This is a genomic window from Terriglobales bacterium (assembly GCA_035561515.1).
In the GTDB taxonomy this organism is placed as follows: Bacteria; Acidobacteriota; Terriglobia; order Terriglobales; family Acidobacteriaceae; genus DATMXP01.
On the sequence record DATMXP010000018.1, the window covers coordinates 115,343 to 173,013 of the forward strand.

Annotated in this window: 48 protein-coding genes (2 of these 48 running past the window's edge); 22 read left to right on the top strand and 26 right to left on the bottom strand. The window is 56.5% G+C overall.

Translation table 11 applies throughout. The features are described from left to right. Together VN577_07250 and VN577_07255 are read left to right on the top strand one after the other, a co-directional pair. Nucleotides 1-1,354 carry the 3' portion of a winged helix-turn-helix domain-containing protein gene (locus VN577_07250; GenBank protein HWR14608.1) on the top strand. The gene continues 410 nt to the left of window position 1, outside the view, so the window shows 1,354 of its 1,764 coding nt (coding positions 411-1,764); the start codon falls outside the window, past its left edge; it ends in the stop codon at nucleotides 1,352-1,354. Nucleotides 1,355-1,453: 99 nt separating this feature from the next. Further along, complete coding sequence (locus VN577_07255) at nucleotides 1,454-2,161, top strand: GNAT family protein (protein ID HWR14609.1); 708 nt, start codon at nucleotides 1,454-1,456, stop codon at nucleotides 2,159-2,161. 62 nt (nucleotides 2,162-2,223) lie between these two features. On the opposite strand, the gene VN577_07260 is transcribed toward VN577_07255, so the two are convergent. Beyond that, on the bottom strand, nucleotides 2,224-3,588 hold the full coding sequence (locus tag VN577_07260) for a hypothetical protein (protein HWR14610.1): 1,365 nt from the start codon (nucleotides 3,586-3,588) through the stop codon (nucleotides 2,224-2,226). 231 nt (nucleotides 3,589-3,819) lie between these two features. Between VN577_07260 and VN577_07265 the strand changes: the two genes are divergently transcribed. Both VN577_07265 and VN577_07270 read left to right on the top strand, forming a co-directional pair. Beyond that, the gene (locus VN577_07265) at nucleotides 3,820-4,167 is read left to right on the top strand and encodes a helix-turn-helix transcriptional regulator (protein ID HWR14611.1); all 348 of its coding nucleotides are present in this window, start codon (nucleotides 3,820-3,822) and stop codon (nucleotides 4,165-4,167) included. A gap of 36 nt (nucleotides 4,168-4,203) precedes the next feature. Further along, nucleotides 4,204-5,178 carry a hypothetical protein gene (locus VN577_07270; protein ID HWR14612.1) on the top strand — a complete coding sequence of 325 codons (975 nt, stop codon included), beginning with the start codon at nucleotides 4,204-4,206 and terminating at the stop codon, nucleotides 5,176-5,178. A gap of 204 nt (nucleotides 5,179-5,382) precedes the next feature. Here the strand turns inward: VN577_07270 and VN577_07275 are convergent, their stop codons facing one another. Beyond that, complete coding sequence (locus VN577_07275; GenBank protein ID HWR14613.1) at nucleotides 5,383-6,036, bottom strand: TIGR02453 family protein; 654 nt, start codon at nucleotides 6,034-6,036, stop codon at nucleotides 5,383-5,385. 118 nt (nucleotides 6,037-6,154) lie between these two features. Between VN577_07275 and VN577_07280 the strand changes: the two genes are divergently transcribed. The 4 genes from VN577_07280 to VN577_07295 all read left to right on the top strand — a co-directional run bounded on the left by VN577_07280 (nucleotide 6,155) and on the right by VN577_07295 (nucleotide 8,634). Beyond that, on the top strand, nucleotides 6,155-6,550 hold the full coding sequence (locus VN577_07280; GenBank protein HWR14614.1) for a hypothetical protein: 396 nt from the start codon (nucleotides 6,155-6,157) through the stop codon (nucleotides 6,548-6,550). A gap of 457 nt (nucleotides 6,551-7,007) precedes the next feature. Continuing rightward, nucleotides 7,008-7,604, top strand: coding sequence for a hypothetical protein (locus VN577_07285; GenBank protein ID HWR14615.1), 597 nt, complete (start codon nucleotides 7,008-7,010; stop codon nucleotides 7,602-7,604). Nucleotides 7,605-7,687: 83 nt separating this feature from the next. Further along, a complete protein-coding gene (locus tag VN577_07290) occupies nucleotides 7,688-8,281 on the top strand; it encodes a YceI family protein (GenBank protein ID HWR14616.1) in 594 nt (197 codons plus the stop codon). A 74-nt stretch (nucleotides 8,282-8,355) separates the two neighbouring features. Next, a complete protein-coding gene (locus tag VN577_07295) occupies nucleotides 8,356-8,634 on the top strand; it encodes a hypothetical protein (protein ID HWR14617.1) in 279 nt (92 codons plus the stop codon). A 95-nt stretch (nucleotides 8,635-8,729) separates the two neighbouring features. Here VN577_07295 and VN577_07300 read toward each other — a convergent pair whose 3' ends face one another. Next, nucleotides 8,730-9,407, bottom strand: a complete 678-nt coding sequence (locus VN577_07300) for a TonB family protein (GenBank protein ID HWR14618.1) — start codon at nucleotides 9,405-9,407, stop codon at nucleotides 8,730-8,732. A 94-nt stretch (nucleotides 9,408-9,501) separates the two neighbouring features. Then, the gene (locus VN577_07305) at nucleotides 9,502-11,034 is read right to left on the bottom strand and encodes a beta-galactosidase (protein HWR14619.1); all 1,533 of its coding nucleotides are present in this window, start codon (nucleotides 11,032-11,034) and stop codon (nucleotides 9,502-9,504) included. A gap of 216 nt (nucleotides 11,035-11,250) precedes the next feature. Between VN577_07305 and VN577_07310 the strand changes: the two genes are divergently transcribed. Further along, nucleotides 11,251-11,496, top strand: a complete 246-nt coding sequence (locus VN577_07310) for a DUF378 domain-containing protein (protein HWR14620.1) — start codon at nucleotides 11,251-11,253, stop codon at nucleotides 11,494-11,496. A 48-nt stretch (nucleotides 11,497-11,544) separates the two neighbouring features. On the opposite strand, the gene VN577_07315 is transcribed toward VN577_07310, so the two are convergent. The 8 genes from VN577_07315 to rsmA all read right to left on the bottom strand — a co-directional run bounded on the left by VN577_07315 (nucleotide 11,545) and on the right by rsmA (nucleotide 18,396). Beyond that, nucleotides 11,545-11,967 (bottom strand): DUF420 domain-containing protein, encoded by a 423-nt coding sequence (locus tag VN577_07315; GenBank protein ID HWR14621.1) that lies wholly within the window; start codon nucleotides 11,965-11,967, stop codon nucleotides 11,545-11,547. 1 nt (nucleotide 11,968) lies between these two features. Then, nucleotides 11,969-12,802, bottom strand: a complete 834-nt coding sequence (locus VN577_07320) for an ABC transporter permease (GenBank protein HWR14622.1) — start codon at nucleotides 12,800-12,802, stop codon at nucleotides 11,969-11,971. Then, complete coding sequence (locus tag VN577_07325) at nucleotides 12,803-13,789, bottom strand: ATP-binding cassette domain-containing protein (protein ID HWR14623.1); 987 nt, start codon at nucleotides 13,787-13,789, stop codon at nucleotides 12,803-12,805. A gap of 107 nt (nucleotides 13,790-13,896) precedes the next feature. Then, nucleotides 13,897-14,805, bottom strand: a complete 909-nt coding sequence (gene cyoE / locus VN577_07330) for a heme o synthase (GenBank protein HWR14624.1) — start codon at nucleotides 14,803-14,805, stop codon at nucleotides 13,897-13,899. 11 nt (nucleotides 14,806-14,816) lie between these two features. Then, nucleotides 14,817-15,653: a COX15/CtaA family protein gene (locus VN577_07335; GenBank protein ID HWR14625.1), complete on the bottom strand. Its 837-nt coding sequence runs from the start codon at nucleotides 15,651-15,653 to the stop codon at nucleotides 14,817-14,819. Between the two features lie 229 nt (nucleotides 15,654-15,882). After that, the gene (locus tag VN577_07340; protein ID HWR14626.1) at nucleotides 15,883-16,662 is read right to left on the bottom strand and encodes a carboxypeptidase regulatory-like domain-containing protein; all 780 of its coding nucleotides are present in this window, start codon (nucleotides 16,660-16,662) and stop codon (nucleotides 15,883-15,885) included. 21 nt (nucleotides 16,663-16,683) lie between these two features. Next, nucleotides 16,684-17,499 (bottom strand): AmmeMemoRadiSam system protein B, encoded by an 816-nt coding sequence (amrB, locus tag VN577_07345; GenBank protein HWR14627.1) that lies wholly within the window; start codon nucleotides 17,497-17,499, stop codon nucleotides 16,684-16,686. Nucleotides 17,500-17,559: 60 nt separating this feature from the next. Beyond that, the gene (gene rsmA, locus VN577_07350) at nucleotides 17,560-18,396 is read right to left on the bottom strand and encodes a 16S rRNA (adenine(1518)-N(6)/adenine(1519)-N(6))-dimethyltransferase RsmA (protein HWR14628.1); all 837 of its coding nucleotides are present in this window, start codon (nucleotides 18,394-18,396) and stop codon (nucleotides 17,560-17,562) included. Nucleotides 18,397-18,558: 162 nt separating this feature from the next. Between rsmA and glgA the strand changes: the two genes are divergently transcribed. Further along, nucleotides 18,559-20,022, top strand: a complete 1,464-nt coding sequence (glgA, locus tag VN577_07355) for a glycogen synthase GlgA (GenBank protein ID HWR14629.1) — start codon at nucleotides 18,559-18,561, stop codon at nucleotides 20,020-20,022. A gap of 54 nt (nucleotides 20,023-20,076) precedes the next feature. On the opposite strand, the gene VN577_07360 is transcribed toward glgA, so the two are convergent. From VN577_07360 to VN577_07370, 3 genes are all read right to left on the bottom strand, one after another. Then, complete coding sequence (locus VN577_07360; protein HWR14630.1) at nucleotides 20,077-20,421, bottom strand: PilZ domain-containing protein; 345 nt, start codon at nucleotides 20,419-20,421, stop codon at nucleotides 20,077-20,079. Between the two features lie 92 nt (nucleotides 20,422-20,513). Further along, nucleotides 20,514-21,899 carry an amino acid permease gene (locus tag VN577_07365; protein HWR14631.1) on the bottom strand — a complete coding sequence of 462 codons (1,386 nt, stop codon included), beginning with the start codon at nucleotides 21,897-21,899 and terminating at the stop codon, nucleotides 20,514-20,516. Then, nucleotides 21,880-23,361: a sodium:solute symporter gene (locus VN577_07370; GenBank protein ID HWR14632.1), complete on the bottom strand. Its 1,482-nt coding sequence runs from the start codon at nucleotides 23,359-23,361 to the stop codon at nucleotides 21,880-21,882. The genes VN577_07365 and VN577_07370 overlap by 20 nt, the downstream gene beginning before the upstream one ends. 139 nt (nucleotides 23,362-23,500) lie before the next feature. On the opposite strand from VN577_07370, the gene VN577_07375 reads away from it, so the two are divergent. Both VN577_07375 and VN577_07380 read left to right on the top strand, forming a co-directional pair. Continuing rightward, nucleotides 23,501-24,427 (top strand): BadF/BadG/BcrA/BcrD ATPase family protein, encoded by a 927-nt coding sequence (locus VN577_07375; protein HWR14633.1) that lies wholly within the window; start codon nucleotides 23,501-23,503, stop codon nucleotides 24,425-24,427. Then, entirely contained in the window at nucleotides 24,424-25,179 is a 756-nt protein-coding gene (locus VN577_07380) for a hypothetical protein (protein ID HWR14634.1), read from the top strand. The genes VN577_07375 and VN577_07380 overlap by 4 nt, the downstream gene beginning before the upstream one ends. Here VN577_07380 and VN577_07385 read toward each other — a convergent pair. Then, nucleotides 25,176-26,498: a hypothetical protein gene (locus VN577_07385; protein ID HWR14635.1), complete on the bottom strand. Its 1,323-nt coding sequence runs from the start codon at nucleotides 26,496-26,498 to the stop codon at nucleotides 25,176-25,178. The two genes, VN577_07380 and VN577_07385, sit on opposite strands and share 4 nt — an antisense overlap. After that, nucleotides 26,462-29,536 (bottom strand): acyl-CoA dehydratase activase, encoded by a 3,075-nt coding sequence (locus VN577_07390; GenBank protein HWR14636.1) that lies wholly within the window; start codon nucleotides 29,534-29,536, stop codon nucleotides 26,462-26,464. Before VN577_07390 ends, VN577_07385 begins: the two co-directional genes overlap by 37 nt. Nucleotides 29,537-29,966: 430 nt before the next feature. On the opposite strand from VN577_07390, the gene VN577_07395 reads away from it, so the two are divergent. From VN577_07395 to VN577_07425, 7 genes are all read left to right on the top strand, one after another. Then, entirely contained in the window at nucleotides 29,967-30,587 is a 621-nt protein-coding gene (locus VN577_07395; protein HWR14637.1) for a hypothetical protein, read from the top strand. Nucleotides 30,588-30,735: 148 nt separating this feature from the next. Continuing rightward, on the top strand, nucleotides 30,736-31,275 hold the full coding sequence (locus tag VN577_07400) for an RNA polymerase sigma factor (protein ID HWR14638.1): 540 nt from the start codon (nucleotides 30,736-30,738) through the stop codon (nucleotides 31,273-31,275). Further along, nucleotides 31,272-33,845, top strand: coding sequence for a FecR domain-containing protein (locus VN577_07405; protein HWR14639.1), 2,574 nt, complete (start codon nucleotides 31,272-31,274; stop codon nucleotides 33,843-33,845). Before VN577_07400 ends, VN577_07405 begins: the two co-directional genes overlap by 4 nt. An 8-nt stretch (nucleotides 33,846-33,853) precedes the next feature. Then, nucleotides 33,854-34,792 (top strand): ABC transporter ATP-binding protein, encoded by a 939-nt coding sequence (locus VN577_07410; protein ID HWR14640.1) that lies wholly within the window; start codon nucleotides 33,854-33,856, stop codon nucleotides 34,790-34,792. Continuing rightward, complete coding sequence (locus tag VN577_07415; protein HWR14641.1) at nucleotides 34,785-35,669, top strand: hypothetical protein; 885 nt, start codon at nucleotides 34,785-34,787, stop codon at nucleotides 35,667-35,669. The genes VN577_07410 and VN577_07415 overlap by 8 nt, the downstream gene beginning before the upstream one ends. Continuing rightward, a complete protein-coding gene (locus VN577_07420) occupies nucleotides 35,666-36,607 on the top strand; it encodes an ABC transporter ATP-binding protein (protein ID HWR14642.1) in 942 nt (313 codons plus the stop codon). The genes VN577_07415 and VN577_07420 overlap by 4 nt, the downstream gene beginning before the upstream one ends. Further along, on the top strand, nucleotides 36,607-37,458 hold the full coding sequence (locus VN577_07425) for an ABC transporter permease subunit (protein ID HWR14643.1): 852 nt from the start codon (nucleotides 36,607-36,609) through the stop codon (nucleotides 37,456-37,458). Before VN577_07420 ends, VN577_07425 begins: the two co-directional genes overlap by 1 nt. Here the strand turns inward: VN577_07425 and VN577_07430 are convergent. From VN577_07430 to VN577_07470, 9 genes are all read right to left on the bottom strand, one after another. After that, a complete protein-coding gene (locus VN577_07430; GenBank protein ID HWR14644.1) occupies nucleotides 37,443-39,278 on the bottom strand; it encodes a family 43 glycosylhydrolase in 1,836 nt (611 codons plus the stop codon). The genes VN577_07425 and VN577_07430 overlap by 16 nt on opposite strands. Before the next feature lie 23 nt (nucleotides 39,279-39,301). Further along, complete coding sequence (locus VN577_07435; protein ID HWR14645.1) at nucleotides 39,302-40,348, bottom strand: UDP-glucose--hexose-1-phosphate uridylyltransferase; 1,047 nt, start codon at nucleotides 40,346-40,348, stop codon at nucleotides 39,302-39,304. 9 nt (nucleotides 40,349-40,357) lie between these two features. Continuing rightward, nucleotides 40,358-41,914, bottom strand: a complete 1,557-nt coding sequence (locus tag VN577_07440; GenBank protein ID HWR14646.1) for a family 43 glycosylhydrolase — start codon at nucleotides 41,912-41,914, stop codon at nucleotides 40,358-40,360. A gap of 11 nt (nucleotides 41,915-41,925) precedes the next feature. Continuing rightward, nucleotides 41,926-43,101: a galactokinase gene (gene galK, locus VN577_07445; GenBank protein ID HWR14647.1), complete on the bottom strand. Its 1,176-nt coding sequence runs from the start codon at nucleotides 43,099-43,101 to the stop codon at nucleotides 41,926-41,928. Continuing rightward, entirely contained in the window at nucleotides 43,088-43,312 is a 225-nt protein-coding gene (locus tag VN577_07450; protein ID HWR14648.1) for a hypothetical protein, read from the bottom strand. Before VN577_07450 ends, galK begins: the two co-directional genes overlap by 14 nt. 14 nt (nucleotides 43,313-43,326) lie before the next feature. Further along, nucleotides 43,327-45,120 carry a sodium:solute symporter family protein gene (locus VN577_07455; protein HWR14649.1) on the bottom strand — a complete coding sequence of 598 codons (1,794 nt, stop codon included), beginning with the start codon at nucleotides 45,118-45,120 and terminating at the stop codon, nucleotides 43,327-43,329. Nucleotides 45,121-45,201: 81 nt separating this feature from the next. After that, nucleotides 45,202-47,976, bottom strand: a complete 2,775-nt coding sequence (locus tag VN577_07460; GenBank protein ID HWR14650.1) for a hypothetical protein — start codon at nucleotides 47,974-47,976, stop codon at nucleotides 45,202-45,204. A gap of 16 nt (nucleotides 47,977-47,992) precedes the next feature. Then, entirely contained in the window at nucleotides 47,993-48,556 is a 564-nt protein-coding gene (locus VN577_07465; protein HWR14651.1) for a hypothetical protein, read from the bottom strand. 180 nt (nucleotides 48,557-48,736) lie between these two features. Further along, complete coding sequence (locus VN577_07470) at nucleotides 48,737-52,378, bottom strand: TonB-dependent receptor (protein ID HWR14652.1); 3,642 nt, start codon at nucleotides 52,376-52,378, stop codon at nucleotides 48,737-48,739. Between the two features lie 241 nt (nucleotides 52,379-52,619). Between VN577_07470 and VN577_07475 the strand changes: the two genes are divergently transcribed. The 3 genes from VN577_07475 to VN577_07485 form a co-directional block, all read left to right on the top strand. After that, nucleotides 52,620-53,654, top strand: a complete 1,035-nt coding sequence (locus VN577_07475; GenBank protein ID HWR14653.1) for a LacI family DNA-binding transcriptional regulator — start codon at nucleotides 52,620-52,622, stop codon at nucleotides 53,652-53,654. Nucleotides 53,655-53,766: 112 nt separating this feature from the next. Next, nucleotides 53,767-54,282: a hypothetical protein gene (locus VN577_07480; GenBank protein ID HWR14654.1), complete on the top strand. Its 516-nt coding sequence runs from the start codon at nucleotides 53,767-53,769 to the stop codon at nucleotides 54,280-54,282. Nucleotides 54,283-54,578: 296 nt separating this feature from the next. Then, nucleotides 54,579-57,671, top strand: the 5' portion of a protein-coding gene (locus VN577_07485) for a leukotoxin LktA family filamentous adhesin (protein ID HWR14655.1). 8,412 nt of this gene lie beyond the right edge of the window; 3,093 of the gene's 11,505 nt are visible here — the first part of the coding sequence; its start codon is at nucleotides 54,579-54,581; the stop codon falls past the right edge of the window.

A 57,671-nucleotide genomic window follows, 5' to 3' on the forward strand; every position in this document is an offset into this window, starting at 1 on the left:
TCGTGATAAGGAATACCTGGTCGATGCAATCACAGACGAAGTCATCACCGCGTTGGCAAGTTCCTATGGCGACCAGTTCGCAGTGATCGCCCTTACTACATCCATGCGTTTCAAGGGTACCCGCAAGGATCTAACAGCGATTGGACACGAATTGAATGTTCAGTTCATTACCGAAGGAAGCGTCCGTTGGGTCGGAGATCTTATGGGCATTAACGTTCGGCTCATTCAATCCCAAGATCAGACTCAACTCTTCGCGCGTAGATACGAGACCTATTTGTCAGAGATTTTCCAGATGCACGCCTCTATCGCGAACGATGTCGCGGCGTGTATTCCGTCCACCGAGCGCAAAGAGCTCGCAAGGCCCTCTCTGCGTAAACCAACGGCAGACATGGGCGCTTACGATGAGTACATCAAGGGGCGACACAAGTTATGGAAGTACACCGCGGAGTCTATGACAGAAGCTAAGCAGCACTTCGAGGCGGCATTGGCTCGCGATCCCTCGTTTGCGGCTGCCTGTAATGCTCTTGCTGAACTGTACTGGTCTGTTGGATTCTGGGGGTATGTCCCACCCGAACAAACCGATCGCATGGGCCGATTTTACGCACTCCGAGCTTTGGAGATCGATCCCATGTCTGCGGAGTCCCATGTCTTGGTAAGCCTCTTTTCAAAGAAAATTGGAAATAGAACCGAGTACTACGATTGGCCCTCCATCCAAAACGACATTGCGCATGCTCGTTCCCTCAATCCAGCGTTGCGGATGGTTAGAGTCCGGCACGCGATGGTTCAGGCGATACTCGGATATCCGGACCTGGCAGCTGCGGAACTGGAGCGCGCGCTGGAGTCAGATCCCTTGTGCTTCGATGTACGCGCCTGGCTGACCATGATGCTGCACTTGGGTCGGCACTTTGATCAGGCACTTCAGCAAGGTTACCGGCTTCTGGATCTTGAACCCGAGCACTTTGCCTCACATCAGTTACTGGGTTACGTCTACCTAGGGATGAAGGACTTCCAGAAGAGTATCGATGCTTTCCAGAAAGCGGCTCAACTCTCGAACGACTTGCCGATATCGCTGGGACTGCTCGGATTGTCTTTGGGGCTATCCGGGCATAAGCGAGAGGCGAAGGCATTGCTTGAACAGTTACGTAATCGCACAAGCCGCGAATACATCAAGCCGACTTGTTTTGCCTTCCTTCATATCGGGCTCGGGAACACCGACGAAGCGTTTGTGTGGACGGAGAAAGCGATAGATGCCGCTGATCGCCACATGGAGCCTATCAAGACCTATCCTTTTCTCGATCCTTTGCGCTCCGATCCCCGCTTCACGGCTTTGCTGCGCAAAATGAATCTTTCCTGACCCATCGACGCTCCTACCTGGCCTTTGGCAGATATCGCCCATTTCTGCGATGATGTTCACTAGACCAGTGGTACTAATTCAACCTTCGAGCGTGATTTCATGACCACCTCCGCCACTCGACCTCTTGTTGGAGAACCCGTCGATCCCTCCTCCGCCCCTCGGCCGCGCCGCGTAACCTTCGAGGGCCGGACCATCCGGCTGGTTCCGCTTGTTGCGCACGAACACCTCGACGACCTTTGGGCCGCCACCGGAGGCCCGCAGAACGAGCATCTCTGGACCTACATGTTCGAACATCCCTTCCAGAACCGCTCCTCCTTCGAAGCCAACCTCCAGCGCCAGGAAGAGTCCAACGATCCGCTCTACTACACCATCATTGACAAGCCTTCTGGCGACGCCGTCGGTTGGGCCGCCTACATGCGCATGAAGCCCCTGCATCGCGTCATCGAGGTGGGCAGCATCATGTACTCGCCGCGTATCCAGCACACCGTCGGCGCCACCGAAGCCATGTACATCATGGCCAAGCACGCTTTCGAGGACATGAATTATCGCCGGTACGAATGGAAGTGCGACGCTCTCAACATGCCTTCGCGCCGCGCCGCTCTGCGCCTCGGCTTCACCTACGAAGGACTCTTCCGCCAGCACATGGTCGTGAAAGGGCGCAATCGCGACACCGCCTGGTATTCCATGCTCGACTCGGAATGGCCTGCCCGCAAACGCGCCTTCGAGCAGTGGCTCGATCCCGCCAACTTCGACGCCAACGGGAAGCAGCGCATGCCGCTGTCAGAGCTTAACCGCATCAACCGCTGAATTTGCGATGCCCCACATCCGCCTTGGTTTGGCAGATGTGGGGCCGAATCGCATTGCGCGATCTACAAAATAGCGTTCACCGCTAACTTGCCGTCCGTTCCAGTCGCCGTCGGGGTATTCGTACCGACGCCATCCCCGTTGTCTTCTAGCCAGGGCGTCTCGCAATCTGTGTCCTTACTCTTCGCATACAAAAAAGCTTCGAGAATGGATACATTGCCGTCCCCATTCGTATCGGGATTCGTCGTCAAGGCTGTGCCGGCATCGTCTGCGTTGTTCAGCGCGGAAGTGAAGTGGTACGAAAACGTGTCGTACTTGTAATCCGGATCCATCGCCCAGGAATACTGGGCATCGGTCGCAGCCGAAATCAGAATCCGGTTGTGGCCTCTCAAGTCGCGCAGAAACCCGCCGCTGAAGCATTGCTCAAAAAGTGCCACCATTTTGCCGAAGCTTAGGCTGTTAATCGTGTTTACGAAATCATCATCGAACACGTCGTTTGAAGTCTGGTTGTAATAGTAGGTCGCTTCATCCCACGCATTCGCATTGATTTCGTCTCCTGGAATCACATCGGCTCTGCCGCCGCGGTTGGCCGGCGTTTCTCCGCAACTGCTGTCGTGGTAGCCGCCACCGTGATTCGTGACGAAGATGAAGAGATCATCCTTCACCGTCATCTTCGATCTCAGATACTTGATGGCATCGTTGAATCCGGCCGGAGACGCAGCATAATCCACCGTGATATCGCTGTCTTCGCCCGTGCCGCCCTTATACACGACAACAATGTTGTCATCGCTGAAGCCGTACTTGCTTCGCAGCGTCAGGTACATGAACTTCAAATCGTTCCAGTAGCGCGTGTACGCCTTCACCGCGTTCACTCCGCCGCTGTAGAGCAGCGCGTATTTGTTATGCAGAAACGGTGGTTTATGGCACAACTGCGGGTACCTCACGCAAATGGGCACAATCCGCGATTCAAAAGGACGTTCGGGCTTTTTGATGATCTTGGGCGGCGTCGGCAATTCCAGCACCGGCGTCGTCTTCCCCTTCACCACCGTTCTGTCTACCGCCAGGCGTCCCGTCGCACGAACCAGCGAACCCTGGGCTTTCATATCGCGTAGTTGGACCGCGCCTGTCCCCCTGATCAGAATGTATACAGACTCCGGCATCGGCGTATTGATCCGGAAATACTTCATGTCCTTCACCAGCATCGGCACCGGATCATCCACGAAGTAGCCCTCCACCACGTATTGCTGCCGAAGGGTTGTTGCAGTCGCCTTTCTTAGGTCGATCGCTTTCAATCTCTCGATACTCGTCACTTGCGCCTTTACTTCGGGCCGCGGCGTGTCCTGGGCGAATGCACTTCCCAACGCCACAAGCATGAGAAGCACCAACACCAAGATGCCACCCAATCCAGATGATCCCTTGAGCCTCTTCATAAACTCCTCCCGGCCATGACTTCTGGTCTGATGAAGCCCGAACACCTCTGCGTTCGGGTCGGATTTTCCCCTCATCTCCCGTCGCCACCTTTCGAACCCTCACTAAGTGGTGCAATTCGCTGATCAATCGTGACGTACCAAAATGGAACTGGCGCTCCCTCCGATCCGCAACGCATCGAATTTTGCCCTTGACAACCTATACTGTGTTACATACAGTATGTTTCATACAGTATGCGTGACACAGTAGAAACCGCCATGAACCAGGAAGTACTCGACAATCTCCGTCTTGAGCTTCGTCGGGGATGTCTCATCCTGGCCGTCCTGGCGGAACTTCGCACCGAACGCTACGGCTACACGTTGCGCAAGGCCCTCGCGGAGCAGGGAATGGAAATCGACGAAGGCACTCTCTACCCGCTGCTGCGCCGGCTGGAAAGCCAGGGACTACTCGTTAGCGAGTGGCGTGAAGAGGACAAGCGAAACAAGCGGTTTTACCGCCTTTCCGCCGACGGCAAGGTAATCCTCAAGCAGCTCGCCGCCGAATGGAAGACCATCAGCGCATCGCTCGACGGCATTCTTTAGCCCGCGAACCGCGCTTGAAAGTGATTGGAGTTGGTTATGGATATGATCGAGCGTTACCTCCAGGCTGTGAAGTTCGCACTTCCCGAAGCGCAGCGCGACGACATCGTGAAGGAACTGCGCGACAGCATCTTGTCGCAGGTCGAGGAGCAGGAAGGCAGCCTCGGCCGCCCGTTGACGGAAGGCGAAACAGCCGAATTGCTGAAGCGACTGGGCAGCCCGTTCCAGTTGGCGAGCCGCTATCGCAAGCAGCAGTTCCTGGTCAGTCCCACCCTGTTTCCCATCTACTGGAAGGTTTTGAAGGCGGCGCTCGGCATCGCTCTTCTCGTCTCGGCAGCGGGATGCATCGCCATCGCCGCGGCAGGGAAGCCAATCTGGGAAAGTCTCCGTGGATTGCTTCAGTTTCCGAACCTGGCTATCACCGTCTTTGCCTGGGTCACTCTCGTATTCGTCGGCATGGAATTCTTTGGCGCAAAGTTCCAATGCACCGAACGCTGGGATCCCCGCGCCTTGCCGCCCCTCGTCAAGGATGCCCCTCGTAAATCGCGCTTCGAGCTGATTGCCGAGCTTCTAATTGAACTCGTGCTCGGTGTGTGGTGGCTGACCGGATTGCATTACAACTACCTGATCATGGGACCCGGCGCGAACTACCTGAATTTCGGTCCCGTGTGGCTCCAGCTCTATCCGTTGTTCGTCGCCTTGGTTTGCATCGACGTCGGCTTCACCGCGGCTCAACTCTATCGTCCGCAATGGACCAGCGGAGCTCGTATCTCCGTCGTCGTCAAGGGCGCAGTTGGACTCGTCGTGCTCTACTTCCTGCTCAACGCGCCGGATCTCATGGTCCCCGTCAATCCCACTGCGCAATGGCAGAACCTCGTACACAACCTCAATCGGGCGCTGCATCTCGGATTGACGGTCGCTTTCATCGTGATCGTGGTGAACATCGGCATCAGCCTCGTCAAACTGATTGGCAAGCGCATTGGACGAGCCCATCAAGCCATCGTCGGATCGTAAGCTTAAATTCCTCCTACGGCGATCCAGATGCTTGGGTCAGCCCTCACCCTCGGGTCCGCCCGAGGGTATTTTTTTATCCGGTGAGATCGAACCCAAGTGGCTGCTCGAGCTGTGCCCAGAGGCTTGGATTTATTCCGCACGCTTGATACCTAAACTAACGCTTCACGACCAAATACTAACGACTAACAACTAACGACTGGTTTTCTACCACTTCAACCCCAGCGCCCCACTAAAGAACCGTCCCAGCGGCGACATCTTCCGGCACGCATCCGTGAAGTCGCGCATGAAGTTCGGACCGCATACCTGCTTTTCGGTAAACTCCACCGCAGTTCCCAGGTCTCGAAGCTTCAGGTCTTCCACAAACTCATGATCAGCCGCGAAGCCTCGCGGAGGCCTGCTCAGCTTACCCGCATCGTCCCAGTTCAGCAGATGCCGAATCTTCCTCCACTCATCCGCTCGTTCCACCATCGCCGTTCTCACCCTTAGCAGGACCGGAGGCTCCGGATGCCACAGCCCCGACGCCGCAAAACATCCCTCCGGTTCCAGGTGCAGGTAGAACCCCGGAGAGTGGACGTCCTTTCCAGCATGCGAAAACCTCATGGCCGCATGCGTCTTGTATGGCTTCTTGTCGTGCGAGAACCGTGTGTCCCGATAGATGCGGAATAGTGACCTTTTCGGGTCCGACGTCAGATACGGCGAGATCTCATAAAGAGGCCCGCCGAAATCAGCCACGAACTGCAAACACGGCTGCCGCACTAGCTTCTCGTACTCGTCTTTGTGTTTCTGAAACCACTCGCGCCGGTTGTTTCGCTTTAACCGTTTAAGAAAATCGAATAGCTCAGGAGTGAAATATCGCATCGGTTGAATTCTATACTCCCGAACTCGTGATAAACCCTTGAACCGCCGCCGATTCCGGAGCAACATAAGCCCAAACAGCAGTCGGGCCGAGACCACTCTTTCCTGAGAGGAGCCCGCTATGTTTCGCAGACTTGCTTCCATTCTGATCGCGCTGATCATCCTTTCTCCATTTCTGATTGCTGAAGAAGCAGCCCTCCCGGATGCTCCCTCGGCAACTCAGGCAAAAGTCAAAGGCGACCTCGCGAAGTTCGCAACCGAACAGAAGAAAGTAACCGTCAATCTCAACGACACTTCCAAAGTCACAGGCAAGGTGCAAAACGTCGGCGAAGAGAATTTCGTGATCCTCGATTCCAAGACCGGACAGGCCTCGACCATCAACTTCACCGATGTTGCAGGTGTTAAGAAATCCGGTATGAGCAAGGCCACGAAAGTACTGCTGGGTGTGGGAATCGCCGTTGGCGCTTCATTCGCAATTGTCGGCATCCAGTGCGCTACCGGGTCGATAAGCTGCTGAGTCTGCAAGTGCGGTTCACGCTTTTCCCGTTCCGGGAAAACCGTTGTCAAGGGGGTCGGAGCCATTCTGGAAACGTAAGTCGCTGATTTAACGGCAAATATAAATTTCAAGAACGTGGCATGTTGCCCCCGCTCATCTTGCTAATCTGAAACTAGAGTAGAGAAAAGGCGATCGCCCCGGCGGTCGCCTTTTTGTTTGTCATCACGAACCGAAGGGAGGGATATGCGCTTTGTTATTTGTCATTCCGAGCCGCAGGCGAGGAATCCCTCCCGCAAATACAGAATTGCGGGCGAACTAAGTCTTACTGACAACCGAACCGACAACCGATGACCGGTGCTAAGTTCCTCATTCCGCCGACTTTGCCCGCAAAGCCTCTGGAATGACGAACTTACCTGCAAGTCTTCGACTAACTCTTTTGTTTTCACGACCGAAAGAAATTTTGTGAAGGGACTGAAGTATGAGCTACCGATTTTGCGAACACATCAAGGACAACAATGAGCCCTGCGGTTCTCCCGCGCTCCGCGGACGGCACTTCTGCTATTACCACTCTCGTCTACGTACCGTCTCGCGGCACGAGGGTAAGCCCCGCATCCGCGTCGGTGCCATCGAGAGCCGTCAGTCCATCGAAATCCTTGCCGCTCAACTCTGCCAGGCTGTCCTCGATGACGAGATCACTCCCACTAAGGCCAATACCATCCTTCGTGCGCTCAAGTTGGTCGAATCCGCAATGAAGAAGTTTCAAACACTGCACACCCGCGAAGTCGAAGTTCCCGCCAGCATGCAGGAATTCGTCGAGCAAGTGGACAGTAGCATCGTTGAGTCTGAGCCTGAGTGCTCCAGTCCGGAAGCCGCTGAACAATATAGCCCTCAGGAATGTGGCACAGACATTCCTGCCTGCTCTCCTCCCGGAACCCTCGAACACACCGCCAGGTCTCTCCCTCCCCACCTCCGCTCCAACATCAAACGCATTCTGCGCCAGGGCCCCTCGCATCCCCAGTTCCGCCAGGTCTCCCGTATGCTCGACGCCCAGATCGCATCCCTCGCTGCCGGATAAATCAATTCAACATTGAAAAATCTTGAAGCCGATGCTCGCCGGATGCATCCATTCAGGGATTCCCAATTCGCGAGGAGTAATTGATGCGTAAAGTCAGCGTGGTTTCGTTTCTGGTGTTGCTGAGCGCTTTGGTCGCAGTTGCACAGGCACAGGAGTTCAAGGTTGACCCCGTTCATTCATCGGCGCAATTTAAGGTCAAGCACCTCATGGTCAGCACCGTCGTTGGGCGCTTCACTGACCTGGCCGGCACCATCTTGTACGACGCTCAGGACCCTGCGAAGTCAAGGGTAGAAGCCGTCGTCAAGACCGCCAGCATTGACACCGAGAACGCCACCCGGGACAAGGACCTTCGCGACAACTATTTCGAGGTGACCAAGTACCCAGAGATGACTTTCAAGAGCACCAAGGTCGAAAAGCGCGGAGATCAGTGGGTCGCCATCGGACCGCTCACCATCAAGGACGTCACAAAAAACATCGAGGTCCCATTTGAAGTCAACGCTGTGGACAGCCCTCGCGGCAAGATTCTTGGTGCTTCCGCCACGTTCAAGGTGAATCGTCACGACTACCACGTGAATAAGGGCGGCGTGATCGACAACGGAGCCGTAGTGGGGAGCGACATCGCCATCGAACTCAACGTTGAGGCCCGTCCGCCCGCGCCCGCTCCGGCCGCCAAGTAGTGCCGGGCGTGTGCCCCACGTAAGAGGCTCGACTTGGTAAAATATCCATTCCTACCGAGGGTGAATGGATGGCGATGGAATCAGATAAGGTGATGTTCGAGATCTACCGTGACTCGACGTACACGGGAAAGTACCGTGTCGTCTACTACACGGAGCTGAACGAGAACAATAAGGAATGGGAAATCAATAAGGCCATGGCAGGCGAGCATTTCTACGATGGCTTCATCAGGAACTTCGGCAAGGACGAAGCCAAAGACATCATTGATGCCTTGCTCAAGCGCATGAATGACGGCGAGAATCTGTCGTCCAACGATATCGAACGCGAGTTGGGAACTCATCTCGCGACCCGATAAGCTCGGTTCCGGGAAACAAAGAAGGGCGTTGCGTGGGTGCAACGCCCTTTCGTTTTGCCCGGCCGCGAGGTGGCGCTGCCGGCAAAACAGCGCAATCATCCGCCAAGGACGAACGTGACGGTGATCTGCGTTTCAACCTCAACGGGTTCGCCGTTGAGCAGATACGGCTTGTAGCGCCATTGGCGGACCGCATCCATGGCGCTGCCGATCAACAGTGGAGGACCACTGACAGCATGCAAACCTTGTATCGATCCATCGCGCCCAATCATCGCCTGCAGCACGACCGTACCTTGCTGCCGGATAGCGATGGCAGGTCTCGGATACACCGGCTGCACCTTCCGGAGCAGCAGGCCTTCGTCCAGGTGCGAAATGCGAACCATCTTCGGCTTCGGACGCGTGGGTTCCGGCGGAGCGACCGGCACCACGTTCGACGGAAGGAAGGCAGCAAACCTGTTGTTGCCCCGGCCATCGCCGGCCGGTGCGCCCTCGACATAAGGTCCCGGCTCAACTGAACGGATGGCGCTCTCGTTGATGTCGGCAACGGTGTCTGGAACTTTGCTGGGCTCCTGCAATCTGCCATTCACGATGTCGGTACTCGTGGGCGGCTTCGGTCGACCCGTGGCTTGCCTGGGCGGCTCAGGCGGGCGCCCTCTCGGGGGCAACGGCATTTCGATCCAGGTTTTTAAGCTTCCGAGCGGCACTGCGTCGGTGTAGTACAGCGGTACCAGTACCAGCACCGTCAAGCAGATGGCCTGCAATCCGAACGAGGCCATAGCGGCGACGCGGTGCTGCGGATTACGGCGGGCATAGCGAAGAGGCTGTCTTCGAACATGGGTCCTCCTGACTGTTTCTGGAGGAGTGCACCCCTTATTCGCGATCGCTACTGCTATTGACACCGCTTCTGGATGGATTTGCTCCAACTATATTTTTCGTTATACCGGGAACAACTGCGAAGGCCGTGGTGTCAGCATCGCACTGCATCGACGCGATGAAGATTCGGTCTGGACGCAACTCAAGACCGTCGAGCCAGCCATTCTGGAAGGTCGTGAATGCCGCCGCGGCGTTACCTTGAGCGTCGGTCACGCGCATGTCACTGATGCGGGAGCAGGGAAGTTGAACCGCAGCCGTCTCGTGACGCGCGTCGATCTCTGTTCCATCGGCATCAGTCTCGTCGCGGTTCAGGCTGCGCAGCCAGGCAACAACGACCACCCGGTCGTCAGCGCGTTCAATCACGTTTACGACCGCGTTCGATTCCATCGCAGCCGACGACAGGGTTCTTGCCGCCAGCGCCCGACTGGGCTTGTCGAAAAGCTTGTTGAAGTAGCGAAGAGCATAGAACGTCGGTTTACGTTTGCCGCGGTAGTCCAATAACCCGAGGTGAAAGTTCACATGATCGTCGGAGAAGGTCGTTGTCTTCGGGTCGAAGTCATCGATCCGATACCAGCCCGTCAGCGTGACCTTCCCCGACGCAAGCGCCATCACCTGCGCCTTGAACAGCGCAGTGGCAGCGTATTGCGGCGTATGCTCATGCGGAAATGGCGCTGTCACGCCGTACTTGTTGGCCAGCGTCGGCGAGAAGCGATAATCGGCATAGCCGATCTCGTTCAACCACAGATCCTGTCGCGCACCATCGGCTTCCAGCAGGTCCGCCATCTTGTCGACCCAGGATTGGTGAACCGTCTCAGCCCGCTCCTCGAGCCACGATTCCGGATAACCGTGCATGGCGATCACGTCCACCAACTTCTCGACGTCGTACTTCTCGATCAGTTCCCGGAAGAACGGCGATGGCCCTTTGCTCATGCCGGCCAGAACGAGCGTCGCGTTCGGATCGGCCTTGCGAATGGCCGCCGCTGCAAGTCGAACCAGTTCCGCGAACCGCTCCGTCGAGCCCATCCAATACTCCTCGATGTCCGGTTCATTCCAGATCTCCCACGAGTGAATCCGGCCACGATAGCGCCGTGCGACCTGATACATCGTATCGGCGTAGAACTTCGGATCGGTTGGTGGACGTTTCCAGAATTGGTCAGGTGTGCCCGCCGCCCATTCGGGTGTGTACGCAACGTATGGAATCAGCTTGATGTTGGTACGCTCGGCTTCATCGACCAGCATGTCCCAGAACTTCCAGTTGTACTTGCCGCGCTGGTTCTCGATGGCGTTCCAGGTAAAGGAACACCGCAAGTACTTCGCCCCGACCTGCTGCGCCACCTGCATGTGCCTGCGCACACGCTCGCGCGAACTCGTGCCGTCGAAGTAGTCATCGGCGACAGCCGTGGGCATCCAGTAAAAGCCGCGAATGTCGGCTTCTCGGCTGCGGGAGTTCAACGCTGGGTTGACCTGCTGGGCAGCGCAAAGACTGGCCATCAGCACTGCGCCCGCGATCGCAAGACGGAACAACTTCATTCCTCCAGCGTAGCGATTGCGAGCGGGCCAATCTATAAGGTGTTCGATGGGCATTGCTGGCCAGCACTTCTTAACCCGCGTCGTTTTACCGACCGTTAAATGCTGCGATGGTTCGTGGAACGGCATTCCATTGACCTTGCATTTGACCGCATCCGGTTGAAGATCTAGCGCGCCCGCTTCATCAAAACCCCAAGTCACTTTTGAGGAGGTGTAACAATGTCGGGTCTCTATAAAGCTGCTCTGGGATTGGTGATTGTCGGTGCTCTGAACTGGCTTCTCGTAGGACTGTTTAACTGGAATCTCGTGGGAGCCATCTTCGGCGGCGACATGTCTGTGCTCAGCCGGATCATCTACACGGTGGTTGGTATCTGCGGCCTCATCTCCATCGGGATTCTGGCGCGGAACCTGGACGCGAAGCCGCATGCAGTGCATGGCGATCGGGAAGTCCGCAGGGTCGCTTAATTCTGACGAGAAGGAATGGAAGGCGGAGCAAATCGGCTCCGCCTTTTCTCATGCGTACAGTTGATAGAGCATCAGGTAGATGACTACGCCCGTGACGGACACATACAGCCAAACCGGATATGTCCAGCGTGCTATCGGGCGATGACGATCAAACCGGCCCTTCAAGCCGCGCGTCAGCGTCACCAGAACCATCGGTACGACGATGGCCGCAAGCACGGTATGTGTGAGCAGAATTGTGAAGTAAACGGTGCGAACCCATCCTTGTCCCGGGAAGTGTTTCGACCCAACTTCAGCGTGGTAGATCAGGTACGAAATCAGGAACAGCGTGGACGTGCAGAACGCCGCGATCATTACGGCGCGATGCGCCTTCTGCCGTCCGGTCTTAATCAGGTAAATGCCGATTCCGATCAGTACAGCAGCGGTGCCGTTCAGGACGGCATTCACCGCGGGCAGTTGCGTGTAGTCGATCATGTCAGGCTGCAGGTTTCGTCGTGCGGCGATTCGCAACGAAGAAGGCAATGGTGAACATTACCACGGTGAATCCGATCAGCACAGCCAGCGAAGTCGCGAGCGCGAAAACAGGCGTTGTCTGCGCAGGGAACAGCAGAGCGCGTAACGCGTCTGTCCCGTATGTCAAAGGGTTGATGTACATGAGCGCGCGAATCCACGTGGACGCGTGCGTCAGCGAGAACATCGCACCCGACAGGATCCATAACGGAATCAGGAACAGGTTGATGATGGCGTGAAAGGCCTGCGTGGAGTCCATCGGCCAGGCGATGATGAATCCCAGCGATGTCAGCGAGAACGCAATCAGGAAGATGACCAACACGCTCATCAACAAGCTGGCCAGAGAGAAGTGCACGCCGATGAATGGTGCGAGCACGAGAAACATCAGCCCCTGCAAAGCGGCCAGAGTTGTTCCGCCCAACACTTTTCCAAGTACGATCACAGATCGGCTCACCGGCGCCACCAACACCGAAAGCAGGAAGCCTTCGTTACGGTCTTCGATCACCGACATCATCGTGAAGATCGCCGTGAAGAGCACGATCATCGTCAGCGCGCCGGTGTAGAAGAACGTGAGGTAGCTTTGCCCAGAAGCGCCAGCACTGGCGCTGAACGAATTGCCGAAGCCCGAGCCGATGACGATCCAGAAAAGCAGTGGAGACGCGATTACGCCGGCCACGCGACTGCGGTTACGGTAGAAGCGGACAACTTCACGTTTCCACAGAGACATGGCCGGTGTGATTACGCCGGGACTCGAGGTAACCGAAGCAGTGCGCGGAAGTGTTTGAGTGCCGCTGGCCATTTACTTCTTCTTTCCCTTACCCTTCGCCGGAACAGATTCGGCGGCTTGATTCTCGGTCCAGAAGCGATGGCCGGTGCGGTGAATGAACACGTCTTCGAGGGTCGGTTTCGCGACGGTGATTGCATCAATGGAGCCGGGAAAAGCTTCGACGACATCGGTGACGAAGCGATGTCCCTGTTCGCGCTCCAGTCGAACCTTACCGTCGAGAACGGCGGCTTCAAGTCCGAAGTGCGAGCGAATCCTGGACGAGAGCCCTTCCGCATCGGCAGTCTCAAGCAGAATCACGTCGCCGCCGATCTCGCGCTTCAGTTCGGCTGGCGTGCCGAGTGCAACCAGATGTCCTTCACTCAGGATCGCCAAACGGTCACAGCGTTCGGCTTCTTCCATCAGGTGAGTGGTCACGATAATTGTGACACCGTCCTGATCGCGGAGCATCGCGAGATACTGCCATAGATCCTTGCGCGCGCCCGGATCGAGTCCGGTCGTTGGTTCGTCGAGCAGCAGAACCGCCGGACGATGCAGCAGTCCTTTCGCGAGTTCCAGTCGGCGCTGCATACCACCGGAAAATGTTTCCGCGAGGTCGTTGGCACGGTCGAGAAGGCCGACTCGAGTCAGTGTTTCGGTGACGCGGGCTTGCAATACCGCGCCACGCAAACCGTATAGGTGTCCAACGTGCCGGAGGTTTTCGGCGGCCGTGAGCTTTACGTCGATGCTGGGCGACTGGAAGACAACGCCGATCTGCTTGCGCAGTCCAGCGGGATCTTTCGCTGCGTCGAATCCCATGATCACGGCGCGACCGCCAGACGGCAGCATCAGCGTGGAAAGGATACGGAACATGGTCGTCTTGCCGCTGCCGTTCGGGCCAAGAAGACCGAATAACTCGGCAGGGAAGACCCGGAACGAGACGCCGTCAAGCGCTTTCCTCACGCCGTAGCTGTGGCGCAGGTCCTCGACGGAGATGACCGCTGTTGCGCTTGCTCCTTGCAAGAGGTCTGTGTCCGATAGATTCGTAGTAGTAGTCAAAGTTCCCGCTGAACTGGGTTTGTGAAGGATTCCTTCAATTCTAGCCGATCAAGGCAGGCACAACGCTCTTGTTACTTTATGTCTAACATCATGAGAGCCATAAGAATCGGCAGGTACAAAACTGTTGCCTGCAACAGTTGTCGTGCCGGCGCCTTGGATACAGGCGCGCTCGCCGGAAGCTTCTTCGAAGCCAGTCTCCAGCCAAAGTAAAGAAGTCCTAGCCCCAACAGAAACGCCCCGAACAAATAGATTCGCCCCGCCATCCCGATTGCTCCAGGCATCATGCTGACGGGAATAAGTGCGATCGAGTACAGAATTATTTCGCGCGCGGTAGCGCGTCCATCGGCGTAGACCACGGGAAGCATGCGTATATCCGCCCGCTCGTAGTCTTCCCGGTACAGCCACGCGATCGAATAAAAGTGCGGGAACTGCCACAGGAAGAGGATGGTGAACAGCAGCACCGCTTCCCAGTCAATACGGTTGCGAAACGCAGCCCAGCCGAGCAGCGGAGGCATTGCGCCGGGGAAAGCTCCGATGAAAGTGCAAATCGGCGATACGCGCTTCAAGGGCGTGTACACGCCCAAGTAAACGACGGACGTCGCAAACGTGAGCAGAGCAGCCAAGGCGTTTGTTGCGAGCCAAAGGTACAAGGTGCCGCCGAAGATCATCACGCCAGCCATGACGCTCGCGTGCATCAGGCTCATACGCTTCGCAGGCAGCGGACGCTGTGCGGTGCGCCGCATACGAGCATCGCCTTCGCGCTCGATCACTTCGTTGAAGGCAGCAGTTCCGGCAGAGACCAAACCGATTCCGAACAACGCATGAAACAAAGTCCACGAAAGTGAACTCATGCCCGACTTGTAAGCGCCGAAGTAGAAGCCAGTCCACGCGGTCATCACAATCAGGGTGGTTACGCGCAACTTGATCAGTTCGGCGTAATCGCGAAGGAGTGAAGCGAATCCAGAGCGTGGTATTGCCATTGGGACGCTGCTCATGCGGTCACCGCCTTCACGCCTTTCGAGACTCGTTCTTCACCCAACACCGGAACATGACGCCAAGCCTGGATGGCAAGTACAACAGCCGTTGCCAGGAGCAAGGCACCGACGGCTACGTGTGCCACGGTGGACCAAACCATGAATGGTTCGGGCTGAACTGCATCACGCCCCCAGACGATCTTGGTCAGGAACGAGATGAACCCGAGGCAAAGCTGAACCATGACGAGTCCAAGCATCATGACCGCAGGACGCTTCAGCGACTCAACCTGCGAGTAGTACGAGAGCACTCGTATCGACGTCCAGGTGAGCACAATGGCGACTACCGCTGCATTGAAGACGTGTGGTTCCCAACTCATGCCCTTGTGGCGGAACATGCCGCCGAGCGCCAACTGCACATAGAGGACAAGTACGGAAAGGAGCGTAAGGTTGATCAGCGACGGTTTGCGACGATCGACGGCGGTCCGCTCAACTTCACCGGTGTACTTACGGCCGGTGAGGAGCGCGATGGCAACAGATATACAGAAGAAGGTCTGACCGACAATGGCATGCGCGGTGGAAACCATCGGCGGGAGCAGATGCAACACTGTAACTCCGCCGAGGATGGCCTGCACGATGATGGTGGCGAACGCGCCTATTGCAAGACGCTTCATCCACTTACGACGGTCGACCATAAGCGTGAAGATGGTGATGCCGAGGGTCAGCAGGATGGTGAAGCCGGCCATCATGCGGTGTCCGTGCTCGTAGAGGACTCCGCCGACCATCCTGGGCATTCGGAATGTATGAAAACTGGTGGGCCAATCGGGGACGGCGAGGCCGGCATCGTTGCTGGTCACAAGGGCGCCTGCGATGATCAGCAGGAACGTCGCGAAAGATGTGAACAGCGCGTAATAATGATGCGCCTTGTTATACGGGGTGGTGAGCGACGAACGCAGAAGCCTGCTCCTCGTTATTCTTGCTGTTCCAGACCCGCCGGAACAACCGTTTAGTGTATCACTAAGACCTGTGATACCTGTCACTTAGATGAGGTTTGCTGCTGGTGGTTGCGGCCCAAAATGGGAATCTTCACTGCAACCTAGGTTCGACCCCGTGGGAATTCACAAAGGCGAAGTCGGCCGATTTCGTCTCTTTGGGCCCAATGGTGACCTTCATTTCCTGTTCGCCCATCTTCTCGTGGACGGCTGCGATGGTGTACTCGCCGGGCGGTAACCCCTTGATTTCAAACCTTCCATCCGGTCCTGTCACGGCAAACAAGGGATTGCTGACGACGTTCAGGTACATGCGCATCCAGGGATGCTGGTTGCACTTCACGGGGATCATGAGTTCGGGCTTATTGAACGTCTTCTGGATCGGCTGATCATTGGGAAGTTGCGATTCGTTCCACTGCTTGCTGGCCGTCGGCATCGGGTGAATGTTGTGAGTGGTTTGGTCGGCATTGATGATCTGGACTGGTTGACCGGCGACGATACCCATCACATGCGGGGTGTAACGGCAATTCTGCTGGGTGATCTTTGCGACCGTGGACACCGCGGGGAACGAACGGCCTTCCAGTCCCTTCTTCACGTAAATGAAGGCATTCGCCAGGGCACCATTGCTGACAACAAAAGACTCGTCAAAATTCGGCTTGTTGCCGCAGGCGGGATCCTGTGACATGTCGATTTGCTGAGCTTTGGGTAGCGTACCCGAGAACTTCACGTTTCCGGAGATGCTTCCCGCAGTTGCCGGGTCGATGGGTGTGAGCCCGGCTTGAGGCTGACTGGTGGCTGATGTTGATTCACTCTTTGAATTGCAGGCGCTGAGCGCCACGAGCAACAGTATCGAGCAGAAGAAGACTGTGATTCGCATTGCACATCGATTGTAATTCGCCTAACGCAGAACAGCGATGCCGGCGTATCCGACTACGGCGTCGCGATCTCCTGAGACGTCTCCGGAGGTTGCGTAGCGGATTAGCTCCGCCGAGGTTGAACCCAGCCTTTTGGCAGCTGTAAGCATTGCGATAGTGGGTCCGAAGCCGCACATTGTGACATTCTCTCGGAGCACGACGTCGTAAAGGCCCTTTGTGTCGAGAGCAAGGACGCGATCGATGGCCCGGCGGTCTTTTACGCGAGTGGTGGAGTCCGCTTCGTAGTGATTCATGTCGCTGGAGGCGATGATCATGACAGGTTCGGCGTTGCGCGAGAGCACGGTACCAATGGCGTCTCCGAGTTCGACGAGTTGTTCGTAGCGGCTGGTACCTACGGTGATCGGTACGAAGGAAAAGTTGGGGACCAAGGCCTGCAAGAAGGGAAGTTGGACTTCGAGCGCGTGCTCGTGACGCTGGGACTCAAGGTCTTCTGTCAACAATGGTGTCGCAGATTTGAGTTCGGCGGCGAGACGGGTGTCGATCTCGATTTCTCCCAACGGGGTGAGCCAACGCCCTTCGCTCATGATGGCGAGAGGGGCTCCATAGCCGGTGTGGTTGGGGCACATGATGATAAAGCGAGAGGGAAGGTTCAGGCGTCCATACACAGCACCAGCGACCTGCCCGGAGTACATGTATCCGGCGTGAGGAGCGACGCAGCCGATGGCGTTCAACTTGTTGCCGCTGACATTGGTGTAGGAACGAACAGCTCGGAGGAGAGTCTCCGCGCTTCCGGGATAGAACTGACCCGCGACGGCAGGCATACGAACATGGACGTTCATAGTCCTACTCCTGATGACAACATTATCCGACACCTGGTTAGGATGTGCGCGGGAATATGTTCAAGATGCGGCGGCGACGAGGCTCAAGCGGTTGAACAGCTTCGCCGCTTGCTCAAGGGTGATGGCCTCGGCGCGGACGTCTTCCTTCAGGCCAGCAGCTTTCATGGCGGCCTTCAGGTCCGGATAGTGCGACTTGAGGTTGTTAGCCAGAGTCTTGCGTTTTTGCCCGAATGAATGCTTCAGGAACTCGATGAATTCTTTTTCAGGGACGCCAAGTTGTTCGAATCGCGGGGCCGTCTCAAACCGCAGAACCATGGAATGGACTTTCGGCGGGGGATTGAAGGCGCCCGGCGGCAACGTGAGTATTTTTTCGACGTGGGTATAGAGTTGGGCAGTCGCGGAGAGGAGCCCGTAATCGCTGGTGCCGGGTTTCGCGAGAATGCGGTCGGCAACTTCCTTCTGCATCATGAGCACAAAGCGATCGAAATGCTTGTGACAGTCGAAGAGTTTTAGAAGAATATCGGAAGTGATGTAGTACGGGATATTGCCAACGACGCGGGCGGTTTTGACGGGACTTCCGGGCGTACGGTCGGTGAGGAGCCCGGGCTTGTGCCCAAGGAGTGTGGGGATCTCGATGCGAAGGAAGTCGCCTTCGACGACTTCAAGAGTCTCGAGGCGGCTGTACTTAAGGCGCATCTGGGCAGCGAGGACGTGGTCGAGTTCAATGACGATGAGTCGTCCGGCGCGCTTGAGCAGGAGTTCGGTAATGGCTCCGCGGCCGGGCCCGATCTCGATCACGGTTTCACCCGATATATCGCCGAGGGCTTCGACGATGGTTTCCGCGGCCTTGTGATCGGCAAGGAAGTGCTGGCCGAGTTTCGGCTTGCGAGATTTCATGCCGCTGCTCTCTGCATGTTTGCTGCTGACCTTCACAGATATTGTAGAGGCATTGACCCTTGTTTCCTTCGGCATTTAGACTCCCTTTGCCCATTCGGATTGCGGCGAACTGCGTGATCTGAGTGGAGGTCTGTTGTCGGTATCAAGAGAGGAAATCCCTCGATGCACATCGTATTTGCGGCATCCGAGTGTGTTCCTTTCGCAAAGACTGGCGGCCTGGCGGACGTAGTCGGCGCCCTGCCGCCGGAACTAGCGAAACTCGGCCACCAAGTAACGGTCTTCTTACCTCGTTATAAACAGACAAAAATTCCCACCGATGCGAAAACTGTAATCCCCAGCCTGACAGTTCCTTTTGACGACAAATACCGGTTCTGCTCGGTGATCGACGGCGGGACCCACTCTCACGTGCAATTCTACTTTATCGAGTACGCGCCGTTCTTCGATCGCGAGGCGCTTTATGGGACGTCGCTGGGAGACTACCGCGACAATGCTGAACGATTTGCACTGTACTGCCGGGCGGTTCTGGAAGCATGCAAGATCCTGGGAGTGCCCGATATCTTCCACTGCCACGACTGGCAGAGCGCGCTGATTCCGGCATTGCTGCGCAGCATTTACGAAGAAGATCCGGTGCTGGAGAAGGCGTCTACGGTATTCACGATCCACAACATCGGATACCAAGGTGTGTTTCCGGCGGACACGCTTCCGCTGCTGATGCTTCCGTGGGACTTATTCACGATCGGGAAACTGGAGTTCTACGGAAAAGTGAACCTGTTGAAAGGGGCGATCGTCTTCGCCGATTACGTGACGACGGTGAGCAGGAAATATGCGGCGGAGATTCAGACCTCGGAGTTTGGGTTCGGATTGGAAGGCGTGTTGAAGGCGAGATCGGCGACGCTGAGCGGGATTCTGAATGGTGTCGACTACGGAGAGTGGAATCCGGAGACGGACAAGTTCATTGCGGTGAACTACTCACACGATGATGTCCGCGGAAAGCTGCAATGCAAGAAGGACCTGCTGGCGCAATTCGGCGTGACTCAGTTTGATCCGAAGGTGCCGGTGATCGGAATCGTGTCGCGGTTCGCATCGCAGAAGGGGTTTGACCTGATTTCGCAGGCTGCAGACAGACTTGCTGCGGAAGAGATGATCGTGACGGTGCTGGGCAGCGGCGATAAAGATTACGAAGACCTGCTGCGACGATTGAACCGGATGTTTCCGCAGAAGATTGCGGTGAAAGTAGCTTACGACAACAAGCTTGCCCACAAGATCGAAGCTGGCGCAGACATGTTCCTGATGCCGTCTCGATATGAGCCGTGCGGGTTGAACCAGATCTACAGCATGCGATATGGAACGGTGCCGATTGTGCGGGCGACCGGTGGCCTGGACGACACGGTGGAAGCATGGGATCCGCGAACGGGTAAGGGAACGGGTTTCAAGTTCAGCGAATATACCGGCGACGCGATGATGACCGCCGTACACAATGCGGTGCTGGCATTCAAAGACCAGGCGAACTGGAAGAAGTTGATGCTGAACGGGATGACGAAAGAGTTTTCCTGGGGTCAGTCAGCACGAGAGTACGTAAAGGTTTACGACAAGGTGCTTCAACTACATACGGCTTTGCAGAGTTAGTTTGAAAAGTAGAATGGGACCGCCCTAGCGGTCCCGATCAATGCCGTCATCGGCCTAAGCGTTGGCCGAGATCGTGTCTTCCAGGCGCTCGTAGCTCTCAAGCACGGCGGCTACTCCGAACCGATTTCCGACTTCGGTCTTTTCCACACGAAGCACGCGCGCCTTGCAACGAACCCATGTGTCTTCCGCGGGAGAGGGTCCGGGCATCGGAAATACGAGTTCAAGGTCCGAGCCTTCCGCCACGCGGTTGCTCAGGTACATGAATACTCCACGCGCACTGACGTCGCGCGTCTGAGCTTCCAGATCCTGCACCGAGCCGTCGTGGTTCTTTACATTGACAGAAACCTTGGCGGGAATCCGTTTGTCACGCCGATGGTCTTCTTTTGGGTTGCTACCCATTCAATCTCCGCGTCGCAGAGGTGCTGTGATGCAATTCGAAAGCTTATGCGACTCAGTACCGTTTTACAACGACGGAAGGACAAAATTTGGCCCTAGAGATGGGTGCGACTCTGGCGGGAAAAGTAGGAATAAACAGGGATTCCAGCCAGAATTACCGCGGTTGCTACCAGGGAATTCACCAGTTTGGCCTGGAACGTGTAAACGAGTACGACGGCGGCGGCCAAGATAAAGAGGGCCGGAACAACGGGATAACCCCAGGTCTTGTAGGGGCGAGGAGCATCGGGGTTACGTTTGCGGAAGATGAAGATCGAACTGGCGGCTAAAAGGTAGAACAACCATTCCGGGTACAACGCGAGCGAGAACAACTGCTGGAAATTGCCCCCGAGAACGACGAGCAAACTGGCGAGCACGGCTTGAACGATGACGGAGTTGGAGGGCGTCCGAAAACGGGGATGGACTTTCGCAAGGAAGTGGAAGAAGTAGCCGTCGCGGGAGAGAGCGAACGGAATTCGGGCGCCCGTCATGCTGCTTCCGTTCAAGGTCACGAGCATTGAGAGAGCCATGCCGGCGGAGACGAGACCCGCGCCGAACGAACCCCAGGCAATCGCCATGGCTTCCGATGCAGGCCGGGGCGAGGCGGCGATCGCATTGGCGGGCATGACGAACTGAACAGCGGCGTTCACGCCCATATAAAGAAGTCCCACAATAGCGACCCCAGCGATGAGGGCGATGGGCAGGCTGCGTTGCGGCTCCTTGATTTCGCTGGAAACGTTGGTGACGAGGTTCCATCCGTCGTAGGCCCAGAGCGCGGCGATGAGCGCAGTCATGAAGCCGCCGAATCCGCCGAGGGCGGCACCATAGCGGGTGCCGAGGTTCGCCCACGCACCTTGGGAGTAAGTGAATCCGCCGACGATGATGCTGGCGATCATGACAACTTTCAGGATGGTGAAGAAAAGCTGGAACTCGCCAGCCTTCTTTACGCCAATGTAGTTCAGAATCGCGATCGCTGTGATAGCGCCAACAGCGACGAGATGTCCGAAGGTGACCTGAATGGGTGCGGTGATGATCGGGTTCGGCAGAAAGGAGAGCGGAGCGAAGGTCCCAATGATACGCACGAAACCAGTGACGATGGTTGCCAACGAGGCAGGCTTGGCGATCAGGAAGTAGGTCCAGCCGTAGAGAAAGCCGCCGAGCGGGCCGATGCCGTCGCGAACATATACGTATTCGCCACCGGCTTCGGGCTTCATGGCACCGAGTTCGGCGTAGGTGAGGGCACCGAAGAAGGAAAGAAGTCCGCCGACGATCCAGGCGAGATAGACCAGCCCGGAGGAGCCGACGGCCTGCATCATTTCCGACGGGACGAGAAAGATGCCACTGCCGATGATGGTGCCGACGACAATGGCCGTGGCATGGCTGACTTTCAAGTCGCGCGCCAGATCAAGAGCGCGTGTGCTGGCTTCAGGCGCCGGCCTGTGCATCCTTCCTATCCTCACCCGTAAAAAGACTCACCACAAGACCTACGGTGAACGTTACCACCGATCCGATCATCACGTACCAGGTAAACGGAATCGTGGTGAATTGCCAGATGTAGAGGTTCAGCATGAATCCGACGAACAGTCCGACCATGGCTCCGCGTTCGTTGGCGCGCTTGGTGAGAACGCCGAGGAGAAAGACCCCGAGCAGTGCACCGTAGGCGACAGAGGCAATGGCCAGGCCGACTTCCACGACGACCTTGATGTTGCGAGACATGATGGCGAGGGCGAACAGGATCAGCGCCCAGATGACGGTGGATACCCGCGAGAGCTTCATGCGTTTCGCTTCACTGGTTTCCGGGTGCCGGCGAACGTAGAAATCGACGATGGAACTCGATGACAAGGAGTTGAGTGCGGCGCTTAGATTGGACATGGCCGCGGCAAGAATCGCCGCGATGAGAATGCCGGAAATTCCATGTGGCATGTGCTGCACGATGAAAGTGGGGAATATCTCGTCGAAGGATGCGAACTTCTGACCGGACGCTGCAGTGTTGTAGTAAGCGAAGAGCAGGATTCCGACGAGGAGGAAGAACGTGAACTGCATCAGTACGGCGAAGCCGCTGGAAATAAGAGCGACTTTGGACTGGCGCTCGGTACGGGCGGCGAGCAAGCGCTGCACGATGAGCTGATCGGTGCCATGGCTGGCGGTGGTGAGGAAGGCGCCGCCGATCACACCGGCCCAGAACGTGTAGACCTTGAAGAAGTCAGGACTGAAGTCGAAGATGCGGAACTTGTTTCCGGCGCCGGCGAGGGTGGTTACAGTTCCCCATCCACCTGGGACGAGGTGCAACAGTGTCACGAATCCGACGATCGTGCCGCCGACGTAAATGAACATCTGAACGACATCGGTCCAGATGACGGCCGTCATGCCGCCTTCGAAGGTGTAGATAAGCGTGAGCAGCGTGACGATTCCGATGGCGATGACATCGCGAGTGAAATCGTCGAATCCGCCGAGTAGGCCTCCGAGAGTAATGCGGACGACGATGGCGACGGCGAAGATGCGAACGCCTTCCGCGGCAGCACGGGTGATCAGGAACAAAGAGGCGGTGAGGGAGCGCAGACGGCCGCCGAAACGGCGTTCCATCAACTGATAGGCGGTGAAGAGTTCGCCACGGAAGTAGTGAGGAATCAGCAGCACGCTGATAATGACGCGGCCCACCACGTATCCCATAACGACTTGCAGGAAGGTGAGGTCGCCGCGATAGGCGACACCGGGGATACTGATGATGGTGAGGGTGCTGGTTTCCGCGGCAACAATAGATAACGAGATCGCCCACCAGGGAATATTGCGGTCGGCAAGGAAGTAATCCTTGAGGGACCGATCCTTCTTGCGGAACTTCAGTCCAAAGAGCGTGATGCCGACTAGATAGGCGGCAATGATAGTGAGATCAAGCGCATTTAAGCCCATGTCAGTTTGCAGGGCAGGGTAGCCCATTCGGCAGGTGGGTGTCTAGGAAACCGGCAAGCGGATGAAGGTAATCACCCGGCGTACATCGGTCGCCGACCCTATGTGGTAACAGCCTTCCTTGTGATAGAACTACGCTACGATGCCCCTTTATCTCGGGATTGACGGCGGAGGCACAAAAACGACTTGTGCCATCGGGGACGACGCATCTGTGTATGCGGTCGCGAACTCATCTGGCAGCAACATCATTCGGCTCGGCGAAGACAAAGCGCGTGACGCATTGCAATCGGTGATCATGGAAGCCTGCGATGTGGCGGGAGTTGACCCGCGCGAAATTACGACGGCTTGCGTCGGTGCAGCGGGAGCAGCGAACCCACAGGTCAACGCGAAGATTACGCAGATTGTCCGGCAGCTTCTGCCAAAAGCAGATGTGGTGGTAGTGGGTGACATGGTGATCGCCATGGAAGCGACGCTGCACTCGCAACCGGGAGTGATTGCGATCGCGGGGACTGGGTCAATCGCGTACGGACGCAACGCTCAGGGCGACACGGCGCGCGCAGGCGGTTGGGGTCATGCGATTTCAGACGAAGGCTCGGGACAGTGGATAGGGCGAACAGCTATTGCTGAAGTGATGCATGCGTGCGACGCAGGCCGCGAAACGGTGCTGTTGGAGCGCGTACTAAACACATGGAACCTGGGCACGCGAGATGACCTTATTCGTCATGTGAATGGGACGAAGCCACCGAGTTTCGCAGAGCTGTTCCCGGTGGTTCAGAAATCCGCCGACGACAAGGACGAGGTGGCGGTTGACGTACTTTCTCGCGCGGGAAAGGAATTGGCGAAGCTGGCTTTGATCGTGGTCCGTAGGCTTTGGAAGCCGGAAGAGCTTGTGCGGATTGGAGTGGCCGGTGGGATCTTCGCCCATTCGTCGCAGGTACGAAGAGCTTTTTACAACACGATTCGGCGTGGATGGGAGCGAACGTCGGTCTGCTTCAAGATCGTTGATCCGGTGATCGGGGCACTTTGGCTGGCACGCAAGCAGGTGCCTGCTGCCGGAGCGAAGAAATGAATCCAGGGACTCAGCGCGCGCCAGACTCCAATTTCGCGCTGATCGAGCGGTTGCTGCACAGCCACTCGGAGGATGATCTTCGCGCTGTCGCCTCGAATCCGCACCTGACAGAGGACCTTGCGAAGGCATTTCTCGCCCGTCGTGATCTGCCCGGTACGGCGTTGCAGGACCTTTCCAAGAATGCGAACGCCATGAAGAACCGGGCTGTGATCGTGGGCATCGTGTCGCATCCGCGAACGCCAAGATTCGTGTCGCTGCCAGTGGCGCGGCATCTGTTTCCGTTCGAACTTATGACGGTGGCCATGCAACCGGCGGTTCCCGCCGATGTGAAAATGGCGATCGAACATATCCTGGTGGACAAGGTGGAACAGCTTTCGCTCGGAGAACGGATCACGCTTGCGAAGCGCGGTCCAACGCGGGTGGCAGAGGCGCTTCTCCGGGACAAGGAATTACGGGTTGTTGAGACGGCCCTGCTGAATCCATACCTGGTTGAGGCGTGCATCATTCGCACACTGATGCAAGATGAGATCGACATACGGTTCGTGGAGATGATCGCAAGGCATCCGAAGTGGAGTTTACGAACCGACGTGAGATGCGCATTGCTGCGGAACGCAAACACTCCGATGGCGGTAGCGCTACAACTGGCACACACGTTGCCTGCGGATGTTGCGCGGGACGCGCTCTTCCATTCGAACCTGCCGCAGAGCGTAAAGACTTACCTGATGGCGGAAATTCAACACCGCGCGCGTTAATCTGCGGCTACTTCCGCTCCGAAACAAGCTGGGTACTTCCGCTCATGAGGCTTCTTCTCTTTATAAGAGCGAGCCAGTTCCATGTAGATGCCCAAGTCGCGATCAAGGTCGGACTGAGTGCCGTCGAAGTAGAAATTGCGGATCGGGATGCCGCCGTAGTCCTTGCTCAGCTTGGGATATATGGCTTCGCTCACGATGCCGTTCATGCAGGTAAAGGGGCTGATGTCGACGATGCCATCGGCGCCGTTTTTGGCCAGCCACGCGGCTTTTCCGACGCTCAACACCATCTCTCCAAGTGCGCCGTTGGCGGGAAGATAGGGCCAGGCGAGTTCAAGGACTTCAGCAATGGGTGGCTCTTCGTACCCGATGAAATCTTCGTGAAAAGGTTTTGCGAGTGTGTGCTCATCTGAGTGCTGCACGTACGCGCGGATCTTTTCCTTGAGCATGCTGAGGGACATTCCGCGACCGACCATGATGAGCTTCCGGCTGACTTCGTTGTTGGTGTAAGAGATCCACTCGGCGATGTCGCTGAGCCGGGCTTCGGCGCCGTAACCTTCCAGTTTGCGGACGAGGTCGTCGTTGCTGAAATTGTTCAGGCGACAGAAGATCTCGCCGACGACGCCAATCAGTACGCCATCCGTTGTGTAGTGGGCGGGAACCTTACGGAAACGGTCGCTGGCGCGCTCCATGCCTTGGACCAGTTGTTTCATGGCGCAACCGGTGTCTCCACACATGCCCTCGATCACGTGGGACATGTCCTCGATGGAGTCCCAAAAGGCCTTATCGGCTGCGCCGGGCGTGGTCTCGTACGGACGTGTCTTCAGCAAGGCCTTGCGGAAGATATCGGCAATGACAAGGGCGCGGAAGGCAGCGCGAACGAAATCACCGCCGAAGTCGCCGAAACCGGCATAGCCGTTCTGGCTAGTTGGCGAGAGTACCTGGACGGTGTCGTGTCCCGATTGTTGCAGGATCTTACGGAGGTAAGGAGCGTACTGCCCAAAACGGCATGGACCCTGAGCGGTCGCCATGAATAAGACCGTTTTGGAAGGATCGACCCCGGGCCGTTCGAGAATGCGGGCGAAGTCTCCCACGGTGATCTTCGCCGGATAACATTCATCACCATTGGTGTACTTGCCGCCCAGTTCGAGCGTGCGCTCGGTGGAAGGCGGCGTTGGATGAGCGTCGATTCCGAGCCAACGGAAAACGGCACTGAACAACTCGACGCTGCCTTCGGCCATGGCAGGTACGTAAACGGTCTTTCCGGCGAGCTGATGGTCGGCGCTTATCCGGCGACTGCTGTGGCTGTGGCGGATGGGCATCGTAAGAATCCTTTGCTATCGAGATATGCTTCGCAACGGGTGATGAACCCGGCATCGTTGGCGTGTCCGTCGAATTGCAGGATGAGGCCAGGTTTACCGGCGGCATCGTCGACGAAGGACTTGATGTAGGAATCGGGGCCGCATTTGAAGTTCGAAATGAACACAAGATGCAGGTTCGGGTTGCGACGCGCGATATTCGCGGCAGCGAGAATCCTGCGGCCGGAATTCCAATACATGTTGTCGTTGTATTCCGAAATATCCTCATCTTCCAACGGGAGGAAGTCGAGCGGTACAACGTTGACGCCGTATTGGGTCCGCAACTTGCGGGGGATGTCGCAGTTCACGCTTCGGTCGTAGATGTTGTAAGGGCGGCCAATGAGGATCAGAGCAGGTTCGTCGCTGTTATTGAGAAGCTGCAGTGCTTCGGCGCCTTTCCACAAGAGCGACTGGGCGAATTGTTTTTGGGCTGCGTAGGCAGAATCTACCGCGCGGTCGCTAACGCGCTTGCTGATTCCCAAGGCTTCCTTCGCATAATGCCCGAGTTCCTTCTTTACGTGCTCGACGCCGAGTTTGAAATGGACCGTCGGCGCAAGGACGCGGTCAGCGTAAGCTTCCATCTGTGAAGTGGAGCGGACTACGAACGGGAGCGTCTGGTTCCACGGACAGAGGAAGGATTCGCTGCCGTCGTTCGGCGACTCCTGATTGACCGTGTTCGGGAGGAAGATGTAGTCGGTACCATTGTCGACCAGATATTGAACGTGCCCGTGCGCCACCTTAACGGGAAAACAAGGCTGTGCCACAGCCATCTCGTCGCCCACGGCCGATATCTTGCGATCGGTTTGCGGCGACGTGACCACGTCGAATCCGAGTTCCTGTAAGTAAGCGCACCAGAAGGGGAAGCGGTCGAAGTAGAACATGGTGCGCGGGATACCGATTGTCTTGCCGCCGCGAGGCGGACGCAGTACTTCCTCGAGGGCCTTATCGCGGAACTCGACCAGATCTTCGATGACGGGGATTCGATCGGTTCGGGCGCGTTTACGGAACTTGTCGGAACACTTGTCGCCCCAGTAGCTCTTGTTGCCTTCGATCTTGAATTCCTTGATGTCGCAGAAGTTCGAGCAGGCCTGGCAGACGAACTCGCGGGTAGTGAAGTCCACGCGTTCAAGGTCGTAACCGCGGAACTTGCTGGGCTGGCTCGAGCTCGCCATCTTATCGCGGGCGATAAGGGCCATGCCGATGGCGCCAATTACGCCGTTGTGCGGCGGGACGATGATCTTCTTATCAAGAATTTGAGAGAAAGCAGCGGCGACAGCATCGTTGTATGCGGTTCCGCCCTGGAAGAAGATGACATCGCCGATCTTTCTTCCGCGGACGACCCGGTTGAGGTAATTCAACACGACTGAATACGCCAGCCCGGCGGCGAGATCGCCTACTTCCGCGCCCTTGAGCAACAGGCTGGTGACGTCGCGCTCCATAAACACGGTGCAGCGTTCGCCCAGGCGGGCAGGATTCTTCGAATCAAGTGCCAGCTGAGCGAATTCGCCCTTGATGGAGATGCCCAGCTTTTCTGCCTGCTCTTCGAGGAAGGATCCGGTTCCGGCGGCACAGGCTTCATTCATGGTGAAGTCGACGACTACACCCTTGTCGAGGCGAATGAACTTGGAATCCTGTCCGCCGATTTCGAAGATGGTGTCGACGGGCTTCATGCCAAGGATATGACAGACGTGGGTGGAGCCGGTCTTATGGGCGGTAATTTCGTCGTTGACGGTGTCGGCACCGATGAGTTCGCCGATCAGTTCACGTCCGGAGCCGGTGGTCCCAACGCCGCGAATGTCGAGGCGGTCGGCTATGAGTTCCTCGATTTCCTGAAGACCCTTTTGAACGACCTCGATGGGACGTCCCTGCGTGCGTAGATAGATTTCGTGGAGAAGATTACCGTGCTGATCGATGACGACCAGGTTGGTACTGACGGAGCCGATGTCAATTCCCAGATAAGCAGGGACCCTAGTGCCGGCGGGCGGCAGCGGCGGATCTTTCACGTGATCGCGGAGCATGACGACCTTCTCCATGGAGAGCGGGTCACTGCACGCGAAGTTCTGCTTGCCCGTGTGCTGCTTCAGTTGGTGAATGCGCTTGAAAGTGCGCTTGCGCCATTCCTCGGATTCGAACATGGCGGCGCCGAGAGCACCCATCCAAGCGTGAAATTGCGGGACGAGAAAGTCGCCATCATTAAGCTTGAATGCCTCCTGCATGGCTTTCTTGACCGCCTCGTTTTGCGCAACGCCACCGATGAAAGCGACGGGTGTGGTGACGGCACGTCCCTTCACGATGGCGGACTTGAAGTTACGCGCGACGGCGTCGCAGAGGCCACGAAGGATCTGGTCCGTGGTGTAGCCCTTCTGCTGGGCGTGAATCATGTCAGACTTGGCGAAGACGGAGCAGCGACCGGCGACGCGAGCGGCGCAGGAGGCTCCGCAAGCGACAGGACCAACTTCGTCGACCTTATAAAGTAGGCGAGTGGCCTGCTGATCGATGAAGGAGCCGGTACCCGCAGCGCAGTCACCACTGGAGGAGTAGTCGGTGATTCCGAGATAACGCGACTTGTTGGTGGGCTCGAGGCGGATGTACTTCGACGATTCGCCTCCCATTTCGAAGACAGTCCGTACTTCGGGATAAAACGTGCGGACACCCTTAGCAACGGCGCGAAACTCGTTCTCGAAATAGATGCCGAGGATTTTGGCGATCAACTGGCTGCCGGATCCGGTGACACGAATGCCTTCCACGGTCTCTTCGGGAACGTGCTCATACAGTTCGCGAAGGAGGTCGAAGGTGGACTGAATCGGACTCCCCTGGATGCGACGGTATTTCGAGAGCACCAGTGGCCGTTCAGAGAAATCGGTGTTGGCGGGAAATGCAGCAGGGAAGAATTCTTTGTTTGCCTGGGTGAGCCGGCGAATGGCGGGCACATCTTCAGGCGTTCCCATGGCCGCCAGTTTCAAACTGACAGCTCCTATGTCTAATCCGATATTAATGCTCATAAGGGCTCAACCGGATTTAAGAGACATATGTCTTAGGGGTCTGTGACATAGAGCACGAGCGGGTGTGAGCACGTTATCGACGTCGTGAAGGGAAGCAATTGAACGGCATAGAACCAACATTCATTGGTGTAAAACGGCTGGTGAATGGGGACACCGAGCGGATGGTGCGAAGGAAAAAATATTTGCGGAAATCGCTGTTGTGGTGCCGTAAAGGACGCATGAGACGCGGGGAAGCGCTTGCGAATTGATGGCACTCCAGATGGCAAACGAGCCGCAAAAGCAATCGGCGAGAGTAGTTATCAGTCAAACGATTTGCCTTCCATGAAAGTGAAGGTACCAACGTAAATATCTGCATCCCTTGCGTTTAGCGATACGATTTCAGCAACGGACTTCAGGGGGAGATTTGCGAAACCAGATTCTTCGATATTCCATGGCGAACATGCTTGTGTTGTCGATGCTGAGCTATTGCTCCGCGTCGACGGTAGGCATGCTTTACGTAAAGGGAGATGTGCAGGTCGACGGCATAGCCGTGAAGGATTCCCTGGCGGTTACCGCTGGATCGGTGATTAAGGTAGCGGACAACGGGACGGCGAATCTGAAAATAAACTCCACCTCTATTTATGCGGTTAAGAATACGAGTTTTCGTTACAGCAATCCCTTCGAACTTGTGCTGGATAGTGGCGGGTTATTCGTGAACACGGATGAGCAGGTGCAGACGAACCTGGGTAACTGCGGTTCGGTGGCTCCGGTAAACGTCGGTTCAGCGGGCAAGTTCACGAAATACGAGATACAGGTGGAGGGCAGCAAGGGTTATGTGTACGCCCGTGAACTGCCGGTGACGGTGAAAGCCGGAGGCAAGGTGATCGAGCTACAGAGTGGGACGGTGGCGGTCATAGAAGGGTTTGGCAATCCGAATTGCACCGCAATGTATTACGATTCGATGGAAAAGCTTCCTGAGTCGGCCAAGGCAATTTTGATTGGTTCCTACACAGCGGCGATCGTCTTCGCGGCTTATCCCTACGATCAGGCGATCAGCGCCTCGAAGCCCTAGTTATTCCTTCTAAAATGAGTTTTTCGCCTGCACCGAAAAGGCGGCAGGTGGAACTATGTCCGGTGTTTTCACGTACTTTCTAGCAGGCACTCGTTAATAATTCTCCGTTTCGAGAGTCATCGTTATGAAAGCTGAACCCGGAGGTCGAATGGCGGCCGCCTGCGACTCAATTACGACTACCCAAGCGTCCATGATGCTCGAGCAACTGTTCTGGAACCATCACAAACGCGTGCTGCGTGCCGCTTACCGGATCACCGGTAACATGGCCGATGCCGAAGATGTGGTGCAGTCGGTATTCATCCGGCTAGCCAGCGCAGGGCAGGACCAGATCGAAAACGCAGAGAGCTATCTGTATCGCGCAGCGATCAACGGAGCGCTGGATGTAATCCGGCGGCGCAAGGGCGAGATGGAGTTGGAATCGGCGTCGGAGTTGGCGTCGGTTTCGCCGCACTTTTCTCCGGAACGTCAACTGAATAGGCAAGAACTGCAGTCCTGGCTGAGGAAGGCATTGGCTGGGCTGAGTCCAGTGGCGGCGGAGATGTTTGTTCTCCGGTTCATTGAAGAGAAGGACAACGGTGAGATTGCCCGCATTGTAGGGACGTCGCGGGCGGTCGTTGCCGTAAGGCTGCACCAAGTCCGGGCGAAGCTGAAGAAAGACTTTCAGCGTTTCATGCGAGGCGAACGATGAACGGGACTAATAAAGATAGGCAAGATCTGGATGCGGCGATCAACGCGATGCGGAACGATCAGCCGACTGATGAGCAAGTAAACAGCGCCACAGGCCGCCTGTGGCAGAAGATGCAGTCGGCGGAGGTTGAAGCGCCGGAGATTATCCATGGCTGCGAGGACGTGGTGCGCTTGCTTCCGGCGTACGCGAACCGAGCGCTTTCCGGGCAGCGCATGCTGCTGGTGGAAGCACATCTTCGCGATTGCGTTTCCTGCAGGCGGAAAGCCGAAGGCCGCGAGAGCGCGCAGGTGCTGAAGTGGGCTCCGGTGGAGTCTGCTAAAACGTCGGCGGCATGGCCACGCTGGGCACTGGCTGCGGCAGTAGTGATCTTCGCGGTGCTAGGTTTCTACGTCAACAACGCGTACTTCGCAGTGCCCGCAGGAGCGCGCGGCACGTTGCAGTCACTTGAAGGAACAGCATTCCTGGTGACCCCGAACGGAGATCGCGTTGTAACGGCGGGGCAGGTGCTGAATGAGGGTGACGTTCTGCGGACGGCTTCGGATTCCCACGCGTATGTGAGATTGAGCGATGGGTCGCTGGTGGAAGTCCGGGAGCGGAGCGAATTGGCGGTGAAGGCGCGTGGAAGGGACACGACGATTGCACTCGATCGTGGGGCCGTGATCATCCAAGCGGCAAAGCGAGACTCGGGACACTTGTATGTAAAGACGCCCGATTCTCGTGTAGCTGTCACCGGCACTGTGTTTTCCGTGAATGCCGGCGTGAAGGGAACCCGTGTGTTCGTGGTTGAAGGCGCCGTTGAAGTGCAACATGGTGGGAGTGACGATTTGTTGCACGCGGGTGATCAGGTCGCTACGGGCGAGAACATGGCCAATGTTTCCGCGGCTTCGGAACTCGCCTGGAGCAAGGATCTCTCGAAGCACCTGGAACTGCTGGCGCAATTTAAGCAGCTCGAGAAGAAACTCGAACAGGTAACTCTGCCAGCTCCCCGATACGAAAGTCGATTGCTGGGGAGAATGCCAGCCGATGCGGTGATCTATGCAAGTCTTCCTAATGCCGGACAGGCGCTGGAAGACGCGAACAGAATCTTCCAGGACCAGATCGAGCAGAGCGCGGCGCTTCGTGAGTGGTTTACTCACGGCGATGCGCACGCGGCGGCGAAGATGAACGAAACCATCGCGAAGATTCGGGCCTTGAGCGACTATCTGGGGAACGAAGTGGTGGTGGTCGGTTTCGGTGGGCCGGAATCGGGTATGGCAATCGTGGCTGAAGTGGAGCGCCCGGGCTTGCGTGAATTCCTGCAATCACAGTTCAAAAGCTCCGACGGCCAACCTGACATGCTTGTGATCGACGAGGCGCAGCTTGGGACGGTACCTGCGGGCTATCGAGGACTGATTGCATTGATCCGGCAGAACGAGGTTGTGTTCTCCGGCAATCACGGCAATGCCCTGGCGAAAGTGAATGCGCAGTTGAATTCAAGTGCAGCGGGACTGGACAAGACCGCATTCGGGCAACGGTTACTGGAAGCTTACAACCGTGGCGCGGGGTTCGTATTCGCAGCCGACCTGAAGACGCTGATCGCCGAGAAGAAAGCCCGGCACGTGAAGCAGGGGCGGCCACAGGTGGCGATGGCGAGAACCGGGCTCGAAAATATGCGTTACCTGGTGCTTGAACACCGCGAACTGAACCAAGTTCCCGAGAACCGTATGGTGCTGGACTTTGCAGGCCAGCGTTATGGAGTTCCTTCGTGGCTCGCAGCGCCGGCACCGATGGGGTCACTTGAGTTCGTCTCGCGGAATGCTTCGGTCGCGATCGCATTGCTGGCGAAAGATCCGCAAGCGATTATGACGGATATCTTCAGCATGGGTGGCAATCCGGCGAAACAGCAGGCGCACCTCGCTGAGGCGGAGTCCAAACTCAGGCTGCGTATTCGGGAAGACCTGGCCGCACACTTCGGCGGTGATATTGTGTTCGCGCTGGATGGGCCGGTGCTTCCGATGCCATCCTGGAAGCTGGTTATCGAAGTTCATGATGCCGCCAGACTGCAGGCTTCGCTGGAAACGCTGGTGGGTAGCTTCAACCAGGAGGCACAACAGCATGGGAAGCCGGGGCTGGACCTGAAGGCTGAAGATGTGAACGGCCAAAGGTACTACACTCTGCAGCCGAGGAGCACGAAAGCCAAGCCCTTCTACTACACCTACAGTGCTGGATACATGATTGCGGGTCCGGATCGCGCGACCGTGATGAATACCCTGCGAGTTCGTGCAACCGGGGATTCTTTGGCGAGATCAGGCGAGTTCAAGGCGCTGTTGCCGAAGGACGAAAACGCCAACTATTCCGTGATTGCGTACCAGAACCTGGCTCCGATTTTGCAGCCGCTGACGTCGGTGGTTAACGGCCAGCAAGCTAAGGTGTTACAGGAATTGGCAGCCGATTCACGGCCGAGCGTAATCTGCGGATGGGGAAGAGAGAATCAGATCGAGGCCATTACGAACAGCCGGTTCATCGGCTTTGACTGGCTGGCTCTCACTTCCTTGTTTTCCAAAGGAACAACTAACAGGCAAACTCCGTAAATATATACATGGCGGTCATTGAATTAAACGGGTTGGAAGTTCGGCTTGGGGGCCGGGTGGTTCTGGACGCGCTGCATGGTGAGCTAGCGGGACGCGCCATAGGACTGCTCGGCCCTAACGGATCTGGCAAGTCCACCCTGATCAACACCCTGCTAGGATTCCATGCGCCGTCTGCCGGGACGGCACGAGTCTTTGAGCACGATATCCGAGCCGAAAGCCGAAAGATCCGATCGCTCGTGGGCTACATGGCCGAGAACGATTCGTTCATCGGCAACATGAGCGGCATCCACTTCGTGCGATACATGGCTGAACTTGCGGGAATTCCGGCGGAGCATGCGCTGGAGCGCGCGCACGAAGCGATGTTCTACGTGGGACTCGGCGAAGTGCGATACCGGCTGATTAACACCTATTCTCTGGGCATGAAGCAACTGGTGAAACTGGCCCAGGCGCTGGTGCATGGTCCGCGACTGCTCATCCTGGATGAGCCGACGAACGGGCTGGATCCGGTGGCTCGGCAGAGAATGATCCAATTGATCCGCGAAGTACGGGACAGTGGACATACAAGCCTGCTGATTTCTTCGCACCTGCTGCGAGATGTGGACGAGACCTGCGATGAGGTACTCATCCTGAAGACCGGGCGAGTGGCTTCGATCTGCAACCTGGAAGAAGAGCGGCGGGCGAACCGGCGGTTCATTGAGTTAGAAACGGTTTCGGCGAAAGAAGAGTTCGGCGTCGCGGTTCGCCAGTTAGGCTGCGAGTGCGCATCGTTTCCGGGGGGCCGTTGGAAGCTGGTGATGCCGGAGAACGTAGAGATTCGCGATTTGTACCGGATCGCAGCGCAGCAGGGAGTACAGATACGCAGGATGAATTACCGTCGCGATTCACTCGAAGACATCTTCCTCACTGCGATGGACAGCAAATTGGGGGTGGCTCGTGTCGGTGTATAAGCGAACTTATCGACCCTACACGGGAAGGCTCACGACCGATGTCACGCGCTTCGGCGTTCTGGTGCGATACGGACTCGCGGATATCTGGTCGTCGCGGATCACCAATGTTTTGTTCGTTGTCTGCATGCTGCCGACGGTGATTGCGATCGCGGTCATCTACATCATGAATAACGACGCAGTGCGACTGCTGCTGGCGGGACAGGGCGGATCAGGTGCGGCACTGAATGTCACCATCAACGAGCAGTACTTTTTCGTGATCATGCAGTTTCAGTGTTGGCTCGGAATGGCGCTGACGGCTTGGGTGGCTCCGAGGCTGATCTCAGCCGACATGTCGAACAATGCACTGCCGACGATCTTCAGCCATCCGATCTCAAGACTGGAATATGTGCTGGCTAAGATGACGGTGTTGGGCGGATTGCTCTCGGCCATCACGTGGGTACCGTTGCTGCTGCTGTTCGGGTTTCAGTCGTTCATGAGCGCGACGCCATGGGCCAGTTCGCACTGGCATCTGGCGACCGGAGCTTTCATGGGCTCGCTCGTTTGGATCCTGCTGTTGTGCCTGTTGGCGTTGGCGGTGGCATCGTGGGTGAAATGGAGGATCGTCGCAACAGGCCTGGTGTTTGCGTCGATGCTGATTCCTGGCGGCATGGGCGCGGTGTTCAATGCAGTGATGCGGACGAATCTGGGAACGCTGGTGAATATTCCGCAACTGATGTCCTCCATCTGGAGGCAGTTGTTGCATGTGGTACTGCCGCAGTTCGCAACGCGAAATGAACTGCCGCTATTCGCATCCTTGCTGGCGGTGACAGCGATGTGCGTGGGATGCGGGTTTGCGCTGAATGCGCGGATTCGAGCCCGTGAGGTGGTGCGGGGATGAACGATCGAATCGTGTTTGAGGACGTGTCGAAGTTTTACGGCGAAGTCCTTGGCGTGAATCGCGTTTCCATTTCGCTTCCGCCCGGCATCACGAGCCTTGTGGGACCGAACGGGTCTGGCAAGACGACACTGATGAACCTGATGACGGGGCTGATTCGTCCGACGCGTGGATCGTTGACGGTGATGGGGCTGACGCCTTCCGATGCCTATGAATTCTTCCGGATGGTCGGCTACTGCACGCAGTTCGATTCGTTTCCCCGTGGCGTGACGGGATGGGAGTTTGTATTCGACAGCTTGCGGTTGCATGGGATGACTGCAAAGCAGGCGTCAGATCTAACAGCGGAAGCGTTGACACGGGTTGATCTAGGGCAAGCCTCCCACCGACTGGTGGCGGGTTACAGCAAAGGAATGCGACAGAAGGTCAGGCTGGCACAGGCGATTGCGCATCATCCAACGGTGTTGGTGTTGGATGAGCCGCTGAATGGGCTGGATCCCATGGCGCGAGCAGAATCACTTGCTTTGTTCCAGGAACTCGGTAGGAAGGGAATGCACGTGATCATTTCCAGCCACGTGCTAGAGGAAGTGGATCGAATCTCGGATCGCGTTGTGCTGATGACCGGCGGATACGTGATTGCGGAAGGGAACATCCATCAGGTGAGGCAGGAGGTTCGCGACAAGCCTATGCAGATTCTGGTGCGGTGCCAAAAACCGGAACTGCTGGCGGCGCGAGTGTTCGAACTTGACCATTGCGTGGAAGCCCGATTGCACGCGGATGGCGCGGGAGTGTTTCTCCGGACGCAGGATGTGGATCAGTTCTACACGTTATTGAATAAGGTAGTGACGGACGGGTTGGTGCAGATCGAAGCGATTTCGCCGGCAGACGACGATGCGAATGCAATCTACCAGTACCTGATTGGGTCGGACGGAGGGACGGTGTAATGGAATCGAAGCTCAGAACGTTGGCCCAACAGCCGTGGGGACTGTGGCTCAGGCAGGTGCGAAGCATTGTTGAGCTTGAAAGCCGTCGAAATCTCTTTACCTGGCGCTCGTTGTGGCTCTACTTCATTGCGTTCGCGCCGACGGTGATCATTGTTGCCCATGCTCTTTTTGACCGCTCGCACCACGAACCTATAGCAGGCGACACGACGGTGCTGGCGGCGATTTTCCAGTTCTACTATGTGAGGCTGGGAATTTACTTCGGATGCCTCGGCATTTTCACAAGGCTTATTCGCGGCGAAATGATCGAGCGGAGCCTGCATTACTACCTTCTGGCTCCGGTACGCCGGGAAGTGTTGCTGATCGGGAAGTTCCTGGCGGGAGCGGTACGCTCGATCCTGCTGTTCGAGACGGCCGTGGTTGCTTCGTTCTTCTTCATGTACTTCCATTACGGACAGGCCGGCATGCAGTACGTGCTGGATGGGCCGGGTCTTTCACAACTACTTGCCTACATGTTGATCACCGCCTTGGCGTGCCTGGGATATGGCGCGATTTTCCTGCTGTTCAGCATGCTGATGAAGAATCCCGCACCGGCCGCGTTGCTGCTGATGGGATGGGAATTTATTAGCGCAGCGCTTCCGGCTCTGCTGCAACGGTTCAGCATCTCGTCGTATTTACGTCACTTGATGCCGGTATCGGTACCGGCTGAGGGAGTGTTTGCCATCCTGACCGTGGCGACGGAACCGATCCCAGCCTGGCTTGCGGTGACGGGGGCGCTCACATTGACGCTCGTCATCCTGGCGCTTTCGTCGTACCGGATGCGTTTCCTGGAGATCAGCTACACAACTGAATAGGTGCTCGGATTCACGGCGTAGACGCGTACGTAATCGAATACTGCCGTGTAGCCGGCCAGGCTCATGGAGACAAGTCCGAAACGCGCAGTGATGCCGAGGTTGTGTGTCCACGTGCCACCTTGTGTCCAGGTCTGGCCATCGCGACTGCTGAAGGCCGTGTAGCGTTCCTCTCCGCTTATTGTTCGCTTCCATATGCGCAGATAGGTCCAGTCGCCGGGAGCTTCCAGAGACATGCTGCCGTATCGCGGATACCCGGTTGTGACAGGAAACATCTCTTTTCCGAATTCAATCTGGCGACTCCAGCCGATCGATGCGTGTACAAGCTTCAGATAGTTGTCGTCGCCCGCGAATACCAGCAGTCCAGCCTGTGTGTAGTTGAAGCAACAGCCTGCCTCTGGAACGGTAAGGCGGAGCTTCGTTTCCAGGATGTAATCGCCTGAGGGCGCTGCTTGCGAGAGGATGGAGGCGCTATTGGTGTTCTCGAATAATTCGGCAGACTGGGTGTCGAATTCGAGCGCGGAACCATTCATGCGGACGCCGGAAGTGGGAGGACGGACCCAAGACCACTTAGGATCGATGGAGGCAGAATCGAAATCGTCTGAGCGGGCGGTGTCGACTGCGCCGATCGTTACGACGGGCGGATGCGTCATGGCATAGCGAGCGGGTTCTCCGGGCTGCGCTGCGGGTCGTGGCTGGGTAGTGCTGGATGCCCAAAAGCCGCCGCGAACGGCTGGCCAACCCTCAACCCAATCGATGGGATCGAGCATGGCAGGGCGACGCGTGTCGGTGGTTCCAGCGAAGTAGGGACGAGTTCGATCGATTGCGTGATAGACGGTCCAATCCTGTCCTGCGAAATCGGTGAAGACGGCGTTGTGCCCAACGCCGACCCACTTGTCCCCGTTCGGACTGAGAACAAGGCTGCCACCGGCACGAGCGGAAAGCATGGAGTTTCCGTCCCGGTCGAGGAAGGGACCGGTCGGCGTGGTGGCACGACCGACGAAGACACTATATCCGGTGAGCGGACCGTTGCAGCAGTTAGACACGGAGGCAAACAGATAGAAATAGCCTTCGTGCTTCACGACCTGGGCTGCTTCGTAGCGATCGGGAACGGTGATCTGTACTTCGCTCGCGGGATCGGAGTGGAATCCATCGGCGGAAAGACGACGAACGCTGATTCCGCCGTAGAAACTGCCATAGTAAATGTAGAGTTCGCCGTTGTAGTCGATGACGTCGCTGTCGATGGTCCAGCGGTCGGACTCGGAACAGCATTGCGCCTTGTGTGGTTCGACGACGGGATCGGGGGCGTGCGTCCAGGGACCTGCAGGGCTGGAACTGGTTGCGACGGCGATGGCGGAAGCACCGCCGGGTAACGTGGTGTTTGGGACGGAGTAATACAGGTAGTACTTGCCATTGAGATACTCGATATCCGGAGCCCATGCGCCGGCACCGGAAGCGACCCACGAGGGACGCGTGGTAAGGGCGTCGCCAATGTAAGTCCACGAAGACAGATTGCTCGACCGGTGGATAGTAATGAGATGGTCGCGGTATTGAGAGCCGTTCTTGTCGGTGTCGTTCAGGGGATTACCAGTGCAGTAGAGGTACCAGTACTTGTCGGCCGAGTTGTAAATGATGGAGGGATCAGGGCAGCTTTCGACCGTCGTGTTGACACTGGTGGCTGGACTTATTGGATTCGTGTAAGTCGTGACTTCTATGGACGGTGGCGGCGGTACTGGCGTAGTTGGGGCAGTACCACCGCCGCATCCGGCAAATGTGACACATATCGAAAGTAGAGCGGCAAAGGCACTGTGGCGCGAACTCACGGTGTCCTCCTGCAATGGCGGAGCTAACGCTCCGTGTAGTGCACTTCGCGAGTGTCACGAAGCCGCTCGGCGGCCGACTCGGGCGTGATGTCTCTTTGCGGCGTGCCAAGGAGTTCGTAGCCAACCATGAACTTGCGTACGGTCGCCGACCTAAGCAATGGAGGCAGGAAGTGCGCATGGAAGTGACACTCGCTATGTTCAGCACCATCTGTCGGGCGCTGATGAAATCCCATCGAGTAAGGGAATGAAGTTTCGAATATGTTGTCGTAACGAATCGTGATGCGTTTGAGAATGTCGGCGAGGGCGTCTCGTTCGCTCGCGGTCAGAGCGTTCATATCTGCGACGTGACGCTTGGAAATCAGGAGAGTTTCAAAAGGCCAGATCGCCCAGAAGGGGACGACGACGAGAAAATGGTCGTTCTCGGCGACCACTCGGGCACCCAATTGTTTTTCAGCCGCCATGTAGTCGCAAAGCAGGCAGCTTCCGTGGGTGTTGCGGTAGTCGGTGAGCGATGCAAGTTCGCGGGATGTTTCATTGGGCAAGCTCTCGTTGGCCCAAACCTGGCAGTGCGGATGGGGATTGCTGGCGCCCATCATGGCGCCGCGGTTCTCGAAAATCTGGACAGAGTTAATCCAAGGGACAGAGCCGAGTTCCTGGTACTGGCTTGCCCAGACGTCGATCACAGTCCTGATTTCCTGCGGGGTCATAAGAGCTAGCGTGAGGTCGTGCCGTGGCGAAAAGCAGATGACCCGGCAGATACCACGCTCGGCTTCGGCGATGATGAGGTTGTGCTGATTGATGGAAAAGCGCTCGGCATCGGGTTTGAGCGCGGCGAAGTCGTTGTCGAACACGAAGGTGGAGTCGTATTTCGGGTTGTGATGACCGCCCGCCCGTGAATTCCCGGGGCAAAGGTAGCAATCGGGATCGTACTGAGGCGATTTTTCGGCAGCGGTCTTTTCGACTTGTCCCTGCCAAGGACGCTGGGTGCGATGCGGAGAGACGAGTACCCAATCTCGTGTGAGCGGATTAAAGCGTCGGTGCGGAGTATTGCGAAGTGCATCCAGGTTCATCGTCACGTACTAACGGCTCGCTTTCATGCGGAAGTATGTAAACTGCGCCGGCTCCAGACTACCGCCGGTAAAGAGCGCGAGGCGAATGGAACGGTCCCAGGGCGGAAGGAACATAGCACTGAGGTTGTCGCCCAAATCCTTCCACGACTTACCTTCATCGCTGCTGAAAGAGAACTGGACCGTGTGTCCATCTTTAGCAGCAACGCGCAGGCGAACGGGAGCGCTCTTGCGCACCTTTCCGGTTGCCAGCGTGCGCATTTTATTCTCGCGGAGTTCCCACAGAGTGAGCGTTCCATTTTGAACGCCGATCCCAATTGCATTGTTCAGGTCGCCGAATGCGGAGATTCCGGCGTGGCCTTTGGCTGGAGCCAGAACTTCCGTTTCCGCGGTGTAGTCCGGGGAAACCGTGGCACGGGCAATTACAGCGGCCAGGAAAGTTTGCGGATTTGTTGATGGGGACAACTTCAATCCGTTACCCACAGTGATCTTTGGAGGCGAGTTGAGAGGCCAATGCCAAAGGGGATCGAGTGCAAGGCCAGAGAACTTGTCGTCAACTGTGTACTCAAGATTCTTTCCGCCGACCCCGAGTGGGGCGGGCGCACTGACGCTTACCCCAGCACCCTTTACGAAAGGCCATCCGGTGTCTTGCCAGAGTATTTCGTCAACGACAGGCTCGCGGCCAACGTAAACGGAACCACGTTTGTTGTAGGCGTGGTACATGAAGAAGGTGCGGCCTTTGGCGTCTTCCACGATGCTGCCGTGTCCGGGGCAGCGCCACTCGTCGTCATCCTTGATGATGGGATTGCCGGAATATTTCTCCCATGGGCCGAGCAGCTTTTTGGCGCGGGCGACACCCACGGCGTACTCGCACTTGAGTCCGCAGCAGGCGTTACCGGCGTAGAAGAGATAGAAGAAGCCGTTGCGGCGCTGCACGAAAGGACCTTCGACGACAGCGCGTTCCCAAGGCGCGTCGTTGCGGATGAGTTCCTTCTTCTCTCCGAGAAGTTTCGTCGCGTCTTCGGACAATGGCTGTGCCCAGAGTATGGTGGGCTGATTACGGCTATTGCCGTCGTTTTTCCAGATCAGGTAACGCTGGCCGTTCTCGTCAGCAATGGAGAAGCCGTCAATAGATCCGTCTTCCTGACAAACGAGAGGGCCATTGTCCTTATAGGGACCCTGAGGTTTGTCGGACGAGGCAGAGGCGACACAGAGCGGACCGTTCTTGCGCCGCGCCGTGTACATGACGTAGTACCGCCCCTTGTATTCGGAGATTTCCGGAGCCCAGAAGTTCGTCTGTGCCCACTCGGGTTTCGCATGGAATACCGCGCCAACAACTTCCCAATTGACCAGATCACGGGAATGCAGGAGAGGGAAATGGGGAGCCCATTCTGAAGAAGTGGCAGTAGCCCAGTAGTCATCTCCGACGCGAATGATGGAAGGATCAGGGTAATCACCGCCAAGTACAGGATTGCTATAAACAGGGCCAGGTGCGGTGGCTTGTGCGATCGAGAAAACGGCCATGAATAAGAAGACGACGAGAGTCCAAGTGGATAGAGAAACTTTCATTCGACAAACTCCTAAATGCACTCGCCAGCGCCTTGGGCAGCATCGCTGACGTATAGGTTAGGGTCGACACCGACCGCGCGTTTGTAATCCGCAGCCACCTTAATTCGAAAGTCGGGGACTGCCGCCTGGTTCACAATGTTGACGGTGCAACCGCCGAATCCTGCTCCGGTCATCCGAGCGCCGTAGACACCTTCGATCTGCCTGGCGCTTTCCACGAGGATGTCCAACTCCCGACAACTGACTTCATAATCATCGCGAAGGCTGCGATGCGACTCGTACATAAGCCGGCCAAAAAGCTGAAGGTCAGCCGCTTTGAGTGCATCGGCGGCCCTCAGAGTGCGATCAATTTCTGTCACAACATGACGGCAGCGGCGGTACGTGAGGTCCGGAAGGTGTGCCTTGTGAGCTTCGAGTTGCTCAGGGGTGACGTCGCGTAACGCCTTAACGCCTGGCAGAGACTTGCTCAGTTCGACAACGCCGATCTCACAGGCGGCACGCCTCTGGTTGTACTCACCGCCGCTGACTGCGTGTTTTACCCGTGAATCGCAGATGACGATCTGCGCACCCGGCGGGACCGCGAGAAGTTCGAAGCTCAACGAGCGGCAATCGAGAAGAAGAGCGTGCCCCTTGCGGCCATGCACCGAAATGAATTGGTCCATGATGCCGACTCTTGCACCAGCGTATTCGTGCTCAGCCTGCTGGCAAATCAAAGCGATTTCAGCACCGGGAATCTGCAGCCCTGAAACCCCGAGAAGTGCAAAGGCAGTAGCGACTTCGATCGCGGCCGACGAACTTAGCCCCGATCCCACAGGTACGGACGACTGTATAACCAAATTTGACCCGCGAAGCTTGTGACCGCGGGACTGAAGGACTCCGGCGACACCGCGCACGTAATCACTCCAATGGCCGCTAGCACCGGGAGCTAGGGAGGCAAGATCCCATTCCTCGGTCTCTGAAAACTTCTCGGAATACACACACAGTCGATTGTCGTCACGCAGGCCGGCGGCGATCAGAGTGGAAAAGCTGATGGCCGCCGGCATTACGAATCCGTCGTTGTAGTCGGTGTGTTCACCAATAAGGTTGACCCGACCAGGCGCGCGAAACACTCGAGCTGTTCCGCCGAAAAGCTGGGTGAATCGCTGGCGAATCAGGGACAAGTTGTCGCAGGCGGCTTCAGTGCTCGACATGGTCGTCCTCCGCCGGTGTTTTTCCCGAGCGTAGTCCGAAAACGAGCATCAGAACCCCAAAAAGTACAAGAAGCAGTCCCCACCAAAGATTCAGGTTTATGCCAAGTGACTTCTGGTGAATGTCACCTGGGATAAACAGACCAGCACTGACGAGAATGAGGCCGAGTACGCTAAACATTAGGCCGATCGGAGTGCGAATATCCAGTCCCATAAGCCAGGCTCCGGTTACCAGAAGATAATGTTGAGTATGACTGCCGCGCTCAGCACGATGACACCGAGCGTGGCGGGCCGCAGATACCAAGGCAGATGATGCTCACGTGGGCGCTCAGTCAATGAATACACCAGTCCACGTAATTCGCTTTCAGGTCGCGGCTTCGTCATCATGCTGACGAGAATCGTCACGCTGAAGCAGACCGACCATGCCCAAATGGCGGTCCAGAAATTCTGTGCCATTTCGCTCGGATAGCTGTGGATGATCGACAACCAACCACCCTTGATGCCAACGGAAGCGCCGACCGGCAGTGTCAAGCCATGATGTAGCGCGGCTGCAACAGTGCCTGAGACGAGTCCGGTGAAGGCCGCGTGCCCGGTGGTGCGCTTCCAGAACATTCCGAGCAAGAAGGTTGCGAACAAAGGTGCGTTTACAAAAGCGAACACAAGCTGCAGCATGTCCATGATGTTGTTAAAGCGCGTGGCAGCGTAGGCAGCGAGGATGGAAAGGATGATACCGAATACGGTGGCCATGCGCCCCATCCAGAGATAGTGGGCGTCGGTGGCGGTTTTGTTTATGTAGGACTGATAAATGTCGTAAGTCCAAACAGTGTTGAAGGCCGTTACGTTTCCAGCCATACCGGACATGAAGCTTGCAAGCAGCGCGGTAAGTCCGAGGCCGAGCAGGCCCGTAGGAAAGTAGTGCAGCAGCATTTGAGGAATGGCAAGATCGTAGTCGAACACAGGGTTGCCGTTGGCATCGAGTTTCGGTTCGCCAGTCCGCTCGTCCATCTTTGCGGGAATGATTCCTTTGCCTGCCTGTTGCTCGCCGACGATGGCGGGGCCTGCCACGGTAGCCGACCGAGTTGGAGTGGGCAACGCGATAGCGATCAGTCCGGGAAGAATGACCAGAACTGGAAACACCATTTTAGGAAACGCAGCGATGAGAGGCGTGCGTCGAGCGGCACTCATATCGTGCGCGGCCATGGCGCGTTGGACAACGAGGAAGTCTGTGCACCAGTATCCGAACGAGAGTACGAACCCAAGACCCATGATGAGTCCGAATGCCTCCACGCCAAGGGGATTAGTGTGGGCACTGCCCATTCCGGACCAAGAGTGCGTGTAGGAAGCCGGCAACTGCGCCTTGAGGCCGGACCAACCACCAACGTTTTTCAGGCCGAGATAGACAAGGGGAAGGAATCCAGTAACGATGAGAAAGAACTGGAGGACTTCGTTGTAAATGGCACTGGTGAGACCGCCGAGAAAGATGTACGCGAGCACAATAGCGGCCGACAAGATGATGCTGAAGTGGAAGATCGAGGATGGTGGCAGTCCGATGGCGGCGAAGGGTGCGTCGAAGATGTGGAGCACCTGAATTAACTTCGCCATTGCATACATGGAGATGCCGGAAGAGAAGACGGTCATGACGGCGAAGGAGATGGCATTAAGGCCGCGCGTCTTCTCGTCGAATCGGAGGCGCAGATATTCAGGAACGGAGCGTGCTCGCGAGCCGTAATAGAACGGCATCATGAACACTCCGACGAAGACCATCGCCGGAATGGCACCTATCCAATAGAAGTGGCTGGTGACGATACCGTACTTTGCACCGGATGCGGCCATTCCGATTACTTCCTGGGCGCCGAGGTTTGCCGAAATGAACGCCAGGCCGCAAATCCATGCGGGGATGGAACGTCCTGCTTCGAAGAAGTCCTTGCTCGATTTCGTGTAGCGTTTAAGGGCGAAGCCAATACCCAGAACGAACACGAAGTAGACCAACATGATGGTCCAGTCAACAAAAGTAAGATTCACGCTCTGCCTCTTCGTTCAGAGTGGTACTGCGCGCAGACCCGCGGCGAGCCTGCTTTGATTTCTTTAAACTCGTGGATATGACTATTCATTCTTACCTTGACCATTTGCAGCGGCCAGAGAAATCATGGAGTCGAGTAACATCTTTGCAAATGGATCCTTTGCGTATTGGTCAAAGCGAAATGTTGTAACGAGTGCTTCGCCGGTACCGAACGGGATCCGAGCTGCCAGTGCCGCATTGTTGTTAAGCCATCCGTAGAAGATCCCTGCCACGACCTGGTCGTATTTGTCTGAAGGAATGCCCTGCAAGATGAAAGCGGGTGTTACCGCAGAGGCTTCAAATCCCAGCAGCGGGCGAAGCGCAACGCCTTTGAAAGGCGCGTCGTTAAGTACGACCCAATTGAAGTTCGTAACCCAATTCCCGTCTAGATCCGAACCTGCGCGAGCGGCGATCTTGAACGGCGCGTTGGTGCTGACTGCGTCTTTCTTGTCCAGCAGAAGCAGGGCGCGGCCACCGTTCTTCAGGTGCGTTTCAATTTCAGTATCCCAAGCACTGGAAAGCATGAGATTACCTTTTCCAAAGCTGTAGCCGCTTGATCGCATTTGTGACACTAGCGGATCGAGGGTCTTAGCCGGATCGTGGACAACGACACTCTTGACGGCGCGAGTCGAAGACTTGGGGAAGACATAGTACTCCAGCTCATTGCGAGCCAGGATCTGACCATCACGCGAGGTCAATGTCGCTGTCAGTAATTCCAGCTTCGGACTCTGTACCTGTGGGGCATTGAACTGGATCTTCGGAAGGGAAGTGACTGTGGTCAATTTGGGTACTGCGTTGATGGCAGTCTTCCCGCTTAGCCCCGAACTGGTTGACCATTCGAGTTGTGCGCCATTCCAGTCTGCATTTGCATAAGCAGAAAGGGATGCGTTGATGAGCACCTGTTCTCCGGACAAAACTGAACGGCGAGTGGAACTCAGCAGAATAACGTTATCCTGCTGGACTTGGGCGAGTTTGGTCGCGTAGGCCTTTGGCTTTCGCCACATATCCATAAGACCGTTCGCTTCCCAGTTGATGTCGGTGAGCTCGGTGATCACGTAGCCCTGGATCGGCTCGTGGCTGCGCATGGACTCGATCTCATGTTTCAGGGATCGGTATTGATGCCACTGAGTGGCTAATGCGAGTGCATTGAAGTCAGGGAAGATGCGCTGGAATTTGTATTCACGGAAGCGGTCGAGCACTCCGGCGGGACGGGTGACTTCACGTCCTCCAAAGTCGCGATCAAACCACCAAGGAAGCTGTGATGGCAGTTGCGGCAATCCCCAGTTGCCGAATTCCGAGACGATAAGCGGTTCACGCCCTGTCCGCTCGGCATCGCCGTGCTGGCTGTAAGACCACTTCGGGCGAGAAGCGAAGTCCGCGACCCATTTGTCCCACTTATGTGCGTTGTCTGGAATGGAATAGTACTGGTGGAAATCGTCGAGGTCGCTCTTGACGTGAAAGTTCGAGCAACAAGCGCTGTTGTCAACGACGAGTGCCCGGTCGCCAAGAAAAGTCTTGGCATGCTCATAGGCGGCTTTGAGCCATTGCCTCTGGTCGGCATTTCGCAAGTCAGCGCCCCACGACTCGTTGATGACACTGGCGATCACAATGGACGGGCGATTCCAGTCACGCTCAAACATCGCGCGGAAGATCTTCTCTCCGCGTTCAGCCGCAGCCATGGTGAAGACGTTACCTTCGTTGCGGTCATTCCAGGAAGGGATCTCGTACCAGACAAGCATTCCGACTTCGTCGGCAGCATTCAGGTATTGCGGGTCGCAGACCTTTATGTGGCAGCGAAGCAGGTTGAGCCCGAGAGCTTTGGCCTTGAGCATCATTTCCCGGACGTAAGCTTCGCTGGGAGGCGTATAGATGGTGTCTGGATAGAAATCCTGATCGAGAGCAGCCCGCATGTAGAAGGGCTCGCCATTCAGGTAGAGTTTGCCATCGCGAGCTTCAAACTGACGGAATCCGAACCGCGTGGTGTACCGATCGCCATTCGCCAGCGTGGCTGAGACGGAGTAGAGCGCCGGGTTGGAAGGACTCCAAAGTTCAGGGTGATCGACAGTCAGTTCCAGAGTCCCTTTACTGCCGCTGACCTGCAGCGTACGCTCGGCAACGATTCCGCCAGTGTTGTTGTAAACAGCCATCGATACGTTTTCGGAACCACCGCCGCTGATGGTGACTTCGAACTTCGCGTTTCCGTTGTTGCGGGGAGTAATCCGCAGGTCAGAGATATATGTCTGGGGTCGAAACTCTAGCCAAACTGGTTGCCAGATACCGCCGGTCTGAACATACCAATTCTGTTTGCCGTGGGGGATCTCGTCATAAGGCGTGAACTTGGATCCCGCTTCGGCCTTCATTGGCGGATCAACTACTCGGACGGCTACGTCATTGATGCCGGGCTTCACGAGCCTGGTAATGTCCAACGTGAATGGTGTGTAGCCACCTTCGTGGGAACCGGCAGACTGCCCGTTGACGAATACTTCTGAGGTGTTATCGACAGCGCCGAATCGCAGAAGAACGGCCCGAGGCGACTGAAACTGAGGAACGTCGATCTGGGTGCGATACCACGCAACGCCCATGTAGTCGCGCAGATCGGGAAATTGGGCGTTCCAGGAGAGACCTACGCGAGCGGAACGCCACTCGGGGTCAGCGGCTTCAGGCAACTGCTGGATGGTGAGATTGCCGCCCTTGTCTACCAGCAGTTTCCATCCGTCTTGCAGTTCGACTGACTGTGCAGCCGCTGCAACTGGCAATACCAAGCAGAGAAGCACAACATAATAGAGCCGTAGAGATTTCTTCCGAGCCACACATGACATTGATATTGGCCTCTTCCTATTTCGGGGTTACTACCCTAACTGAATCCCTACAACTCTCTGAAGTGCCCCAGCCGTACAGCATCACATCGAAGTCGCGATGCATGCCGGAGAAGTTCTTCTGAATGCCAGGCTCGCCGTTGAGCACAAACATGAGGGTGTCACCGCGGCGTACGATGCCAAGGGTCGGGGATTTCTCTTTTGTGCCCATTCGTTTGTTGTCGAGACGCTGCCCGCGACCGTCCTTTACAAACCAGGCTTCGAGCATGCCGTCGCTGCGGAGAATCCATTCGATTCGATTTCTGCCGGATGAATCGAATAGGACCGTGAGAGATGCAAAACCGGTCGGTTGGTTAAATGCCTTTGGTAACCCGGCCACAACGGCTTCAAAGATAAATCGGTCGGAATGAAAGGCTGGGGTGGAGCGAACGCCAGCACGGCCATTCTCTACTCCACGGACGCAAAGGATCCCGTCTCCCATTTGGACGGTGGCTGCGCTTGGTCCCTCGAAGCTGAATTTCTCCCATCGAGGACCGAGTTCTGCACGGTCGAAATTGTCGTCCCACTGATCGACCTGATGCATTTGCGGCCTGCTACTGTCCTGCGCATAGAGGCAGCATGAGATCAATACTGATAGCAGAAAGGCAATCGCGCCTTTCATGGGAAGTTCCTCCAAGGTAGATGAGTCCAGTTTGCAGTTAGCGAAGTGCCAGGGACTAGATGAGAAGTCCCGTCCCGTCCTGTCCCTGGCTACTAACGCTCGTTAGAACACGAACCGCACGCGCAACTGAATTACGCGAGGATCGTCTTGCACGGAGGAAACCCCGAAGTTGCCGTTCGTGGGGTTACCGTTATTGAAGCCGTCGAGATTCGAATCCGGCATCCAATAACGGTGACGATTAAAGGGATTGAAGAACTCGGCGCCGATTTCCGCGAACATGCCTTCCGTCACGGAAACTTTCTTCAGCAGGCTGAAGTTCTCGCTGTAGTAGGGAAGAACCGTGTTGCCGAGTACTGCGGGCGCGGTTCCAAACCAGACGTTCGGGTCGCGGTTGTAGTAGGCGGCGTAAGCTGCATTGCCGATCACACATCCGCCGGGGCAGTTGGTGTACTGAGGTGGTGCTGAGAACGCTGCCGGATTCAGAACGTCAACGGTGGCACCGGTAGCGTTGTAGCTCTGGACAGGATTCTGGCCAGTAAGGTTTGGACGAAGGTTGCCGTAGTAGCCCACCATGTCGAGGAAGCCGCGGTAGGCCCCACCGTTGATGGATACGACTAACGGTAGTCCGCTCTGGTAGCGGTGGATTCCGCTGAACTGCCATCCGCCGACGATCTTGTCGAGGATGGAGTTGTTGTTGAGCAACGGCTTGCCCTTGCCGAACGGAAGTTCAAACAGGTAGTTGAACACGAACACATGCGGGGCGTTCGTAGCGGAAGTCGCCCGGACCGAACGCGGATCGAATGGGTTCTGGAGAACATTGTTCAACAAGCTGTTACCGCTCAGGTCGTCAGACGCCGTTGTGATCAGTTTCGACCATGTGTACGACGCCATGAACTGGAATCCGGCCGCAAAGCGCCGTTCGACGCGGAGGTTCATCGCGTTGTACCAGCTTTGTCCGAGAGCTTCCATCCCACTGTTGATCCGGTTGTACTGCGGGAACGGCCGCAGTGCCTGGGCTACGCTGCCGTTGAATCCGGCGTAAACAGCATCGCCATTCGCCGGAAGGGTGACGCCGACGCTGGTCGCGTATGCGCGGTCCGTAGCATCAACGGCGTTGATGTTCTTGTTGAGTAGATCGTTCCCAAGTTTGAGAACGTTCAACGGTGCCGCATTCACCCGGAGCAGGTTAGAGCGGAGCCGCGTGCCCTTGTTTCCAATGTAGGCTGCGGTAGCAACGAAATTGCCGGGCAATTCGCGCTGCACGTCAAGATTCCACTGTACTGTGCGCCCGGTTTTTGCGTCCGTCTGGAAGTACTCCACGTCCGAGCCGATGTACTGACCATTCGGATCGGTGATTGGAGCATTCGGCAAGCCGCTCAAGTAGACGCCCGGTGTCATCCAGCCGAGGCCGCCAAATCCGCCCCAGTTCGGCTCGAGGTAGCGAGCTGCACGGTAACCCTGCTGGCCTCCACCGGCACCATAGAGGAATGGCGAGTAGTAGATGCCCATGCCGCCGCGCAGGACGGTCTTGTTGTCGAGTGAGTACGCCAAACCGAATCGCGGAGCGAAGTTGGTCTTATCGGTTTCCATCAATCCGCGGTTGCCGGACTGCGTCGCACTTACGAGCGCACCCGGGCGGTTGACGTCAGGATTGGCCGCTGTCGGGTCAAACGCACGATAAAAATCGTGTGCTTCCGTACGGGGTAGCTGAAGTTCGTAACGGAGGCCGAGGTTCAGAGTCAGTCGTTGTGTGACCCTGAAATCGTCGTTCACGAATCCTGCCCAGGTTTTATACCGATACGCTGGTTTGTCGCTGGTGATGGTGACCCACGTTTGGCGGGATGCGCCGGTCGCGAGGCTAGCCATATTCCAGCCGGAAAGGGTGGAGAAGTCGTTGCCCCTGGTCTGTTCGCCAGAGAAGGAGAAGTGTCCTCCGTTATCGAAGTTCTGGAACATGTTGAGCTGTTGAATGCGCAGCTCACCACCGAACTTGAAGGTGTGTTTACCTGTGGACCAGCTGACGGTGTCGTTGATCTGCACCATGTTGTCGCCCATCTGGTCGTGCCACCAGGTGGAGCCGATGCCCTGAGCTGCGCGAGGATCAGTGAGGTCGCCGCCGGCAAGGATGCCGGGATCCCAGAACTCGACCATGGGGAACGTCAGGTTCGCGGTTGCACCAGGAGGCATCCCGAGAGTGCGGGGGTCGAATCCGTACGTAGAGTTCTTGTTCTCCACGTACACGCGGTTCCAGCCGATATTGAAGTGATTGAGCATGGTGGGACTGATGGTGTAGTCGTGCTGTGCGCGAGCATAGTGCGACTTGAACGCCTGGTCCCATACACCGGTCGCAATTGCCGGACTCGGCATGCGCGGGAATCCGCCCTTGATCGATGGCTGATTACGGTAGCTATAGCTGACAGAGAGGCGCTGCTTATCGGTCAATATCTGATCGATTTTCACAACCTCGCTATCCATGTTGATCGGGGCCGAACTGTTGGCGAGATAGTTGTGGAACACGCCGGACCCAGTCGGAGTGGGGTAGCTCTTCAAGATGTTGAGCCCCACTGGATCGAGTAGTGCGCCGCCGTTGTAAAGGTCGAGGCGGTTGCCAGTAATCGCTGCGGCCGGTGTGCGCAGGTTCGGATCCTGATGGGGGTTATAGATCAGCACTGGGTTCCCGCCGTTGATGCGGAGAACGTCGGGATCAGTGAGCAACTCGGAGAAGTCGCCGGTGCGCATCTTCGCAGTTGGAATGGTGATATATCGATTCTCAGACTTGGTGTTGCGATAACCGTTGTAGTTGAAGAAGAAGAAGGTCTTGTTGCGACCGTCGTAGATCTTTGGGATATACACCGGGCCGCCGAGATTGAAACCGAAATCGTTCTGGCGATCGCGGCCCTTGCGGAGTCCTTGATTGTTATTGTTCCAACTATTCGCGTTCAAGGCTTCATTCCGAAACAGTTCGTAGACCTCACCGTGAATTTTGTTGGTTCCCGATTTGAGGGTCAGGTTCACGACTCCGGCAGATGAGTTTCCGAATTCGGCGGAGTAGCTGGAGGTGTTATAGGTAAACTCCTGGAAAGCGTTTGGTCCAGGGGCAACCTCGGTGAAGAAACTTCCGTTCTGGGCACGACGGGTGTTGGCACCGTCGATGAGAATCTCAGCACCGAGAGCTTGGCCGCCATTCACGCGGAAGCTCGTGGCGTTCTGCTGGCTTCCGTTATCTGACGAAGTGACGTTGCTGTCCAGGAAGATGAATGCCAGTGGGCTGCGTCCGGCGTAATCGGACTGTACCTGCAGAGGCATTTCCCGGACCTGGCGTTCCGTGACGTTGGTCTGCATCGTGGCGTTTTCGGTTTGAATCGCCTGCACTTCGCCTTCGACGTTCACGGTTTCACTGGCCGCGCCGACGGTCAGGGTAATGTTCACGCTCTGCACGACACCGACAGCGATTTTGACGTTGTCGTAGGTCGTTTTCTTGAACCCGGGCGCTTCGGCGCTCAACGTCCAGGTGCTTGCTTTCAACTCCGGCAATTGATACGAGCCGGAAGCCGAACTGGTTGTTGTACGGGTTTCTCCTGTCGCCTGATCTACGGCTGAGATCTTGGCGTTTGCCACCATGGCACCAGTGCTGTCTTGCACTGTGCCGGTGATCGACCCACGGTCGCTCTGTGCATTTGTGGTGAGGCACAGGGCAGCCATGAGGCCCAGGAGCAGAAGCACACGGCAACTGCGAATGTACATGGGAATCTCCGAATGTTGGGGGATGGAATCGTGTTGTGAGCGAAACGGCATGCTAAAAGCCCCGCAAGGTTCAAACGGCAAGTGGCCGGAGCCCAAAAACTCGAGCTCAGAGAATGTAAACGCTTACATTTTCAAATGTAACCGTTTACATCACGGTCTCAAGAGGAATACACTTCTACTTCCGAGCAGAACTGATGTCAAGCAGAATTTGTATAAAGGCTACCCTTGACGTGGAGAACGGATGAACATCAAAGCGGTTGCCGCCAAAGCCGGGGTATCGATCGCGACGGTCTCCAGGACCATCAACGGTCATGCTTCTGTTACTCCGGAGACGGCGGAAAACGTGTTGCGTGCCATTCGCGCGCTCGGGTATTACCCCAATCGGCAGGCACGCACACTTGCTTCCGGACGCAGCCATACTTTTGGACTCATTATCTCGGATATCGCTAATCCATTTTTCCCCGAATTAGTAAAAAGCTTCGAGACTACCGCACTGTCACACAACTATGACGTTACCGTGTTCAATACGAGTTACGACTCACATCGTCTGCGTACTTCCATCGAGCGCATGCTGGAGCGCCGGGTGGATGGCGTAGCGGTCATGACCTCGGAATTCGACCGTCGAGTGTTGGGAGAGCTTTCTCGGCGCGGAGTGCCGATAGTGTTCCTGGACGTGGGAACGGTGCAGTCGCGCATCAGCAATATTCTCGTGGATTACGAAAAAGGAATCCGTGAAGCTGTCCAGCACGTGAGCGAGTTAGGGCACCAGAAGATCGCGTTCATCTCCGGTCCGTTACAGCTGAAGTCAGCCGGAATCCGCTGGCGCGCCATGCAGAAGTGCATGCATGATTGCGGACTGCAGATTCCGTCGCGCTTCATGCGAGAGGCGAATCACCGTGTGGATGGCGGGCAGATTGCGATGGCCGATCTACTGAACCAAAAAGACCCGCCGACGGCGGTTCTTGCGTCGAATGACCTTACTGCTATCGGAGCGATGAAGGCGATTTATCGAAAAGGGTTGCGAGTTCCCGATGACCTCTCGATCATAGGATTCGACGATATCGAACTTTGCGAATTTATGAATCCTCCGCTGACGACCGTGCGCCTGTCGCGCGAAGAGATAGGCCGTCATGCCTGCGGTGCGCTGCTGAAGGTAGTGGAAGAAGGCGAGATTCAGGGACAGGAACTCAGCGTCTCTACAGAATTGGTCTTGAGAGGTTCGACGGCTCCTCTGGAAACAAGGAAGAAGAGCAAGAGAACAGCCCCCAACCAATAGGAGTTGGAGCCTTCGAACGGATGCGCGTAATTGCGATTCCCAACTTGGACATTGACAAGCGTCGTGAGCAGCACAAACAATCTGCCCCATGTAGTGGACATGGTGCATTGTCATGCGAAAACCGTTTCGATGGATGTTCGCGTCAGTAACATTGCTGTCATTGCTGTTCGGCGTATCCATGATGTGCAGCGCGCAGGTTGCGAAAAAGAGCAACTTGCCCAGCGGGAAATCTCGTCCCTTAGATCAATTGGTGAAGGCGGTTGATCAGCGCGGAAGCGACACGATGTTGAGCGGCTACGTCGCCTTCATTATGGGCGTCGCTCAGAACTACTTTGAAATGGTTCCGGCGAAGGCGATCGCCTTGCAGAGCGGTCCGGAACGCTCGAAGTTATTATGCCTCGTCCGAAAGCAGCAACAGGTCACCGTGCTGATGATCGAAACGCTCGGAAACGATATTACGGCGTTTGCAACAACGCCGGATGGGGTGCTCAAGCGGGCGGCCCGCGGTATGAAATATCAAGAGTTCGACAACATTCCCTGGAACCTGGCGTTAAAGTCGTTTGAATCGGAGAAGAAATTCTGGCTGGAGCAGACGAACGCCAACGAGAATAGCCGTAAAAAACAGTAGCAATACGCGGCTGCTATAGCCAGCAAACGCCTGCTGCGGCGGCATGAACATGCATGTTATCTCGTACCTTTATGGTTTACACGTAACCCGCAAAGGTGTTCCAAAACGGAACTTAACACACCCCCGGTTGATGTAGCTCACATAGGCTGGGTTAGAACTGTGATTCAATCCTCAATGGTTACCCCATCTCCTAGGTTCGAAGCGCACCGGCTCAGGGCCTGATCAAACTGGGCCCGCGGACGCCGTGCCTGTTCCCCGCAGGGTGCTGCGTTTGTGACTGCGCTTGCGAGCGTAGTATGAACGTCCGCTCGTTTCTGTGCTGGATTCTGTGTCTATCCTTTCTGTTAACCCAAGACGGCTTTGCGCAGCTCCCGCAAAATATCGTTGGTGACGGGAAGACCAAGACAAACGTCGACGTAAAGGGAAGCATCACCGACGTTACCACTGAAACCATTCGTGGTGCGAACGCGTTTAACTCCTTCAGCTACTTCAATGTAGCCTCCGGTAATACAGTCAACTTGTTCTTGCCCACGGGCACGGACAACCTGTTGAACCTGATCAATTCCCAGAGCACCATCGACGGACTCCTAAATTCCATCAAGAACGGCCAAATTGGCGGGAACGTCTTCTTCATTAACCCATACGGCGTCATCATCGGCACCAGTGGTGTCATCAATGCCGGGTCTCTGGTGATTGTGACCCCTACAGCCAGCTTCACGGACCAGTTTTTCCGGTCCGTTGACGATCCTTCGGACGAAGCTACTGCCGCCATACTGGACGGTACCGTACCGATCAGTTCGGATGGGTTGATCGTTGTACGCGGAAAGATCAATGCCCTCAGCAATATCAGGCTTGCTGCGGGAACTGTAACGAACTCCGGCGCGATCGATTCAGGAGCGGTATACGTCGTTACCAAGCCGGATTTCAGCGATGTAGTGAACATGAACGGACTCCAGGATGGAACGGGGCTCAGCATTGTAGGCGGGAACATCGAGATCGTAGGAACTGAGAAAATTGAGGCGGGCGGCACGATCAGTACTCGAAAGCTGGGAGCTTCGGGACAATCCACCGGCAATTCGGGGAACCTTGCGATCTCCGCTCCAACGATCAATGTGAACGATGGCGCTTCACTTCTGGCGGGTGTCAACAACCAAGGCGGTACCAGCTACATCGGCGGCAACGTGTTGCTGCAGGCTAAAGAGAGAATCATAAGCAGCTTCGAGATGAGCATTGCCGACGTCTTCCAGAACCAGAGGAGCGACACCAAGATTACGGTCGGCACTGCGACAATCAATGGCAAAGACGTAACCATCACAGCCGCCTCCGACACTGAAAAGTCCACGACGCTTGAACCTCAAGATATGGAGGATCCAAACGATCCGTCGAAGAACCTGCCTACGATCATTCCGGAAGGACTTTCATTTGTTGTCAGTGAAGCCAAGCAGTTGTTGCCTCCTATTGAGGGTCTAGCGGCGGCGGTGATCTCCCCGGCGAAAGCCGAGATCAACATTGGCGCAGCAAACATTACGGCATCGAACGACGCGAAGATCGAGGCGAAGGCCACCGCAGAGACAACAATCAAAGCGGCTGGCGTGTACGTCTCTTACGGGAAAACAGACGCGACTGCAAAGGTGAACGTCGGCAGTGGTGCGCAGATTACGGCCGGTAATTCACTGACACTGAATGCTGAAACTTCAAACAAGCTCGAAGTCGAAGCCCAGCCGATCACCGGGATGGTACTGAAGTTCGCGGAAAAGGAGCGCACGCAGACCGGGCCGACGATCGCTGTGGCCTATGGGAAAGGCATTTCGACCTCCACGGCTGGCGTTGAATCGGGCGCCACATTGCAGGGCAAGACTGTAATCGTCACTTCAAAGAACGAAAACGAATTCAAAACCAAGGTGGATGCGAAAAGCTATTCGGGAACGACGGCCGGAGGAGCAGCCGGAGTCGCGATTGGTGACTACGATTCGACCAGCCATGCGTATGTAAACGGGTCGGTCACGACGACGCAAGCCCCAACTAGTGCAACCGATACCACGGGCAGCCTGACGGTGAGCGCGACGAGCACGAATAAGACTGAGACAAGCGCGGAAGCCAGTGTGAAGGAAAACAAGAATCCTACAGATGGCGACCAGCAGAAGAATGACAAGTCGATTTCCGATGCCGTTGACAGCAAGAAGACCGATCAAGACGCGGGTGAATCTTCAGCAAAGCTCTCTGCGGCCGGAGCTGTGACGATTGTCAGCAGCAACAACGAAGCGCATGCCTCGATTGGCACAGGTGCAAGCCTTGTTGCACTGGGGGATTTCAATCTGAACTCCCTGGCAAGCGAAGAGATTACGGTGAAGACGAAGGCGGAATCGTCCGAAGCGTCGCTCTCTGTTGGCGGAGCTGTTGCCATCACGAACTATACGAACACGGCGGAAAGCGTGATCGGCAGTGGCGCCGAGGTGGATGCAGGACGGAATCTCGGAGTCAAAGCCGATGCGAACGTAGTGAATCCGAACATCGATTTCCTGATGGACCTGGCTTTGGGCGGGGACTTCGATAAGGATCGTGCGCTTGAGCTAGGTAAGGATATCCTCACCAACTTTATCGAGAATCTCGTGAGTTCGGACGAGAAAGGCTGGAAGGGCAAGCTCTGGGATGCGACCAAAAGCACTTTCTTCGACACTTTCCTCAATACGCAGGTTGAGAGCACCGGTGCGGCGAGTGCGAGCGGAGGGCTCGGCATCGGAGGCAACGCCGAATTCCTGACCATAAACAACAAGGCGACTGCTGCAATCGACTCCGCCAGCATTAATCAGAAGTCGCAGTACAGAAATGATTCGCAACTGGTGGCACTAACAGCGAACGGTCACGTACGCACAGGCAATTCTGCCGGAGTGAGCACCGAGACCGAGCAAGAGAATCAAAGCGGCAGTGGTTCCGGAAGCGGTTCTGGCAGCAGTTCCGGGACCAGTGTCGGTATCGGTGGCTCCTACAGCGAAGCGAACTACACCAATACCGTAAAGGCGTATATCGCCGACGGCGCGAAGGTCGCTGGAAGCGGGCTCGACGTAAAGGCGAACTCCTCGAATCTGTTTGTGAACTGGGCGAGTGCCGGATCTGAAGGACAATCCATTGGGATCTCTGGCGTGTTTGGCAAGTTCACCCTGAACAACACCACGGATGCACATATTGAGGAGGGAGCAACCGTAGATGTTTCGACATCTGCGCCGGGCGCCAATGCAGACGTGAACGTCGAAGCCCACAGTGAAAACTACGGTCTGTTTGCGCAGGGTGTCACGAGTTCTGCCAGCACGTTTGGGCTTGGTGCTTCGGTTGGAGTGAATAAGGTCACCGACCTGACGACCGCCTACATCGGTAACACGACCGGCGACGTG

Excerpts from the sequence above, each read along its gene's own strand:
- VN577_07255 (HWR14609.1), top strand. The coding sequence starts at position 1,454 with ATGACCACCTCCGCCACTCGACCTCTTGTTGGAGAACCCGTCGATCCC.
- VN577_07260 (HWR14610.1), bottom strand. The coding sequence starts at position 3,588 with ATGAAGAGGCTCAAGGGATCATCTGGATTGGGTGGCATCTTGGTGTTG.
- VN577_07265 (HWR14611.1), top strand. The coding sequence starts at position 3,820 with ATGCGTGACACAGTAGAAACCGCCATGAACCAGGAAGTACTCGACAAT.
- VN577_07270 (HWR14612.1), top strand. The coding sequence starts at position 4,204 with ATGGATATGATCGAGCGTTACCTCCAGGCTGTGAAGTTCGCACTTCCC.
- VN577_07275 (HWR14613.1), bottom strand. The coding sequence starts at position 6,036 with ATGCGATATTTCACTCCTGAGCTATTCGATTTTCTTAAACGGTTAAAG.
- VN577_07280 (HWR14614.1), top strand. The coding sequence starts at position 6,155 with ATGTTTCGCAGACTTGCTTCCATTCTGATCGCGCTGATCATCCTTTCT.
- VN577_07285 (HWR14615.1), top strand. The coding sequence starts at position 7,008 with ATGAGCTACCGATTTTGCGAACACATCAAGGACAACAATGAGCCCTGC.
- VN577_07290 (HWR14616.1), top strand. The coding sequence starts at position 7,688 with ATGCGTAAAGTCAGCGTGGTTTCGTTTCTGGTGTTGCTGAGCGCTTTG.
- VN577_07295 (HWR14617.1), top strand. The coding sequence starts at position 8,356 with ATGGAATCAGATAAGGTGATGTTCGAGATCTACCGTGACTCGACGTAC.
- VN577_07300 (HWR14618.1), bottom strand. The coding sequence starts at position 9,407 with ATGGCCTCGTTCGGATTGCAGGCCATCTGCTTGACGGTGCTGGTACTG.
- VN577_07305 (HWR14619.1), bottom strand. The coding sequence starts at position 11,034 with ATGAAGTTGTTCCGTCTTGCGATCGCGGGCGCAGTGCTGATGGCCAGT.
- VN577_07310 (HWR14620.1), top strand. The coding sequence starts at position 11,251 with ATGTCGGGTCTCTATAAAGCTGCTCTGGGATTGGTGATTGTCGGTGCT.
- VN577_07315 (HWR14621.1), bottom strand. The coding sequence starts at position 11,967 with ATGATCGACTACACGCAACTGCCCGCGGTGAATGCCGTCCTGAACGGC.
- VN577_07320 (HWR14622.1), bottom strand. The coding sequence starts at position 12,802 with ATGGCCAGCGGCACTCAAACACTTCCGCGCACTGCTTCGGTTACCTCG.
- cyoE (HWR14624.1), bottom strand. The coding sequence starts at position 14,805 with ATGGCAATACCACGCTCTGGATTCGCTTCACTCCTTCGCGATTACGCC.
- VN577_07340 (HWR14626.1), bottom strand. The coding sequence starts at position 16,662 with ATGCGAATCACAGTCTTCTTCTGCTCGATACTGTTGCTCGTGGCGCTC.
- amrB (HWR14627.1), bottom strand. The coding sequence starts at position 17,499 with ATGAACGTCCATGTTCGTATGCCTGCCGTCGCGGGTCAGTTCTATCCC.
- rsmA (HWR14628.1), bottom strand. The coding sequence starts at position 18,396 with ATGAAATCTCGCAAGCCGAAACTCGGCCAGCACTTCCTTGCCGATCAC.
- glgA (HWR14629.1), top strand. The coding sequence starts at position 18,559 with ATGCACATCGTATTTGCGGCATCCGAGTGTGTTCCTTTCGCAAAGACT.
- VN577_07360 (HWR14630.1), bottom strand. The coding sequence starts at position 20,421 with ATGGGTAGCAACCCAAAAGAAGACCATCGGCGTGACAAACGGATTCCC.
- VN577_07365 (HWR14631.1), bottom strand. The coding sequence starts at position 21,899 with ATGCACAGGCCGGCGCCTGAAGCCAGCACACGCGCTCTTGATCTGGCG.
- VN577_07370 (HWR14632.1), bottom strand. The coding sequence starts at position 23,361 with ATGGGCTTAAATGCGCTTGATCTCACTATCATTGCCGCCTATCTAGTC.
- VN577_07375 (HWR14633.1), top strand. The coding sequence starts at position 23,501 with ATGCCCCTTTATCTCGGGATTGACGGCGGAGGCACAAAAACGACTTGT.
- VN577_07380 (HWR14634.1), top strand. The coding sequence starts at position 24,424 with ATGAATCCAGGGACTCAGCGCGCGCCAGACTCCAATTTCGCGCTGATC.
- VN577_07385 (HWR14635.1), bottom strand. The coding sequence starts at position 26,498 with ATGCCCATCCGCCACAGCCACAGCAGTCGCCGGATAAGCGCCGACCAT.
- VN577_07390 (HWR14636.1), bottom strand. The coding sequence starts at position 29,536 with ATGAGCATTAATATCGGATTAGACATAGGAGCTGTCAGTTTGAAACTG.
- VN577_07395 (HWR14637.1), top strand. The coding sequence starts at position 29,967 with ATGGCGAACATGCTTGTGTTGTCGATGCTGAGCTATTGCTCCGCGTCG.
- VN577_07400 (HWR14638.1), top strand. The coding sequence starts at position 30,736 with ATGGCGGCCGCCTGCGACTCAATTACGACTACCCAAGCGTCCATGATG.
- VN577_07405 (HWR14639.1), top strand. The coding sequence starts at position 31,272 with ATGAACGGGACTAATAAAGATAGGCAAGATCTGGATGCGGCGATCAAC.
- VN577_07410 (HWR14640.1), top strand. The coding sequence starts at position 33,854 with ATGGCGGTCATTGAATTAAACGGGTTGGAAGTTCGGCTTGGGGGCCGG.
- VN577_07420 (HWR14642.1), top strand. The coding sequence starts at position 35,666 with ATGAACGATCGAATCGTGTTTGAGGACGTGTCGAAGTTTTACGGCGAA.
- VN577_07425 (HWR14643.1), top strand. The coding sequence starts at position 36,607 with ATGGAATCGAAGCTCAGAACGTTGGCCCAACAGCCGTGGGGACTGTGG.
- VN577_07435 (HWR14645.1), bottom strand. The coding sequence starts at position 40,348 with ATGAACCTGGATGCACTTCGCAATACTCCGCACCGACGCTTTAATCCG.
- VN577_07440 (HWR14646.1), bottom strand. The coding sequence starts at position 41,914 with ATGAAAGTTTCTCTATCCACTTGGACTCTCGTCGTCTTCTTATTCATG.
- galK (HWR14647.1), bottom strand. The coding sequence starts at position 43,101 with ATGTCGAGCACTGAAGCCGCCTGCGACAACTTGTCCCTGATTCGCCAG.
- VN577_07450 (HWR14648.1), bottom strand. The coding sequence starts at position 43,312 with ATGGGACTGGATATTCGCACTCCGATCGGCCTAATGTTTAGCGTACTC.
- VN577_07460 (HWR14650.1), bottom strand. The coding sequence starts at position 47,976 with ATGTCATGTGTGGCTCGGAAGAAATCTCTACGGCTCTATTATGTTGTG.
- VN577_07465 (HWR14651.1), bottom strand. The coding sequence starts at position 48,556 with ATGCATCAGGTCGATCAGTGGGACGACAATTTCGACCGTGCAGAACTC.
- VN577_07470 (HWR14652.1), bottom strand. The coding sequence starts at position 52,378 with ATGTACATTCGCAGTTGCCGTGTGCTTCTGCTCCTGGGCCTCATGGCT.
- VN577_07475 (HWR14653.1), top strand. The coding sequence starts at position 52,620 with ATGAACATCAAAGCGGTTGCCGCCAAAGCCGGGGTATCGATCGCGACG.
- VN577_07480 (HWR14654.1), top strand. The coding sequence starts at position 53,767 with ATGCGAAAACCGTTTCGATGGATGTTCGCGTCAGTAACATTGCTGTCA.